Annotated in this window: 42 protein-coding genes (2 of these 42 only partly in view); 16 read left to right on the forward strand and 26 right to left on the reverse strand. The window is 52.3% G+C overall.

Annotation, left to right across the window (positions count from 1 at the left end):
* Both ssuC and ssuB read left to right on the forward strand, forming a co-directional pair.
* Positions 1-660: the 3' portion of an aliphatic sulfonate ABC transporter permease SsuC gene (gene ssuC, locus BMI79_RS11140; protein ID WP_076942212.1), read on the forward strand. The gene continues 132 nt to the left of window position 1, outside the view; only the last 660 of its 792 coding nucleotides appear in the window; its start codon lies beyond the left edge, outside the window; its stop codon occupies positions 658-660.
* Positions 660-1,436 carry an aliphatic sulfonates ABC transporter ATP-binding protein gene (ssuB, locus tag BMI79_RS11145; RefSeq protein WP_076942213.1) on the forward strand — a complete coding sequence of 259 codons (777 nt, stop codon included), beginning with the start codon at positions 660-662 and terminating at the stop codon, positions 1,434-1,436. Before ssuC ends, ssuB begins: the two co-directional genes overlap by 1 nt.
* Positions 1,437-1,469: 33 nt before the next feature.
* Here ssuB and pepN read toward each other — a convergent pair whose 3' ends face one another.
* The gene (gene pepN / locus BMI79_RS11150) at positions 1,470-4,085 is read right to left on the reverse strand and encodes an aminopeptidase N (RefSeq protein WP_076942214.1); all 2,616 of its coding nucleotides are present in this window, start codon (positions 4,083-4,085) and stop codon (positions 1,470-1,472) included.
* Between the two features lie 257 nt (positions 4,086-4,342).
* Here pepN and BMI79_RS11155 point away from each other — a divergent pair, with 257 nt between their 5' ends.
* The 5 genes from BMI79_RS11155 (at position 4,343) to BMI79_RS11180 (ending at position 12,119) form a co-directional block, all read left to right on the forward strand.
* The gene (locus BMI79_RS11155) at positions 4,343-6,049 is read left to right on the forward strand and encodes a GGDEF domain-containing protein (RefSeq protein WP_076942215.1); all 1,707 of its coding nucleotides are present in this window, start codon (positions 4,343-4,345) and stop codon (positions 6,047-6,049) included.
* A gap of 426 nt (positions 6,050-6,475) precedes the next feature.
* A complete protein-coding gene (gene pncB / locus BMI79_RS11165; protein ID WP_076942370.1) occupies positions 6,476-7,681 on the forward strand; it encodes a nicotinate phosphoribosyltransferase in 1,206 nt (401 codons plus the stop codon).
* Between the two features lie 214 nt (positions 7,682-7,895).
* The gene (asnS, locus tag BMI79_RS11170) at positions 7,896-9,296 is read left to right on the forward strand and encodes an asparagine--tRNA ligase (protein ID WP_076942217.1); all 1,401 of its coding nucleotides are present in this window, start codon (positions 7,896-7,898) and stop codon (positions 9,294-9,296) included.
* A 299-nt stretch (positions 9,297-9,595) separates the two neighbouring features.
* Positions 9,596-10,684 carry a porin OmpC gene (gene ompC / locus BMI79_RS11175; protein WP_279626666.1) on the forward strand — a complete coding sequence of 363 codons (1,089 nt, stop codon included), beginning with the start codon at positions 9,596-9,598 and terminating at the stop codon, positions 10,682-10,684.
* A gap of 244 nt (positions 10,685-10,928) precedes the next feature.
* Positions 10,929-12,119 carry an amino acid aminotransferase gene (locus BMI79_RS11180; protein ID WP_076942218.1) on the forward strand — a complete coding sequence of 397 codons (1,191 nt, stop codon included), beginning with the start codon at positions 10,929-10,931 and terminating at the stop codon, positions 12,117-12,119.
* A 73-nt stretch (positions 12,120-12,192) separates the two neighbouring features.
* Here BMI79_RS11180 and BMI79_RS11185 read toward each other — a convergent pair whose 3' ends face one another.
* The 7 genes from BMI79_RS11185 to cmoM form a co-directional block, all read right to left on the reverse strand.
* The gene (locus tag BMI79_RS11185; RefSeq protein WP_076942219.1) at positions 12,193-12,840 is read right to left on the reverse strand and encodes an MBL fold metallo-hydrolase; all 648 of its coding nucleotides are present in this window, start codon (positions 12,838-12,840) and stop codon (positions 12,193-12,195) included.
* Positions 12,841-12,906: 66 nt separating this feature from the next.
* Positions 12,907-13,455: a peptidoglycan L,D-endopeptidase MepK gene (gene mepK / locus BMI79_RS11190; protein WP_076942220.1), complete on the reverse strand. Its 549-nt coding sequence runs from the start codon at positions 13,453-13,455 to the stop codon at positions 12,907-12,909.
* Positions 13,456-13,635: 180 nt separating this feature from the next.
* Positions 13,636-15,483 carry a L,D-transpeptidase gene (gene ldtD / locus BMI79_RS11195; protein ID WP_076942221.1) on the reverse strand — a complete coding sequence of 616 codons (1,848 nt, stop codon included), beginning with the start codon at positions 15,481-15,483 and terminating at the stop codon, positions 13,636-13,638.
* Positions 15,484-15,758: 275 nt separating this feature from the next.
* Positions 15,759-20,213: a chromosome partition protein MukB gene (gene mukB, locus BMI79_RS11200; protein ID WP_076942222.1), complete on the reverse strand. Its 4,455-nt coding sequence runs from the start codon at positions 20,211-20,213 to the stop codon at positions 15,759-15,761.
* Positions 20,210-20,938 carry a chromosome partition protein MukE gene (mukE, locus tag BMI79_RS11205; RefSeq protein WP_076942223.1) on the reverse strand — a complete coding sequence of 243 codons (729 nt, stop codon included), beginning with the start codon at positions 20,936-20,938 and terminating at the stop codon, positions 20,210-20,212. Before mukE ends, mukB begins: the two co-directional genes overlap by 4 nt.
* A complete protein-coding gene (gene mukF, locus BMI79_RS11210; RefSeq protein WP_076942224.1) occupies positions 20,919-22,241 on the reverse strand; it encodes a chromosome partition protein MukF in 1,323 nt (440 codons plus the stop codon). Before mukF ends, mukE begins: the two co-directional genes overlap by 20 nt.
* Entirely contained in the window at positions 22,238-23,023 is a 786-nt protein-coding gene (gene cmoM, locus BMI79_RS11215) for a tRNA uridine 5-oxyacetic acid(34) methyltransferase CmoM (protein WP_076942372.1), read from the reverse strand. The genes mukF and cmoM overlap by 4 nt, the downstream gene beginning before the upstream one ends.
* Before the next feature lie 151 nt (positions 23,024-23,174).
* Here cmoM and elyC point away from each other — a divergent pair, with 151 nt between their 5' ends.
* Complete coding sequence (gene elyC, locus BMI79_RS11220) at positions 23,175-23,954, forward strand: envelope biogenesis factor ElyC (RefSeq protein WP_076942225.1); 780 nt, start codon at positions 23,175-23,177, stop codon at positions 23,952-23,954.
* On the opposite strand, the gene BMI79_RS11225 is transcribed toward elyC, so the two are convergent.
* The 6 genes from BMI79_RS11225 to cspE form a co-directional block, all read right to left on the reverse strand.
* Positions 23,955-24,851, reverse strand: coding sequence for a YcbJ family phosphotransferase (locus BMI79_RS11225; RefSeq protein WP_076942226.1), 897 nt, complete (start codon positions 24,849-24,851; stop codon positions 23,955-23,957).
* 148 nt (positions 24,852-24,999) lie between these two features.
* Positions 25,000-25,749 (reverse strand): 3-deoxy-manno-octulosonate cytidylyltransferase, encoded by a 750-nt coding sequence (kdsB, locus tag BMI79_RS11230; protein ID WP_076942227.1) that lies wholly within the window; start codon positions 25,747-25,749, stop codon positions 25,000-25,002.
* Positions 25,746-25,928 carry a Trm112 family protein gene (locus BMI79_RS11235; RefSeq protein ID WP_076942228.1) on the reverse strand — a complete coding sequence of 61 codons (183 nt, stop codon included), beginning with the start codon at positions 25,926-25,928 and terminating at the stop codon, positions 25,746-25,748. The genes kdsB and BMI79_RS11235 overlap by 4 nt, the downstream gene beginning before the upstream one ends.
* Before the next feature lie 113 nt (positions 25,929-26,041).
* Entirely contained in the window at positions 26,042-27,259 is a 1,218-nt protein-coding gene (locus BMI79_RS11240; RefSeq protein WP_076942229.1) for a winged helix-turn-helix domain-containing protein, read from the reverse strand.
* Between the two features lie 110 nt (positions 27,260-27,369).
* Complete coding sequence (locus tag BMI79_RS11245) at positions 27,370-27,591, reverse strand: cold-shock protein (protein WP_076942230.1); 222 nt, start codon at positions 27,589-27,591, stop codon at positions 27,370-27,372.
* Between the two features lie 224 nt (positions 27,592-27,815).
* Positions 27,816-28,025 (reverse strand): transcription antiterminator/RNA stability regulator CspE, encoded by a 210-nt coding sequence (gene cspE, locus BMI79_RS11250; RefSeq protein WP_037393997.1) that lies wholly within the window; start codon positions 28,023-28,025, stop codon positions 27,816-27,818.
* Between the two features lie 567 nt (positions 28,026-28,592).
* Between cspE and hglS the strand changes: the two genes are divergently transcribed.
* A complete protein-coding gene (gene hglS / locus BMI79_RS11260) occupies positions 28,593-29,999 on the forward strand; it encodes a 2-oxoadipate dioxygenase/decarboxylase HglS (protein WP_076942232.1) in 1,407 nt (468 codons plus the stop codon).
* 1 nt (position 30,000) lies between these two features.
* On the opposite strand, the gene lpxK is transcribed toward hglS, so the two are convergent.
* The 9 genes from lpxK to ansB all read right to left on the reverse strand — a co-directional run bounded on the left by lpxK (position 30,001) and on the right by ansB (position 42,318).
* On the reverse strand, positions 30,001-30,978 hold the full coding sequence (gene lpxK, locus BMI79_RS11265; protein ID WP_076942233.1) for a tetraacyldisaccharide 4'-kinase: 978 nt from the start codon (positions 30,976-30,978) through the stop codon (positions 30,001-30,003).
* Complete coding sequence (gene msbA / locus BMI79_RS11270; protein ID WP_076942234.1) at positions 30,978-32,726, reverse strand: lipid A ABC transporter ATP-binding protein/permease MsbA; 1,749 nt, start codon at positions 32,724-32,726, stop codon at positions 30,978-30,980. The genes lpxK and msbA overlap by 1 nt, the downstream gene beginning before the upstream one ends.
* A gap of 35 nt (positions 32,727-32,761) precedes the next feature.
* Positions 32,762-35,044 carry a ComEC family protein gene (locus BMI79_RS11275; RefSeq protein ID WP_076942235.1) on the reverse strand — a complete coding sequence of 761 codons (2,283 nt, stop codon included), beginning with the start codon at positions 35,042-35,044 and terminating at the stop codon, positions 32,762-32,764.
* Positions 35,045-35,290: 246 nt separating this feature from the next.
* Entirely contained in the window at positions 35,291-35,575 is a 285-nt protein-coding gene (gene ihfB / locus BMI79_RS11280; protein WP_004928264.1) for an integration host factor subunit beta, read from the reverse strand.
* Positions 35,576-35,637: 62 nt separating this feature from the next.
* A complete protein-coding gene (gene rpsA, locus BMI79_RS11285) occupies positions 35,638-37,314 on the reverse strand; it encodes a 30S ribosomal protein S1 (RefSeq protein ID WP_076942236.1) in 1,677 nt (558 codons plus the stop codon).
* A 193-nt stretch (positions 37,315-37,507) separates the two neighbouring features.
* Positions 37,508-38,197, reverse strand: coding sequence for a (d)CMP kinase (cmk, locus tag BMI79_RS11290; RefSeq protein WP_076942237.1), 690 nt, complete (start codon positions 38,195-38,197; stop codon positions 37,508-37,510).
* Between the two features lie 308 nt (positions 38,198-38,505).
* Entirely contained in the window at positions 38,506-39,792 is a 1,287-nt protein-coding gene (aroA, locus tag BMI79_RS11295; RefSeq protein WP_076942238.1) for a 3-phosphoshikimate 1-carboxyvinyltransferase, read from the reverse strand.
* A gap of 109 nt (positions 39,793-39,901) precedes the next feature.
* Positions 39,902-40,987 (reverse strand): 3-phosphoserine/phosphohydroxythreonine transaminase, encoded by a 1,086-nt coding sequence (gene serC / locus BMI79_RS11300; protein WP_076942239.1) that lies wholly within the window; start codon positions 40,985-40,987, stop codon positions 39,902-39,904.
* Positions 40,988-41,271: 284 nt separating this feature from the next.
* Positions 41,272-42,318: an L-asparaginase 2 gene (gene ansB / locus BMI79_RS11305; RefSeq protein WP_076942240.1), complete on the reverse strand. Its 1,047-nt coding sequence runs from the start codon at positions 42,316-42,318 to the stop codon at positions 41,272-41,274.
* A 149-nt stretch (positions 42,319-42,467) separates the two neighbouring features.
* Here ansB and ycaO point away from each other — a divergent pair, with 149 nt between their 5' ends.
* The 4 genes from ycaO to pflA all read left to right on the forward strand — a co-directional run bounded on the left by ycaO (position 42,468) and on the right by pflA (position 49,064).
* The gene (ycaO, locus tag BMI79_RS11310; RefSeq protein WP_076942241.1) at positions 42,468-44,225 is read left to right on the forward strand and encodes a 30S ribosomal protein S12 methylthiotransferase accessory factor YcaO; all 1,758 of its coding nucleotides are present in this window, start codon (positions 42,468-42,470) and stop codon (positions 44,223-44,225) included.
* 572 nt (positions 44,226-44,797) lie between these two features.
* Complete coding sequence (focA, locus tag BMI79_RS11320) at positions 44,798-45,658, forward strand: formate transporter FocA (protein WP_076942243.1); 861 nt, start codon at positions 44,798-44,800, stop codon at positions 45,656-45,658.
* 60 nt (positions 45,659-45,718) lie between these two features.
* The gene (pflB, locus tag BMI79_RS11325; RefSeq protein WP_076942244.1) at positions 45,719-48,001 is read left to right on the forward strand and encodes a formate C-acetyltransferase; all 2,283 of its coding nucleotides are present in this window, start codon (positions 45,719-45,721) and stop codon (positions 47,999-48,001) included.
* A 322-nt stretch (positions 48,002-48,323) separates the two neighbouring features.
* Entirely contained in the window at positions 48,324-49,064 is a 741-nt protein-coding gene (gene pflA, locus BMI79_RS11330) for a pyruvate formate lyase 1-activating protein (protein ID WP_076942245.1), read from the forward strand.
* Positions 49,065-49,136: 72 nt separating this feature from the next.
* Here the strand turns inward: pflA and BMI79_RS11335 are convergent, their stop codons facing one another.
* The 3 genes from BMI79_RS11335 to BMI79_RS11345 all read right to left on the reverse strand — a co-directional run bounded on the left by BMI79_RS11335 (position 49,137) and on the right by BMI79_RS11345 (position 53,319).
* Complete coding sequence (locus tag BMI79_RS11335) at positions 49,137-51,731, reverse strand: fimbria/pilus outer membrane usher protein (RefSeq protein ID WP_076942246.1); 2,595 nt, start codon at positions 51,729-51,731, stop codon at positions 49,137-49,139.
* Positions 51,732-51,784: 53 nt separating this feature from the next.
* Positions 51,785-52,525, reverse strand: coding sequence for a fimbrial biogenesis chaperone (locus tag BMI79_RS11340; protein ID WP_244157332.1), 741 nt, complete (start codon positions 52,523-52,525; stop codon positions 51,785-51,787).
* Between the two features lie 491 nt (positions 52,526-53,016).
* The gene (locus BMI79_RS11345; protein ID WP_076942248.1) at positions 53,017-53,319 is read right to left on the reverse strand and encodes a monooxygenase; all 303 of its coding nucleotides are present in this window, start codon (positions 53,317-53,319) and stop codon (positions 53,017-53,019) included.
* An 855-nt stretch (positions 53,320-54,174) separates the two neighbouring features.
* Between BMI79_RS11345 and BMI79_RS11350 the strand changes: the two genes are divergently transcribed.
* The 3 genes in view from BMI79_RS11350 to BMI79_RS11360 are tightly spaced (at most 53 nt apart) and all read left to right on the forward strand, a layout consistent with a single transcriptional unit that may run on beyond the window.
* Positions 54,175-54,702, forward strand: coding sequence for a fimbrial protein (locus tag BMI79_RS11350; RefSeq protein WP_076942249.1), 528 nt, complete (start codon positions 54,175-54,177; stop codon positions 54,700-54,702).
* Between the two features lie 53 nt (positions 54,703-54,755).
* Positions 54,756-55,496: a fimbrial biogenesis chaperone gene (locus BMI79_RS11355; RefSeq protein WP_244157333.1), complete on the forward strand. Its 741-nt coding sequence runs from the start codon at positions 54,756-54,758 to the stop codon at positions 55,494-55,496.
* 52 nt (positions 55,497-55,548) lie between these two features.
* Positions 55,549-57,671 carry the 5' portion of a fimbria/pilus outer membrane usher protein gene (locus BMI79_RS11360; protein WP_083704428.1) on the forward strand. 493 nt of this gene lie beyond the right edge of the window, so only the first 2,123 of its 2,616 coding nucleotides appear in the window; its start codon is at positions 55,549-55,551; its stop codon lies off the right edge, out of view.

Consider the following 57,671-nt stretch of genomic DNA (forward strand, 5'->3'; position numbering starts at 1 on the left):
GTTATCACCGCCTTTTGGGCGCTGACCAGAAGCGGTGAACTGTGGCAACACCTGACGATCAGCAGTTGGCGCGCGTTGGTTGGCTTCAGCATTGGCGGCGGCATCGGGCTGGTGCTGGGGTTTATCACCGGTTTATCGCGCTGGGGCGCACGCCTGCTCGACAGCTCAGTTCAGATGATCCGTAACGTGCCCCACCTGGCGCTGATCCCGTTGGTGATCCTGTGGTTCGGCATTGATGAGTCGGCCAAGATCTTTTTAGTGGCACTCGGGACGCTGTTCCCGATCTACCTGAATACCTATCACGGCATCAAGAATCTCGATCGCGGCCTGCTGGAGATGGCACGCAGCTACGGCCTGAACGGTTTCCGTTTGTTCAGCCAAGTGGTGCTGCCTGGTGCATTGCCGTCAATCATGGTCGGTGTGCGTTTTGCTCTGGGTTTTATGTGGTTGACGCTGATTGTCGCAGAAACCATTTCAGCCAACTCCGGCATCGGCTATCTGGCAATGAACGCACGTGAATTCCTGCAAACCGATGTGGTGGTGGTGGCCATTATTCTGTATGCCCTGCTCGGCAAGCTGGCCGATGCCAGCGCACAAGGGCTCGAGCGCCTTTGGCTGCGCTGGCATCCGGCCTATCAACTGAAATCAGGAGAAGCGTGATGACGGCTCCCACTCGTATTCCACCAGGCATTCCGGTCACCCTGGAATCCATTGCCAAACGCTATGGCAACCGCACCGTGCTGGATAACCTGCAACTGCGCATCACTGCGGGCCAGTTTATCGCCGTGGTGGGCCGTAGCGGCTGTGGCAAAAGCACCCTGCTGCGCCTGCTGGCCGGGCTGGAAAGCGCCAATGGTGGCGCACTGCTGGCCGGTAGTGCACTGCTCAGCAGTGCCAAAGACGATACGCGTTTGATGTTTCAGGACGCCCGCCTGCTGCCGTGGAAAAAGGTGATCGATAACGTCGGGCTTGGTTTGCGCGGTAACTGGCGTGATGACGCGTTACAAGCCTTAGCCACCGTCGGCTTGGCCGATCGCGCTAACGACTGGCCTGCGGCACTCTCCGGTGGGCAAAAGCAGCGTGTTGCACTGGCAAGAGCGCTGATTCATCGCCCTCGCCTATTGCTGTTGGATGAACCGCTGGGCGCACTGGACGCGTTAACCCGTATCGAGATGCAGGGGCTGATTGAACGTCTGTGGCAGCAACAGGGGTTCACCGTGCTGCTGGTCACGCATGACGTCAGTGAAGCCATTGCGTTGGCCGATCGGGTGTTGCTCATTGAAGAGGGGCGGATCGGGCTGGATTTGACTATCGATTTACCACGGCCACGCCGCAAAGGTTCGGCCAGGCTGGCTGAGCTGGAAGCTGAAGTGCTGGACAGGGTGTTGTCACCACCACAAGCGCAGGAAACAGCATGCCGGGTGGCAACAAATTAACTCGCAGGGACGGCATCGCCCGTCCCTGCTCTTTTAGGCCGCTAATGCCTTGGTGATCTTCTCATACAGATCGCCAGACAGGTTTTCCAACCCTTTCAGTTGCTCCAACGCATTGCGCATCAACGCCTGACGGGAAGCGTCGTAACGTTTCAGGCGGATCAGCGGTTCGATCAACCGGGCAGCCACCTGCGGGTTGCGCTGGTTGAGATCGCTGAGGATTTCCACCAGAAACTGATACCCGCTGCCATCCGCCGCATGGAACGCCGCCGGATTGGCTGAAGCAAAAGCACCAATCAGTGAACGGGTACGGTTCGGGTTACCGAGGCTGAAGGAGCGATGCTGCAGCAAAGCACGCACTTTGGTCAGCACATCGGCCGCCGGGCTGGTGGCCTGCAGCACAAACCATTTGTCCATCACTAGGCCATCCTGATGCCAGCGCTCATCAAACTCGCTCATCAAGGCATCACGGCATGGCAATTGTGCCCCCACCGCCGCCGACAGCGCAGCCAGTGAATCGGTCATGTTGTCCGCCTGCTGGAACTGCTTCATTACCAGTTGATTTGCCTGCTCTGCATCACCAAATGCCAGATAGCTCAGACACACATTGCGCAACGCACGTTTGGCAATGTCATGGTGTTCAACACGGTAGCCATCCGTTTTATTAGCGCGATACACCGCCAGCCACTCATCGGCCATTTCCTGTGCCAGACAACGGGTGATCGCATCATGCACCGCGGCGATCGCTTCTGGATCGATAGTGGTAAACAGTTCAGCGATTTCGTTCTCTGAAGGCAACGTCAAGATCTGTGCCGCCAGGGCCGGATCCAGTTTCTCATCCAGCAACACGGCGCGGAACGCATCGGCAACGTGCAACGGCAGGGTCAACGGCTGTTTCTGCTGGTACTTGGCCACGTTGAGTTTGATATAGGTAGCCAACAGGCTTTGTGCGGCATCCCAACGGGCAAACTCATTGCGCGCGTGTTGCATCAGGAAAGTCAGTTGCTGATCGCTGTACGGATAATCCAGCTTCACCGGCGCGGAAAATTCACGCAGCAGCGAAGGCACTGGCTGATGGGGAACGCTGTCAAACACGAACGTTTGCTCCGCCTCAGTGACGTTCAGCACATTGTTTACCGGCGCACCGCCTTTCTGCAGGGCGATCACCTTCCCTTCGCTATTGTACAGTTCGATATCCAGCGGAATATGCAGCGGCAGCTTTTCTGGCTGATCGGCAGTTGGCGCAGTCTTCTGGCTGACGTGCAGGCGATATTGCTGATGCTCCGCGTCATACTCATCGCGTACCGTCAGCAGTGGCGTACCCGACTGGCTGTACCAGCGGCGGAACAGAGAAAGATCGACATTTGAGGCATCTTCCATCGCCTGAACAAAGTCATCGCAGGTTGCGGCACTGCCGTCGTGACGCTCAAAGTACAGTTGCATACCCGCCTGAAACTGCTGCTCCCCCAGCAGGGTGTGCATCATGCGGATCACTTCTGAGCCCTTTTCGTACACCGTCAGGGTGTAGAAGTTGTTCATTTCGATCACTTTGTCTGGCCGAATGGCATGCGCCATCGGGCTGGCGTCTTCGGCAAACTGTGCGCCGCGCATTACCCGCACGTTGTCGATGCGGTTAACCGAACGTGAACCCAGATCTGAGCTGAACTCCTGATCGCGGAATACTGTCAGCCCTTCTTTCAGGCTGAGCTGGAACCAGTCACGGCAGGTTACACGGTTGCCCGTCCAGTTATGGAAATATTCATGGCCGATCACCGCTTCAATATTCAGGTAATCTTTGTCGGTGGCCGTTTCGGCCTTGGCCAGCACATACTTCGAGTTAAAGATATTTAACCCTTTGTTTTCCATCGCGCCCATGTTGAAGAAATCCACGGCCACGATCATGTAGATATCCAGATCGTATTCCAGACCAAAACGGGTTTCGTCCCATTTCATTGAATTCTTCAACGAGGTCATGGCCCAATCGGCGCGATCCAGATTGCCGCGATCCACAAACAGCTCCAGCGCCACTTTGCGCCCGGAACGCGTGGTAAAACTATCGCGCAGCACATCGAAATCGCCAGCAACCAAGGCAAACAGGTAGCTAGGCTTAGGGAACGGATCCTGCCATTGCACCCAGTGACGGCCATCGTCCAGTTCTCCCTCAGCTATCCGGTTACCGTTAGAGAGCAAGAATGGATAGCGCGCTTTATCCGCCACGATACGGGTGGTAAACCGCGCCAGAACGTCTGGGCGATCGAGATAATAGGTAATGTTGCGGAACCCTTCGGCTTCGCATTGGGTACACAGCGCTTCACCGGACAGGTATAACCCTTCCAGCGCGGTGTTTTTGGCCGGGTGGATATCGTTGACGATGGTCAGGGTAAATTGTGCTGGCAGTTTATCAATAACCAGTTGATTATCCTGCTGCTGATAGGCATCCCATGGTTGCCCGTCAATCTGAATACTCACCAGTGTTAAATCTTCGCCGTTGAGGATTAAAGAGGTTCCTGCGGCCCCTTGGCGCTTGATCTGGCTGACGGCAGTGACGCGTGTGTTCTCAGCCTCCAGCTCAAAATCCAAATCAATATCGGTAATGGTGTAATCCGGTGCACGATAATCGTGGCGAAACTTCGCCTGTGGCTGTTGTGTCATAAAAACCCTTCGACGTTTCAGTAAGTTGCCGGTACTGGCTCAGGTAACGTCATACCGGCCTTAGCCTGTTGCATAACGTTGAGCTCCGCGGCCCGATAGTGAATAAACTCTATCACAGCCACGAAAAAAACCCAGAGATGGCCGCGCCAGCGACAGAAATAGCTGCGCAATTGCGCAGCACCTACAACATTACTGCAGCGACGCGCTCGACACGATGTTATAATTTCACCCTCGTCTCGCTGGAGAAACGGATTGGCATGAAAGTAAAATACCTAATCTATTTTTTCACTTTTGCCCTAACGTTCTCTTTTGCCATATTTATTTCCGATGGGCTGATCGAGGCGCATGACAGCTATCTTCAGAGCCAGGAAAACCTGTATAAAACCCATCGCGCCAAAGAAGTGTCCGCAGCCTTTCAGGCCGCGCTGCGTGCACACCGTTCAAAAAGATTAAGCCTGGTGAATAAAGAGATTACCGCAGACCAATGGCAACACGATGATGCTCAGGCACGCCAAAAAATAGCGATCGTCAAATCACATATCGACAGCGAGATCTCTCAACGGCTGGGGATTCAGCAGAAATTCGCCCTGCTCTCTATGGTCAACCTGATGGAGAAATTGTTGGATAACGACTCCCGCCAGATATCGCTGATCAATGAAGCCAACACCAATTTATTCAATATCAACAGCGCCTATTATATCGTCCAGGCTACCAAAACCTTTTATCGCTATACCTATGATACCCGGATGATCACCGCCGATTCCTTTCTGTTTCTGGAAGCGATCCGTCTCAATAATCGGCTGAATATGACCCTGGCCGAATTGCTGGATCAGATTATTGACATTAACCTGGGTGGGCAGGAGCATAAAACCCTTTACCTGAAGGCGATCCAACTCACCGGCGCTCTTAATGCCCTTAACACCCGCTTGGTGTTTATGAAACTGGCCTACGGCGATGCGCAAATTTCAGCCGCCGTGGATGATATTCTGGAAAAGATCTCCAGCGATCGGGTTAACCGTATTTCGGAAGATTTGCATCAGGCCATTACTCATAACACCGACTATAACTCAGGCGTTATCTACCAGTATATCAAAGAGCTGAGCCAACTTTCTCAACTGCTATATCAGCGTAGTTTTGAACTGGAAATTGCCGCCTCTGAAGCCAAAATGCACCACAGCCAGGCCGCTATTTACGGCATGATTTCGCTCGGTTGGCTGATCGTATTGTTTGTGTTGTTACCTTCGCTGATATTCTGTTCAAATATCAGCCGTTGGCTAACCAAGACCCATAACAATATTCTGCGCCTGTCACGAGGTGAAATGAATATTGATAACAACGAGGCGTTTTATAGCAAAGAACTGATCGCCATCAGCAATGCCATCACACAGCTCAAACAATATCATCAGGAAAAAATTGCGCTGGAAAATGAAAAACATCAGCTGATAAAAGAGCTGGAAACCTCATCTTTCTTCGATCCGTTAACCAACATTTATAACCGTCGCAAATTCTTCCTCGAATGTGAGCAGTTGGCCACCAACAGTTATCCGCACGTTTTTTGCCTGCTTGATGTCGATAACTTCAAGCGGCTCAACGATACCTATGGCCACGACGTCGGCGACCAAGTACTCGTGATGTTCGCACAATTGCTGCGCAACACTTTCCGTTCCAGTGATATCTTCTGCCGCTACGGTGGAGAAGAATTCGCGGTGCTGCTCAACCACTGTACGTTAGAAAACGCCCGCAGCATCATGGATAATCTGCGGGAGCAAACCTGTCAACTCAGCCTGGCGCTGGACAATGGCAAAACAGTGCGCTTTACCACCAGTTGTGGCATCGCAACGGTCAACCACTTCCAAGAACTGCATCCGGCCATCAAGCAGGCCGACGAAGCGCTGTATTTCTGTAAAAAGAGCGGCAAAAACAAGGTCAGCATCTATACCCAAAATAATTCGAGTTGCTTGTAGGCGGCAACTGAATGAATCCCTAGGAGCTTACTCAAGTAAGTGACTAGGGTGAGTGAAGGCAGCCAACACCCAAGCAACTTGAAGTATGAAGGGTATACACGCCAAACGGGTTTATCTGAATCAGTGTTTAAAATAATTAACATTATAATTTTTATCATTAAATAAACTAAACAGCCCAGCTTATTGGATTATCTGACTTTTCTTGCCGACAGCGCTGCCTCAATCCCATAAAGGCACGTTTAATCCTCGACCCGTTCCCGCCATTTGTGGTGTGATGAGGCTTCAATAACAGGATAATCCGGGTATACTCCCCCCACTTTTACGATAGTACCCAACGTATTTGCCGTTGCCGCGAGATGGCAGCGTCAAATAAGACAGGGATATCCGGATTTGGACACGCGCCTGAAGAGGATGCTGTTACGCGCTATGACTCTATACGCCTCCCCGATTTTAACCTCACTGCTTGATACTGATGCCTACAAGCTTCATATGCAGCAAGCAGTGTTCCACCGCTACCCCGCCATTACCGTTGCGGCGGAGTTCCGTTGCCGTGGCGACGAGTTGCTGGGTGACTATGCCGACGAGATCCGCGCGCAGGTTGCCATGATGAGTCAGTTGGCACTGACCGAGGGCGAGTTTCAGTACCTTTCCGGTTTGCCGTTCTTTCAGCAAGATTACCTGAACTGGCTACGTGACTTCCGTTATGACCCCCAACAGGTCACCATCGATAATCGCGACGGCAAGCTGCAGATCCGCATCGCCGGGCCATGGCTCGAAGTGATTATGTGGGAAGTGCCGCTGCTCGCCGTGATCAGTGAAGTGGTGCATCGCCACCACTCGCCACAAGTGACGCCAGAAATGGCCGTGAGCCAGTTGCGCAGTAAGCTGGCACAGTTCAAACAGATGGCCGGGGATATTGATATCTCCCGCTTCAAGCTGATGGACTTCGGCACCCGCCGCCGTTTCTCCTGCGGCGTGCAGCAGGCCGTCGTCAGCACGCTGAAAAGTGAATTCCCCTATCTGGTCGGCACCAGTAACTACGATCTGGCTCATCGGTTGGCTTTGACGCCGGTCGGAACTCAAGCCCATGAATGGTTCCAGGCCCACCAGCAGATCAGCCCGGAGCTTGCCAACAGCCAGCGCGCAGCGTTACAGGCTTGGCTGGATGAATATCCCGAGCAGTTGGGCATTGCGCTCACCGACTGTATTACCATGGATGCCTTCCTGCGCGACTTCGGCCCGCAGTTTGCCCAACCTTATCAAGGGTTGCGTCATGACTCTGGCGATCCGTTTGCCTGGGGCGAGAAAGCTATCGCTCACTATCAGGCATTGGGACTCGATCCCATGAGCAAGACGCTAGTGTTTTCAGACAATCTGGATCTCGACAAAGCCCTGGCTCTTTACCGCCACTTTGATCGGCGCATCAACCTGGTCTTTGGCATCGGGACTCGCCTGACCTGTGATATTCCCGGCGTCAAGCCGCTGAATATTGTGATCAAGCTGGTTGAATGCAAGGGCAAACCGGTGGCGAAACTTTCTGATAGCCCAGGCAAAACCATCTGCCAGGATCAAGCGTTCGTGAAAGCCTTGCGCAAAGCCTTCGCGCTGCCGCTGGTGAAGAAGGCCAGTTGATGATGTAAGCCGGTTGAATCCTTGCAGCCGGCTTTTCTTTTTCTTCCTTTATATAGCAACAAAATTCCCGCCTCGTTTACCCGCCCACAAGAAATGTTGCGCCATTCTGATGATTTCTACTTGTGCTCTGCAACGCGGCAAGTAACATAGCATTATCCCCAAATTCTTGGGTTGTTAGCCGTTCCTGAACCAAAACTTATAAAGAGAGAAATCTATGAGCGTAGTGCCTGTAGTCGACGTACTGCAAGGTCGTGCTGCGGTTGACAGTGAAGTCACCGTGCGCGGTTGGGTACGTACCCGGAGAGATTCTAAAGCTGGTATCTCCTTCCTCGCCGTTTATGACGGCTCCTGCTTTGATCCGTTACAGGCCGTTGTTAATCATTCTCTGCCGAATTATCAGGATGAGGTTCTGCATCTGACCACCGGCTGTTCCGTTGAAGTGACCGGGAATGTGGTTGCCTCTCCTGGCGAGGGCCAGAGCTTTGAACTGCAGGCAACGGCGGTTAAGGTGGTAGGCTGGGTTGACGATCCCGATACCTATCCTATGGCGGCCAAGCGTCACAGCATTGAATACCTGCGTGAAGTAGCTCACCTGCGCCCACGCACCAATCTGATCGGGGCCGTTGCCCGCGTTCGTCACACTCTGGCGCAGGCGATTCACCGTTTCTTCCATGAAAATGGTTATTTCTGGGTATCGACCCCGCTGATCACCGCTTCTGATACCGAGGGGGCCGGTGAAATGTTCCGCGTATCCACGCTGGATATGGAGAACCTGCCACGCACCGACAAAGGCGCGGTCGACTTCAGCCAGGATTTCTTTGGCAAAGAAGCTTTCTTGACCGTTTCTGGTCAGTTGAACGGCGAAACCTATGCCTGTGCGTTGTCAAAAATTTACACCTTTGGCCCAACCTTCCGTGCCGAAAACTCCAACACCAGCCGCCATCTGGCTGAGTTCTGGATGATCGAACCCGAAGTGGCATACGCTACCCTGGATGACGTCGCAGGTCTGGCCGAAAGCATGTTGAAGTATGTCTTCCAGGCAGTGCTTGATGAACGTGCTGACGATATGCAATTCTTCGCAGAACGTGTAGATAAAGACGCCGTTGATCGCCTGAAACGCTTTGTTTCTTCCGACTTCGCCCAAGTGGATTACACAGAAGCGGTTGAAATTCTGATCGCCTCTGGCCAAACCTTCGAGAACCCGGTTTCCTGGGGGATCGATCTTTCTTCTGAGCACGAACGCTATCTGGCCGAGAAGCACTTCAAAGCGCCAGTGGTAGTGAAGAACTACCCGAAAGATATCAAAGCATTCTATATGCGCATGAATGAAGATGGTAAGACCGTTGCGGCGATGGACGTTCTGGCACCGGGGATTGGTGAGATCATTGGTGGTTCACAGCGTGAAGAGCGCCTCGATGTGCTGGATCAGCGCCTGGAGGAAATGGGGCTGAATAAAGAAGATTACTGGTGGTACCGCGATCTGCGTCGCTACGGTACCGTGCCGCACTCGGGTTTTGGCTTGGGTTTTGAGCGTTTAATCGCTTATGTCACCGGTGTGCAAAACGTACGTGACGTAATCCCATTCCCTCGCACGCCACGTAACGCCAGCTTCTAGCGAGAGCTCGCGAACACTTTTCAACCTATTTCTGTACAATTTTAAGGCCAGCACTGCTGGCCTTTTGTATTTCTTATCATTGATCCAGGTCACAAAGTTCCCTATAATTTACATTTTGTAACACATACTTTCTTTTTGAAACCAGATTGCGACATTAGTAGCATTTTCGTTCTAGATTAACCCGCCCGTGAATGGAACACTGCGTTCAGACACAGGACGACACCAAACTATCAACAATAGTTCCAAAAGAATTATTGGCGGCAGTGGCAAGGTGTCCGAATAACACCAATGAGGTAATAATGATGAAGCGCAACATTCTTGCAGTAGTAATCCCAGCTCTGTTAGCAGCTGGTGCAGCAAACGCAGCAGAAATCTACAACAAAGATGGCAACAAGCTGGACCTGTATGGTAAAGCTGCTGGCTTGCACTATTTCTCTAGTAACAAAGGCGATGACGGTGACAAGTCCTATGCTCGTCTTGGCTTCAAAGGTGAAACCCAGATCAATAGCGAACTGACCGGTTACGGCCAGTGGGAATATAACTTCTCAGCTAAGAACACCGAAGGTGGTTCTGATGCACAAAATGGCAACAAAACCCGTCTGGGCTTTGCTGGTCTGAAGTTTGCTGACTACGGTTCGTTCGACTACGGCCGTAACTATGGCGTGGTTTATGACGTTGAAGGTTGGACCGATATGCTGCCTGAGTTTGGTGGCGATACCTACACCAACACTGATAACTTTATGAATCAGCGTGCAACTGGTGTAGCAACCTACCGTAACAAGAACTTCTTCGGTATGGTTGATGGCTGGGACTTCGCGCTGCAGTATCAGGGTAAAAACGATCGTAGCGACGTTACCAGAGCTAACGGTGACGGCGTAGGCGTTTCTACCACTTATGCAATCATGGATACCGGTGTGAGCGTCGGTGCTGCCTACTCTTCTTCCAATCGTACTCTTGAGCAGAAAACCAGCTCTGCTCGTGGCGATAAAGCTGAAGTATGGACCTTGGGTGCCAAGTACGATGCCAATAACGTGTACTTTGCTACCATGTATGCAGAAACTCATAACATGACCCCATACGGCGACGGTCGGATCGCTGATAAGACCCGTAACTATGAAGTGGTTGCACAGTACCAGTTCGATTTTGGTCTGCGTCCTTCTATTGCTTACCTGCAATCTAAAGGTAAAGACCTGAACACCCCTTACGGCAACAACAAAGACCTGGTTAAGTATGTTGATATCGGTGCTACTTACTACTTCAACAAAAACATGTCTACCTATGTTGATTACAAAATCAACTTGCTGAACGACAATGACTCTGCGTTCTACAATGCTAACGGTATCGCTACCGACAACATCGTAGCTACCGGTCTGGTTTACCAGTTCTAAGTTGTTACGCTTAATGGCAGTTCGCTGCCAGATAAGTTAAAAAACAGGGCTTCGGCCCTGTTTTTGTTTGATTACTTAGCCGTTTTTTATCCTACTAATGCCCCCTTCTCCGTCATTTTTTGTGCTGAATCTGCCGCCATCACAAGATCGATGTGTTTTTCTCGCAAACGGTTGGCAAAGGCGATAACTGGCGCTACCCTGATGCTTCTGTCTGCTTAACTCTAGGCCATGGAAGCAATCTGACATGTTTGAAAAAATCACCGCAGCACCTGCCGATCCAATTCTGGGTCTGACCGATATTTTCCGCGCGGACGCCCGTCCGAACAAAATCAACTTAGGGATTGGCGTCTATAAAGACGAAACCGGTAAGACGCCGGTACTGACCAGCGTGAAGAAGGCTGAGCAATACCTGCTGGAAAATGAAACCACCAAAAACTACCTTGGCATTGAGGGTATCCCTGCGTTTGCTAGCTGCACGCAAGAGTTATTGTTCGGCAAACAAAGCCCAATCATTGCCAACAAGCGTGCGCGCACCGCGCAAACACCTGGTGGTACCGGCGGCCTGCGTGTAGCAGCAGACTTTATTGCCAACCAAACCAGCGCCAAGCGTATCTGGATCAGTAACCCAACCTGGCCTAACCACAAAAATGTGTTCGGCGCAGTTGGCCTGGAAGTGTTGGAATATGACTATTACGATGCCGCCAACCATGCATTGGACTTTGATGGCTTGCTCAATAGCCTGAAACAGGCTGAGGCTGGCGATGTGGTGTTATTCCACGGCTGCTGCCATAACCCAACCGGCATCGACCCAACCGAAGCACAATGGACCCAGTTGGCTGAGCTTTCCGCCGCCAAGGGCTGGTTACCCCTGTTCGACTTTGCCTATCAGGGTTTTGCCAAAGGTTTAGACGAAGATGCTCAAGGCCTGCGCATTTTTGCAGCCAAGCATCAGGAACTGATTGTTGCCAGTTCTTACTCGAAGAACTTCGGCCTTTACAACGAACGCGTTGGTGCTTGTACGGTGGTTGCTGCCGATGCTGAAACCGCCGATCGTGCATTCAGTCAGGTTAAAGCCGCAATCCGCGCCAACTACTCTAACCCACCGTCGCACGGTGCCGCCGTAGTTGCCACTATTCTGGGTAACGAAGCACTGCGCGCCACTTGGGAGCAGGAACTGACGGACATGCGCCAACGCATTCACCGTATGCGCCAGTTGTTCGTGAATACCTTGCGGGAGAAAGGGGCAAAGCAAGATTTCAGCTTTATCATCAACCAAAATGGCATGTTCTCTTTCAGCGGGCTGACCAAAGAGCAGGTTCTCCGCTTGCGCGACGAGTTTGGTGTTTATGCCGTTAACTCTGGCCGCGTTAACGTGGCTGGCATGACGCCAGACAATATGGCACCACTGTGCGAAGCCATCGTCGCGGTGTTGTAAGCTGAAAATTCAGCATTGAAAAGGGGCGCACTGCGCCCCTTTGCTCTTCTTGTCTTACCGGGAGATCGTCCGGTCACCAGACTGCTGGTTCTTCCCGCAGGAAAGGGTTGGTTTGGCGTTCTTTCCCAAAGGTGGACATCGGTCCATGCCCTGGAATAAACGCCACATCATCACCCTGCGGTAATAGTTTGGTGCGAATCGAAGCAATCAGCGTTTGATGATCGCCGCGAGGGAAATCGCTCCGGCCCACACCACCACAGAACAGCACGTCACCAACCAATGCCAAACGTGCCTTCTCATTGATAAAAACGACGTGCCCAGGCGTGTGACCAGGGCAATGCAGCACCCTCAATGACATCTCACCCACCTGCACAGCCTCCCCTTCCTCCAGCCATTGCGCTGGCGTAAAGGGGGCACATTCTGCCAGGCCAAACATACGGCTCTGAGCAGGCAAACCCTCAAGCCAGAAAGCATCTTCTTTATGCGGCCCCAAAATCGGCACCTGATAATATTCAGCTAATTCAGCCGCCGCACCAACGTGATCAAGATGGCCATGCGTCAGCAGAATCTGGCTAATCCTGACGCCTTTCTTTGCTACTTCGGCTTTCAATTTTTCAGGCTCACCACCAGGGTCAACCAGGGCTGCCTGCTGTGTTTTATCACACCAGATCAGAGTACAGTTTTGGCTGAACGCCGTAACGGGGATAATGTGGTATTTCATAAAGCTCCAACGACAAAAGCGCCATACCCGATAAAGGTTGGCGCTATTCACTCATGGTGCACAGTGTTACCAGGTCCGCACCGGGCCGGTATCAATGTGTACAAAGTTGCTACGCGGATAATACCCTACGCCGCCAGCGCGCATCTTTAATGCCGCTTTGCGGATGTTACTCAGCTGGATACCTTCAATATGGAAATCCATCGCCTGCCCTTTGGTATGGTAGCTCTGTTTAGCCACACCACGGCTGTGCTCACGCATTTCATTATTGGTTGATGAGGAACGGTAACCCGAAATCAATTGAATCGGCTTGTTCGTTCCCAGCAAGCCCTGGAGGCGATAGAGATGATCAAACAACTGAGGATCGATCGTTTTGACCTTATTGGCACGATAATCACGGAAAATATGGTTCAACCGCGCTAACTCTTCCCGGTTGTAACCTTTGCCGTTGAAAAACTCGGCCTTGATGGATTCACCGGTATTCAAGTTATTGAGCACCAGAATACGTGGGCGAGCAGTAGAAAGGCTGGCAAAGGCTTGCCCAGGGAGCAAAGCTATGCCCATAGCCACACTACCTAGCGTTAACCATTTACGGCGATGATGATCAATGTTGTCCATGACTCTTTTAAACTCGGCAAGAATGTCAAAATAAATGCACAAAGCTGCGCACAGCCCGAACCATAACCGCCAGCGTATACGGAGTCAACCCGATATAGGCTTAGGTTTACAAGCACTCACAAAAAGAGTGCTTGTGGATCACCAGACATTCAGACCGTCATTTCCTTAGAATTACTGCATTTATTGCATCAATTTTTCTGCCTGAGCCAAAATTTGTGCGCCCGATCTCACCGTCACATCATAATTGTAAATATCTGTACGGAACTGCGGTTTACCGTCATCAGCAACCCACGCAGTCAGATAATACAGCTGGACCGGGATATGCTGACGAATGTTTACGTAGGTGGTATTCCCCGCCTTCAGCGTGGAAGAGACACGCGTGTTATTCCAACCAGCGTCCTGCAGTAGCATGTTCGCCAGATCAGACGCTTTATTCACCCGCACACAACCCGAGCTTAAAGCCCGAATATCTTTCTGGAACAAGCCGTGGTTAGGGGTATCGTGCAGATAGATCGCTTCTGAACTTGGCATATTGAATTTGAAACGCCCCAGTGAATTACTGGCCCCCGGCGCCTGTTGGATGCGGTAAGGGAAATTGCGCGGCGAAATTACGCTCCAATCAATCATTGACGGATCGATGGCCTCGGACTCATTGCTCCAACCAGAGAACACCCGATAGCCATGCTTCTGGAAATAAGCCGCGTCATGCATCGCTTTAGGCGCAATATCTTCACGGATCAGCTTAGTTGGCACGTTCCACGGCGGGTTGACCACCACATTATTCAGCGCACTGCTCATTAATGGCGTTTTACGGCTTGGGCGGCCAACAATCACCCGTGAAGACAACACTTCATTGCCGTTCAGGTAATAGATCAGTGAGTAATTCGGAATGTTGACCATAATGCCGGTATCAACATGCCCGGGCAGAATACGCAGACGCTGAATGTTCAACGCCAGCAAAGAAGCACGCATTTGCGGTGAGACGTTCAGCCATTCGCGTGTCCGAGCACCAATAACACCGTCTGGCGTCAGCCCTTGCCATATCTGGAAACGTTTAACCGCTTCCACTAAATCGTCGGTATAACGATTATCCCTCACCGAAACCGGGCTGACGGGTTGATGCACCGCTGGAGCTTCGGGAGCGGAAGCAAGATCTTTGATCGGTGCCGCTGCCGGGCTGACTACCGCCCCAGCCGTGCTGCGATTTTTCTCTTCATCGACCGACAGATCGTCCTCCACTACCGGTGCCGTTACGGCCGCCTGGGTCGCGGCGGGCTCCTGCGAGTGCGGCGTAGCTATCGGCGCAGCCGTTAACATACCAGTACGCGTAAGAATTTCTCGCAATGCCGGAATATCATCACTGAGCTGGCCAGGGCGCAAACTTGCCCCATTCGCCATTTGTGGCCAAGGCCGGCTATCTGCTAACAGATCGCGCAGCGCTTGATGCATTTTTTCATACTGCGGATGCTGAGGTGCCAGCGAATGGATATACGCCAGGGTTTTGCCCTGCTGTAACGCCAACTGCCACTGGTTGATGACGGTATTCGCCGGCAGGCTCAGCTTGTAAGGGACATTGCTGTACAGCCAGTTGTTACCATTTACCCCGATTGACGAAACAAACTGCAGATAGCCCAGCATGGCATCAGACAGCACAATATCGCGAGCCATGTTCGTGATCGCTGGATCGGTGAGCAATTTCACCCATTGGGTAAACTGTGGCTGTACCCCGGAAATGGCAAGTTCAGCAAGCTGTTGCTGGAACTGTAATACTGTTTCGCGGTCCTGCCACATTGGCTGCATCTGGTTAGATGCATACAGTTGGGCCAGGGTAGGAAGATAATGCGGCATCACGCCTTTAGGCAGTGCCGCCAATATTTCACTGCGGCTTTGCGCAGCAGACATACCGGATGGCATCGCTGACGGAAACGCCTGCACGGCAGCCCATGCGGGTAACGACATGGCAAAACCACACGCAATTGCGCAACTCAATGCCAGACGTCGTACTGAGTTTCCTTTTTTAAGCAACATCCCTTGCCCCCTGTATGCTCACAAAAAAAATACAACAAAGATTATTTGTCCCCTGACAACGTCAAGCAGCCAATGCGTTTGCACTCCTGCAACTCGACCTATTGGAGGGACATTAGTTTCATTATACAAACAGAACGGCCTGTTTGCTCTCGGCACCGCAGAATTACTGTTAGCCACTTGGCTTTATCGGTAAAAAAAACCCACCTATCATCCTCGCAGCGCAAAAAAATAGCCACCTAAAGGTGACTATTTTCAGACTTTTAAGGTGCTTTTACTCAAGTTTGAGACGTTTCTGCTACCGTCTGGGCCAATGCTGGCTGTTCCGGCGCAAAGCCACGCAAACCAACCACGTGCACATGTTCATGATTTTGAAACACTTTGCGTACCAGTTTATAGGTAGTGCCTTTTTCCGGGCTGATATTCTCCGGTGCAGCAATGATCAACTGCATTTCCAAACGATCGCACAGCTCAAACAGGGTAGCGATAGATTTAGCATCCAGGCGCGCCGCTTCATCCAGGAATAGCAGGCGGCAAGGCGAGATATCTTTACCGCGCAGACGGCGTGACTCTTCTTCCCAACTCTGCACCACCATCACCAGAATCGACATACCGGTACCGATCGCTTCCCCGGTGGACAAGGCACCACTTTCCGCACGTAACCAACCGTCGGAACCACGGAAGACTTCCACTTCCAACTCCAGGTAGTTACGGTAATCCAGCAGTTCTTCACCAATGGTCTGCGGCGTACGCTGCCCCATATCGATCTGCGGATTCAGACGCTGATACAGTTTTGCCAAGGCCTCCGAGAAGGTCAGGCGGTTGCTGTTGAACAGATCCTGATGCTGTTCCTGCTGCTCAGACAGCACGGTCAGTAAGGTGGCATGGGCTTCGCGCACGTTGACGTTCAAACGCACGCTCTTAACCTGGCCGAAAGACACCGCCTGCAACCCCTGGTTGAGCATGCGAATGCGGTTCTGCTCACGCTGGATAGTCTTACGGATGATATTGGCCACGCTCTTCGAACTGATCGCCAGCTTCTGTTCACGCGCGGTTAGTTCTTCCGTCAGGCGACCCAACTCAATTTCCATCTGTTCAATGGCTTCGACCGGATCGTCAGTGCGGATAATATCCTGGCGGATACGCTCGCGCAGGTGCTGATAAACCGCGATGTAGAACTGGATTTTGCGCTCAGGCCGTTTAGGATCCTCCGACAGGCGCAATACGTCGCGCAAGTGCTCATTATCCGCCACCGCCAAACGCAGCGCCCCCAGTGCCTTATCCGACATGGAACGCAGCTCATCAGCGTCCATATAGGCCAATTCACGGCGATGCAGGCGACGTTCAACACCGTTGTCTTTCACCAGGCGCATCACCGCACACCAACCTGCCTTCGCGGTCACCACCTGCTCACGCAGTTGGTAATAATCACGCTCCAGCTTGCGCAGTTTTTTCTGCAAGCCGTCCATTTCCGCTTCACAGAAGGTCAGTTGCTTTTCCAACTGATTACGGCGTGTGCGATTGGTGCTCAGCGCCGCATGCAGTTCATCACGGCGCTGGCGTGCACGCGCTTCGGCATTGGCATCCGCCTGCACCCCGATATCCACCAGTTCCTGACTCAGCTCTTTCAACATGTCGCGTTTGGCATCATAGGAACTTTTCAGCGATGCCAACACTTGGCTGTACTGGGTAAACTGGGTCTGATACTGGCGCAATTGCTCACGGGCGCGGGTTCGCTCCGCTTCCGCATGTTCCAGCCGTTGGCGCAGTTTATCATTGAGATCGTTGTTGGCGTTCTGCATACCGGCGGAGTCGGTATAGCTGAAGTGCGCGCGGCGCTGTACCACTTCGGTCAACGCAAAGGCTTGCTGCTTGGCCTGACGCTGCGTTGCCTGCGCCTGCGCGTAATCCAGTTGCAGTTGTTCATGCTGTTCTGGATCGCTTTGCAGCACTGATAGCAGCGGCTCAAGTTTGGCCAGCGAAGCCCCATGCTGTTGGATATAACGCGCGGCATCCTGCGCTTCTTCCAGCTCTTCGCGGATCTCTTCAACGCGATCCAGCAACGTATCGTCATTCAGCAGCGAAACCAGCGGCATCAGGCGATTCAGCGCGGAAATGCCCTCTTTCGCCTGTTCATACTGCTGACGCTGCTGCTGATTCTGTGCCTCGTGGTTGTTAAGCGAACGCTCAATCTCACCACGGCGGCCGTTCATGGTGCGGATTTCCGCCTCAGGATCGGCATCAAACGCCACCGCCAGATGGGAACCGATAAAGCGGCTGAAAGCCTGGTGAGAACGCTGGGTTTTCTGTACGTCAAACGACAGCGTGGCGTAACGCTCTGCCAAACTATCGCGTTCGGCATATAATACTTCCAGGCGATTTTCACGCGCCGCACGGCCAAACAACGGCACTTCGGGGTAACGCGAGTAACGCCACTGGCGATCGGCGATCTTCACCACCACCGCTTTTTCATGTTCTTCAACGGCGAATACGCTGTCATCGAACGACTGTGGATCCCCTTCGATCAGGTAGAGATCTTCCGGGCAATCATCAAGCCCTTGCAGCATCTCGCGCACCAGCGACAGATCCGGCACCACGATCGCATGGCGTGACGGACCATACAGCGCGGAGAAATACGGCGCGTCGTCGATGGTCACATCGTCATAAATCTCTGACAGCAGGACGCCGCCGAAACGCTCGGCCAGCGTCACCAGCCGCTGATCTTCGGCACCACTTGGCTGGCTGAGGCGTTCAATTTGCGCCTCAATCTCACGTTTGCGCGCAGCCACTTCGTCGCGCTCAACGGTAGTTTCACGTTCGCGCTCCAGCAATTGCTGCATGTATTCGGTGACTTGCTGACCATCTGCGAAGGTTTCGCCACTTTGCTCGCTGAGTTGGCTCAGGGCATCCTGTGCACCCAACCAGATTGGTGCACGGGCGGTCAGCTCTTTGATACGCTGTTGGATTTGCTCCAGTTCTTGGCGCATTTCCATCCGGCGCTCACCGGCTTCGCTGACGCTTTGTGACAGCGATTCCAGGCGTTCTTCCAGCTCTTGCTGCACGGCATCGAGTTCGTCTGGCTGATATTCCTGCCCATGGCGCTTACAGAATTCCTGTAGCAAACGCTCGGCATCCTGTTGTGAACGCAGGCGTTGTTCCAGTTCGTTCAAACGCATACGCAGCGGCTGCACACGTTCAGCCTGGTGCTGCTGTGATGGCCAATCGCGCAACAGCTCACGGGCGGTTTGCCAGGCTTCACTGCGGCTCACTTCACCGGCAATTTTCCCCACCAGTTGATAGGCTTGTTCGAACTGGCTGTGGGCGGCATCCGCCACGCTCAGTTTCTGCTCCAGCAGCAGCAGGGCTTCAGTGGCTTCCTGCTCGCGCGCCTGGAAGGTCTCCAGCCACTCTTCCGCGTTTTCGGCGGTCAGTTCCGGCACCAGGCACAGCGCACGGGCGCGCTCCAGCGCCTGCAATGCCTGCTGGTATTGGATCGCACGGGTCTGCTGCACGTCCAGAGCCTGTTGATAATCGGCAAGCTGGCTTTTCAGCTCATCCACTTCCAACTCGGCAGCTTCGGCTCGTGCTTCATTTTCCGCCTGCTGTTCACCGGCTTCCGCCACCACTTCATTCTGTTCTTCCAGGCGGTAGGTCAGCTCTTCCAGATCGGCTTCATAGCGCTCGATCTTTTCCTGCTGGCGCATCGCCGTCTGCACCAGATTAAGGTGATCGCTGGCTGCCTGATAATCGGTTTCCAGATCAGATTCGGCCCCGCTTTGCTCGGCCAGTTCGCGCGCCATTTCAACATGGCGGAACTGTTCACTGGCCAGTTGTTTGCGGCTGCCCAGCAAATCGCTGCGTAACACCAGCGCGCTATCCAAATGGATACGGCGTTCATTGGCGTGGCGCATATAGTCGGCGGCAACGTAAGATGTCGCCTCAGAGATTAAATGTTTGAACAGATCGCGGTCTGACTGAGTAACGCGGATCGCCTCCAGCGTCATGCGGTTCTCACGCAGCGCAGCTTCCATATCCTGGAACGCTTTGCGTACCCCGCTGTTTTCCGGCAACAGGTAGTCACGCAGAGAGCGGGTAATGGCGCTAGAGATGCCACCATAGAGCGAGGCTTCGATCAGGCGATAAAACTTGCTGCGATCGGCGGAAGAACGCAGGCGTTTCGGGATCACCCCCAGGTCAAACATCAAGGAGTGGTAATCGGTGATGGAGTTGAACTGCTTGAACTGCACCCCTTCCATCTCTTCGACGCGCTCTTTCAGCTCCTGCAACGACAGCACGCGCGCCTGGCGCTCACCCACGGTCTGGGTCAGTAATTCGGTGGGCTGTACCGCCGTCGGCAGGCCCTGAATGGTGAATGGCTTGATATCGACCTTACGATCGCGCCCCGCCACCTGCTGCAGGCGCACCCCCACCAACACACGCTGATGGCGTGAGTTCACCACGTCCAGCGTGGAATAACAGACACCGGCGCGCAGCTTACCGTGCAACCCTTTGTCACGTGAACCACTGGTGGCCCCCGCCTCGGTGGTGTTACGGAAGTGCAGCAACGTCAGATCGGGGATCAGCGCGGTAACGAACGCCGCCATGGTGGTGGATTTACCCGCCCCGTTGCCCCCAGACAGGGTGGTGACCAACTCATCCAGATCAAAGGTTCGAGCGAAGAAACCGTTCCAGTTAACCAGCGTCAGTGAGCGAAATTTACCGCGTTCAATCATTCCTGTTCATCCTCTGCACTGTCTATGGCGTTATCTGTCTGCGCGTCTTCCGCCTCGCTCTCATCATTCAGCGACAGGCTGTTTTCCACCGACATCGCTTCACCGTCACGGATCATCCGCAACTGGGCTTCGCGCGGATCGTCACCGCTGCGCACGTCGGCACCAAAGCGGAATACCGCTTCAGTAATGCGGAACTTGCTGCTGTCGTTACCCATGAAATACACCATGCCGAGGCGGCGCAGGCGGTTCAGCGATGAACGCACTTTTTCATGCAGCTTTTGCCGATCCAAATCCGAACCGGTTGAACGCTGGTTAACGAACTTCAGCAGTTTATTCTCATCTGCCAGGCTCAATAGCTCTTCGTACAGCTCTTGCTGGCTGAAGATGCCTTCGTGCGCCAGGCGCTCCGGGCTGAGGTAGAGATAACACAGGATCTTGCCGACCATCATATCCAGCTCGGAAAGCACCGAGCGCGGGATCAGCGTGGTGGAGCGCGGGCGCAGATAGAAGAAACCTTCCGGCGCGCGAATCAGCTCAACGCTGTAACGGGCATAGAATTCTTCCAGCTCGTCCTGGAAGTCCATTAAGAAAGCGTGGTTGTCCAGCTCATCGATACCGATGTGGCGCCCCGCGCGCAGTTGGCTGTCGAGCGCCGGAAACAGCGTGTTCGACAGTGCCTTGGCCAGCTTGACTGGCATTACTTGTTCAATATTTGTCGATGACATGGGCCTGTACCTTGGCTCCGTAATCATTGATTGCCTGCCACTGTGCTGGCAACCCTGAAAAATCAGCTTCAGCCACACCAAGGCGCACTGCCTGGTCGACCACTATGCGAGCGACGTCGAAGTGACGTGCACGCGGATATTGCGCCAGATAATCGCGCATTACCGCCCCTAAGTTGAGCGGCATTTTCTGCTCTTTATAGACCTGCAGTGCCTGTTCGATCATCGCTGCCAGTTGCTCACGAATTTCGCTGAACTCTTCATATTCCAGATCGGGCGGCAGTTCCCCGGTGACTTCTTCACTGCGCAACGCCAACTCTTCATCGCGCATATCGAACAGACGATCGGCATTAGCGTGGGTCAGCGTCCAAGGGTTGTCGAAGTAGTTTTGCACCGACTGGCGCAAACGCTGGGCGAATACGCGGTTTTTATCCATATCGATGGCGGTACGAATAAATTTGTGAACGTGGCGATCATAACCGATCCACAGATCAATCGCCTGTTGGCCCCAACTGATAATACGGTCCAGCTTGCTTTGCAGGTCAAATACCAGCTTATCGACGAAGCCCAGCTCCATTCCGCCCTGCGTTGCGTCCTGAATGCGCAGCAGATTAGCCTGCAGCTTATCACCTGCGGCTTCCAGCGTATCCTGCAGTTCACGCAAGGTTCCCGAGGTTTCTGACAGCAGCATCTCGCAGCTGGAGATCGCCGCGCGCCAATCCTTGTTCAACAGAGCGGCAATGTCTTCTTTTACGCTCTGCTGCTGTTCATCCATCAGGCGCTGCGTCAGATCGATACTGTCAAAGATCTCAGCCACCGAATACTTCAGGGGAGCAAACACATTGCGGTGCCAGTGGAAATCATCACCGCCCTCTTCGGCGGCATCGGCGGCGCGCTTGAGCTCTTCCGCCACGATAGACAGTTGCATGGAAAGGCGCAGGGTCGAAAACTCACGCTGACGGATGTAATAGTCAGTAATACCGATGCCCAGCGGGGTCAGGCGATAGATGGCATTGCCATCCGCCAGTTCGCTGACAAAACGGTTCAACAGGCGCTGGCGCACCATATCGTTGATCGCATTGTTCGCACGCATGGCGACCGTTTCATGGGTCTGCTCAAAACCTTTACTGACATGGCGAAATGCATCAACCAGCTCACCTTCACTCATCTCACCGTCCAGCCGCTCGCCATTTAACGTGGCAATAGCCAGCAAGAATGCAAGACGCTCAGTGGGGAGCGAAATAGAGAAATCATTTTTCCGTGCCCAGGCAACCAGTTCGGGTACTGTCTGGGAAAATTCACTCATAGTTCGTCCTTCAGGTTTGGTTTATGCGCCATCACGTGAATATAACGCCCCAAACTCACATACGGCTCCTGCCGGCAATAAAGCTGTTCAAGCGCCAGTAACTCTTCAAATTTCTGTGTCTGCAATTGTCTGCTTTGCAGATAGTCATGGAAAACCCTCACGCCGGTTTTCCCTGAAATCTGCATCCCCAGCTGTTCCAACCACGCGTACACCTGGGGCGGGCTATGCGGATATTGTGGCGACAAAGAACGCTTGCGGCGCCTGCGGACCTCGGGATCCACCAGTTGGAAATTCCCCAGCACCACGTTGCGCATTAGAAGGCCGTTAGCATTAAAGAACATCAGCGAAAGCGCTCCTCCCGGCAACAGGCAGTTAAATAACGCCGCCAATGCCGCCTGCGGCTCGGCGATCCATTCCAAAACAGCATGGAACAATATCAGATCAACCGGCTGTTCCAAGTGTTGCCCGATGTCTTGTGCCGAACTTTGTATAAATTGCATGTTCTGGCTCACACCTTTCTGCTCTGCCAACAGGGCAGCGCGTTGGATCATCTCACCAGAAAGATCGCACAACAACACCTGATGTCCTAATTCGGCCAACTGGCAGGCCATATGGCCTTCACCCCCGCCAGCATCCAGAATGCGCAGTGGCCGCTGCGGCAATTTTGCCAGCAGTGCGGTTAGATCCTGCCAAACCACCGCCTGGCGGATTTTCCCCTTGGTCGTGCCGTAAATATTACGCGCAAACTTCTCCGCAATATCGTCAAAATTGCGATCCTGCATGGACAACGGCTCCGCTGATTTCATCTTGGCCTGAGGCAAGCACTTGCCCATTCAAACCTGCTATTTTGGCACAGACTGGCTTAGAATAAATCTTCTAGCGGCATGATTGCGCCCAGATGTCGTTTTTTCGCCCAAAAGGACCTGATTTTTGATGCTGTTTAACCTGAAAAAGTTCATCGGCAACCTGTTAATGCCGTTACCCGCCTTGCTTTTATTGATGGGATTGGCGCTACTGCTGCTGTGGTTTACCCGTTGGCAAAAAAGCGGCAAAGCTATTTTGAGCCTGAGTTGGCTATTTTTACTGCTCCTAAGCCTGCAGCCGGTAGCCGATCGTTTACTGCGGCCACTCGAATCCACCTACGCGACTTACCGCGGTAGCGATCGGGTTGACTACGTGGTTGTACTGGGCGGCGGTTACACCTTCAACCCAGACTGGGCTCCCAGCTCAAATCTGATCGGCAACAGCCTGCCTCGGGTCACGGAGGGTGTCAGGCTATACCTCTCTCATCCCGGTAGCAAGATGGTGTTTACCGGCGCGCGCGGGGCCAAAACCTTGAGCAATGCCGAAACCGCAGCACGGGTGGCAGAAAGCCTGGGGGTGCCGCACAGCGATATCGTTATTCTGGATCGCCCGTTGGATACGGAACAGGAAGCCGCGCAAGTGGCTAATTTAGTGGGAGAGAAACCATTTATTCTGGTGACCTCTGCCAATCATCTGCCGCGTGCGATGCGCTTCTTCACAGCCCAAGGCTTGCACCCAATCCCGGCACCGGCTAACCAAATGGCGATCAGTTCTCCGCTCAACATTTGGGATCGAGTTATGCCCTCCTCCACGTTCCTTGGCCACAGTGAACGCGCGGTGTATGAAACCCTTGGCAGCCTGTGGCAGCAATTAAAAGGGGATCGTGAAGCAACGCCAGACTCGCAGTAATCAATCGGCAAGCCAGGGCAGCAGCTGTTTGGCCGCCTGATCGAACAACTGGCGATCCAGCTTGCCGGTGTGAATCATCCGGCCCACCGCTTCCCACACCACATACAGCCAGCGGCGCACCAGAAACTGTTCCGCCACCGGTGCGCGTTGCAGGTAGCGGAACAACAATTGATCCGGCATCCCGGCTTCGCACAGCCTGAACAGCTCGTACTCCCGTGGAGCCCACAGCATCATGCCCGGATTGAGCATCGCCAGCAGTTGATCGGTTTTGGCATCTTTCAGCATGCTGCGTAACGAAAGGTTGCCGTGCACCAGCACGCAGGGATCGTCAAAATCGGCAAAAAAATGAGGTAACGCTTCGCGCGTGCGGTAAAGCAAACGACGATCGGCCATGGTAAACAGCGGCGAATTGAGATTACTGAGCGTTGACCACAGCACTTCGACACGCTGCTGATACCAGCAAAACCAGTCGTTTTCCTGTGTGCTGTCTACCGTGCCGACGCAGCCATGGCTATCAATACGATGCCAAGCCAGCACACCATCAATGATCTGGTCCATCAGCATGTCCCAACGATCGGGAGTTCGGGTAGGTGCCTCAACCGAAACGCCGCGCAGGCGCTCAATCAGCAGAATTTCTTTGTAGGAGGATTGGTGGCTGTACACCATGCCATAAACCGTCGGCAGACGGATATCCCCCTCACGTGCCAGCATGGAAAGCTTATAGGCCTCCTGCTGCGCGATCCCCTCACAGACAAAGCTCTTCGCCATCAACGGAATCGCATGATCATGTTGATCATACAGCGAATACATATGTGCATAAGGCTGCTCACTGACACGTTCCAGGCGACTGATTGATTCACCCAGCACCACACTCAATTCAGCACGCAACTGCTCCATTGGGCAAAACCCTCTAGGTTAAGGAAAAGCGCCCTACATCATTGAACGGTGAACGACGAAATTCTTCAACGCAGATCAAAAAAATGAAGATAAAAGGACATAAGATAAAACGGCCAGAGTGATCTGGCCGACAAAATAGCCGCAAAAATCAGTTTTTAATGCTGTCACGCACACGCTGCAGATCTTCGGGAGTATCAACGCCTACGCTCGGAATGGCTTTTGCCACCGCAACGTGGATTTTCTCGCCGTACCACAGCACACGGAGTTGTTCCAGCAGTTCGATCTGCTCAAGCTGGCTGGGCTGCCAACTCACGTAACGACGCACAAACCCGGCTCGGTAGGCATAAATGCCGATATGGCGCAGCAGGCTGTTGCCAATGCTGTCTCTCGATTGGGCAAAACGTTCACGATCCCACGGAATGGTGGCACGCGAGAAATAGAGCGCATAGCCCTGCGCATCCATTACTACCTTGACCGCATTAGGGTTAAACGCCTCTTCCGCGGTTTCGATCGGCACAGCCAGCGTTGCCATGCCAGCCTCGCAAGACGCCAGGTTCTCGGCCACCTGGCGGACGATCACCGGCGGTATCAACGGTTCGTCGCCCTGCACGTTGACGATGATTTGATCGTCGGTAAAGCCACATTTTTCGATCACTTCTGCCAAACGTTCGGTGCCTGAGTGGTGATCGGGGCTGGTCATGCAGACTTCACCGCCTGCGGCTTCCACCGCTTTGGCAACCTCAGGGTGATCGGTGGCAACAATCACGCGAGAAGCACCGGATTCTCGCGCGCGTTCCATCACGTGTACCACCATCGGCTTACCGTGAATATCGGCAAGCGGTTTACCCGGCAAACGGGTGGAAGCGTAACGGGCAGGAATAATAGCGATAAAACTCATGCGTGTTTCTCATCCATTGACAGGGAACGCGCTTCGTTTTCCAGCAACACCGGAATACCATCACGCAGTGGATAAGCCAGACCGTCCACTTTGCAGACCAGTTCCTGGTTTTCTTTATTGAAATAGAGCTTACCGTTGCAGATCGGGCAGGCAACGATTTCGAGTAAACGGTGATCCATGCTTCCTCCAAGGGATATAGGCATCAAGGAAAGTGCGTGAGGATAGCATAACGCTATAGGGCAGGTTAATCACCGCCTGATTTACTAGGCGATGGTTGCATCCGTTATGCCACCTACCAGCCTGTCGCCCATTCCGCTGCCAACGGGGCGGGGATGTCCCCCAGGCTGACCTGTTGCGCGCCATGCCACTTCGCCGTGCGGGTGATGGCCTGCCGGATATCCTGGCAACGCTGTTTATTCAGCTTGGTTTTTGGCTGCAGGTGAAAACTGATAATCTCAAACACGCCCTGCTTGCGGTGCATTTTTGCATCAACCCGGCCAATCAGTTCCCCACGCTGCAACAACGGCAGCGTGAAGTAGCCATACTGGCGCTTTTCTTTTGGCGTGTAACATTCCAGCCGGTAATCAAAGTCAAACAGCTCCAGCGCACGGCGGCGATCCCACACCACGGGATCAAAAGGAGAAAGTAAGCTGGTTACGCTGGACTTCAGTTTTCCTTGTTCAGCCAATGCCAACTCGGCGGCCAACGACTGATGCACATAGAATTCGCCGTCCAGCCCATCGATGTTGACCGGCGAAATTTCCTCTTGCTGTACCAGGGTTTCCAGCAACTTTTTAGGGGTTACACGCTTTAAGCGATAATAATCCGCCAGCCATTCGGCTCTAAAAATGCCCAGATAGCGACAACTACGGCGCAACATTTCCTGCTGCGCTGCGGCCTGTGGTAAAGCGTGGGCATTGTCATCCCAGTCAGGCAGTAACCGTTGGGTAAGATCGTAGACGCGATGAAAGTTACGGCGCTCGGCCACCATCAGCTTGCCGGTGGTGAACAGGATCTCAAGATGACGTTTTTCCGGCTTCCAGTCCCACCAGCCATTAGCGCCTCTCTTTTCGGCCGTAAAATCTGCCGAGCGCACCGGGCCTTGGGCCGCAACGTGTTGCAACAGCGCTTCAATGGCAGCATGGTGTTTGTTCACCCACTCTTGCGAATGCTTCCACCCCATCCCCTGCGGATCCAGCATGCGGTGACGCAGCAACCCGAAATCATCAATGGGGAGGAAACAGGCCTCATGTGCCCAATACTCAAACAGTTGGCGAGCGGCTAAAGCCTGTTCCAACCATTCTGGCTGATAATCACCCAGGCGGCTGAACAGCACCAGATAAGGGCTACGCGCAACGACGCTGATCGTATCGATTTGCAGCAACCCCATACGCTCTATGGCGCTGATCACATCTGCGGGTCTGGCTTTGCGTTTAACGGGGGACAGCAGCCCTTGAGCGGCAAGATGAAGCGCGCGGGCAGAGGAGAGTGGAATAACCGGGGTTGGCATCCTGATATCTCGGGTGATTGAACAATCGCCAGATAATAAAGGATATTAGAGAATTTTTCTTCGCCAGTGCATGGGGGTGGCGGCACCGGCACTGGCGAGGAAGAGGTGGGTCAGAACGCGATAACGTCTGCCGCAGACAGCCCGTGAGAGCTACGATAGATCGAGAACTCGACGTTCTGACCTTCATTTAACGATTTATTCTTGGTATTGGCGATAGCACGGCGGCTAACATAAATTTCGTCACTACCATCAACCGGGGAAATAACACCATAGCCTTCGCTCTGATTAAACCATTTCACACGGCCCATTTTTAACACAGTATTTTTAAACATCATTTAGTTCCTTTCACTTGAGCATCCCTGACAAGGTCATTTTTATTATTGTCTGGATGCTATAAGCCCATCCTAAAGTTTCTCGTAACAAACCTCTCGTGAGCAAAAAAATAAAAAACCCGCACGTTGGCGGGCTTGTTTGAACTCAATATCTTCCGCAATAACTCAGCATACATGCATCGTTATGGTTGTATTTCGTTCTCTATACGTTATTCCCTGTGGATTTACAGAGCAACAACGTTAGCGGCAGCCGGCCCACGCGGGCTGTCCTGAATGGTGTATTCAACACGCTGGCCTTCTGCCAGGGTCTTGAAACCATCGGTCATAATAGCGGAGAAGTGTACGAACACATCTTTACCGCCGTCTTGTTGCTCAATGAAACCAAAACCTTTGCTTTCGTTGAACCACTTAACCTGACCCATCTTCTTAGACATTACTATTACCTTTTAAATATATTTACACAATCTGCCATAAGGCAATTTGGCCGTTTTCAGAATCATTACTTATGGGAGGTACTTAGAAGGTTCGTCTTTGAAGCGGAATCAGATGATAACGTTTTTGCGAGGAACTGCTTAACTCTAAACTCGAACATAAATAGGTCTGCATCACAGGCCGAGTTGCATTTACTCATAAAATCGACCTCAATACAAGAGGTTTGTCACAAAATTTTCTCACCTCCTGCAGATGCTCCCCCCTTCAATTCCCTCATCGGCAAAATCAAATGAGAGCTGACGCATAAAACTCTAATATCGTTAGCCAATCCATAACAAATCCCGATCAAGCTGGCTAAACTTTGGGTGAAAACAAGGTAAGTGCCCCTCCATACCCTTCATACTTCACGTTGCTTGGGTATTGGCCGCGCACCGTCCCCCCAGTCACAGAGTGGACTATGCTCCTGGGGCCTTCGCTGCTTGCCGCCTACAAACAACTCGAATTATTTTGGGTATAACCAATAGTAAACCACATTGTTCAGGCTTTAACTTATCGAAGGAGTTATGCGCATGACTGCCCAGCAGTTCGTCTCATCGAATGAGATCCGTGCCAGATTTTCCAAGGCAATGTCGATCATGTATCAAAAAGAAGTGCCATTGTATGGCGCACTGGTCGAACTCGTAGCAGAGACTAATCGGCAAGTTCTGAGTGAAGACGCCATACTGGCCAACCAGTTACAAATCACTGGGGAAATCAATCGCCTGGCTATGGAGCGTCATGGCGCTATCCGCGTAGGTACGGCGGAAGAGCTGAAGACATTACGGCGTCTGTTTGCGGTTATGGGGATGTCCCCCGTGGGTTACTATGACCTTGCCGTTGCCGGTGTGCCTGTTCACTCAACCGCGTTTCGTGCCGTGCATGAAACTGCACTGCAGCTTAGCCCATTTCGGGTATTTACCTCGTTGTTACGGCTGGAACTGATCGAGAATGCGCAGCTACGTGAGTTGGCTCAACAGTTGTTAGCCCGCCGCCGTATTTTTACTGAGCGCGCGTTGGAGTTGATTACGCTACATGAGGCGCAAGGCGGTTTGGATGAAGAGCAGGCACAAGAATTTATTGTACAAGCGCTAGAAACCTTCCGCTGGCACAGTCAGGCGACGGTAAGCGCCGATGAATATCAGCAGTTACACGATCAACACCGCCTGATCGCCGACGTAGTCGCTTTCAAAGGCCCACACATCAATCATCTGACGCCGCGTACGTTGGATATCGATCGTGTGCAACTGGCGATGCCACAGCGCGGCATTACTCCAAAAGCGGTGATTGAAGGCCCGCCACCACGCAACTGCCCTATTCTGCTGCGCCAGACCAGTTTCAAGGCGTTAGAAGAAGATGTTGCCTTTATTGAACATGATGGCCACGAAGTCGCCGGGCATCATACAGCACGCTTTGGTGAAATTGAGCAGCGAGGAATTGCGCTTACCCCAAAAGGGCGCGCGCTTTACGATCGGCTGTTACAGGCTACTCACGATGCATTGCAAGCTCCTGCCACTGAAAAGAATGCGGTGCAATACAATCAATTACTGGCTGAGCATTTTCAGGCATTTCCCGATGATTATGCTGCACTGCGCGAGCAACGCTTGGCATGGTTCCGTTATTTCCCGACAGAATGCGGCCTGGCCGCTAAAGAGACTCTGGATAAGAACAGCTCTCTGGAGCAGCTTATCGCGCTTGATTACGTCCGCTTCCAACCCTTGGTTTATGAGGATTTTCTGCCGGTCAGTGCTGCTGGCATTTTCCAGTCCAACCTTGGTGATAGCCACCATACGCAATACGGCACGGCATCAAGCCGCACCACATTTGAACAGGCATTAGGCGCAGAAGTGATTGATGAGTTAGAACTGTATCAGCAGACGCAACAGCGTTCGTTACAGACCTGTGCGGAAGCATTAGGAGTATACAAACTGGAAGCCTGAGTTACTTGAGCCGTTTCTCAATATCCTGCAATAACCGTTCAGCCTGATCGGCAGGAAGTACCGCATCAACCGGTAAATACCACCAGTCAGGTTGGGCAAAAGCCCGGCATTTCACCGCATCTTTTTCCGTCATCAACAGCGTTTGCCCTTTTTTCGTCAGCGCCGCTAATTGTGCATGGGTGTAATCCTGATGATCGGCAAAGGGGACTTCGCCTTCAACGTCAACATCCAGTTTTTCCAGCGTGGCGAAAAAGCGTGGCGGATGACCAATCCCTGCCATTGCCACCACATGCGACAGCTCAGTGACGGGGCTGCGCTCACCACTTGCCACGTTCACCGCATCCTGCGCTTGCAGTTTCATGGCGATTTCACCCGGCTGCGCGACACCGCCATTGGCAACGCAGGCATCCACCGTATTCAAGCGGGCAGCGCGTTCACGCATCGGCCCTGCCGGTAACCACCAACCATTGCCAAAGCGGCGAACTCCGTCAATCACCACCAGCTCAAAATCACGCTGCAACGCATAGTGCTGCAGGCCATCGTCGGTAATCACTACGTCAAGCGCGCCCTGTTGCAGCAAGGCCTGCACCGCTTCAGCGCGTTTAGGGGAGATCGCCACCGGCGCGCCCGTACGCTGGTAGATCAGCACCGGTTCATCACCCGCCTGCTGCGTCGTGGTTTGAGCGTTCAGCACCAAAGGATATACCGCTGACTTACCGCCATACCCTCTGGAAACCACCCCCACACGATAACCTCGCTGCTGAAGATGCTCCACCAGCCAGATCACCATCGGGGTTTTGCCGTTGCCGCCAGCCGTCAGGTTCCCCACCACCACTATCGGCACCGGGGCACGCCAGCTTTTACGCCACCCCATGCGATAACTGAGCCGAATAACGCCGCTGACCAGGCCATACAACCAGGAAAGTGGCAGTAACAGCAGATAAATCGGTGAGCTACCGGACCAGATACGATCTATCATTACTGACCAAACTGCATGCGGTGAAGCTGAGCGTAAACACCTCGCCGTTCGATCAGTGCCGCGTGCTTGCCACGCTCGACGATCTGACCATCCTCAACAACCAGGATTTCGTCCGCTTTCTCGATGGTAGACAGACGGTGTGCAATCACCAGCGAGGTACGGTTCTTCTGCAATTCATCCAATGCTGCCTGGATGGCGCGCTCGGATTCAGTGTCCAGCGCGGAGGTGGCTTCATCAAGGATCAGAATTGGGCAATCACGCAGTAACGCGCGAGCAATAGCGATACGCTGACGCTGCCCACCGGAGAGCATCACGCCATTCTCACCAATAACCGTATCCAGGCCATTTTCCATTTTGTCGATAAAGTCCATGGCATAAGCCATGCGTGCGGCTTTCTCGATCTCTTCACGGCTGTAACGCTGCTCACGCGCATAGGCGATATTGTTAGCAATGGTATCGTTGAACAGATGGACATTCTGCGACACCAGCGCCACCTGATCGCGCAATGAGGCCAAGGTATATTCGCGCAGGTCATGACCGTCCATCAGGATTTCGCCTTGCTGAACGTCATAAAAACGCGTCAACAGGTTGGCAATGGTTGACTTGCCTGAGCCAGAACGCCCAACCAATGCCACCGTTTTCCCTTCAGCGATGCTCAGGTTGATATCGCGCAGCGCCGGAATGTCGCGCCCGGGGTAACAGAAGGTCACGTTACGGAATTCGATATCCCCTTTAGCACGTGCTACCTGGCGAGTACCGGTATCCTTTTCCTGCTCCATATCCAGAATCGAGAACAGGGTCTGGCATGCTGCCATACCGCGCTGGAACTGGGCGTTAACGTTGGTCAACGATTTCAGCGGGCGCATCAAGGCGATCATTGATGAGAACACCACGGTAATGGTCCCGGCAGTCAACGTCTCCATCACGCTCGGGAAGCTGGCGGCAAACAGGACAAACGCCAAGGCCAGCGAGGCGATCAACTGAATGATCGGATCAGAAATAGAGGAAGCAGAAACCAGCTTCATCCCCTGCTGACGCATGCGGTTGCTGACAGAGTTAAAACGCTCAGTCTCTACCTGCTGGCCACCAAAGATCAGAACCTCTTTGTGCCCTTTCAGCATTTGCTCGGCGCTGGTGGTCACCTGCCCCATGGTGTTCTGCATGTTCTTGCTGATATTACGGAAGCGTTTAGACACCATACGGATGGCAAAAGACACTATCGGTGCCAATACGATCAGAATGACCGAAAGCTGCCAACTGTAATAGAACATCATGATGAACAGGCCGATAATCGACGCCCCTTCACGCACAACGGTCACCAGTGCGCTGGAAGATGACGAGGCGACCTGTTCAGAATCATAGGTGATACGTGACAACAAAGTGCCGGTCGATTGCTGGTCAAAAAATGCCACCGGCATTCTCATCATATGGCCGAATAAGCGACGGCGCATATGCATCACCACCATGCCCGACACCCATGAAATGCAATAGCTGGAAATAAAGCTGGTCACGCCACGCATCAGCATCAGGCCAATAACAACCAGAGGCATCCAGACTAAAACGCGACTGTCGGTTTTACCAAAACCATCATCCAAAAGCGGCTTGAGCAAGGACAACATCAAGGTGTCCCCGGCTGCGTTTAAAATCAACGCAATGGCTGCCACTATCAGCCCGGTTTTAAAAGGAGTGATCATCGGCCAGAGGCGACGGAATGTCTGCCAAGTGGAGAGATCTTTATCATTCATCATGCAGATACCAGCATCGGAAGAAATAGCGGCCCATTCTACTCATTATCATCCTCTACGCCAAACCGCTGATGATACCAACGAGGCATTAATTGCTCACGAAAACCTTTAATTTGCCAGTTATTGTCGAAAAATAGCACACTCAACTGCCCTGAGTGTGCCGTATCTCGCCACACAATATTGTTCTGACGGTAGCGTTTGATGATTTTTTCCGCAGGTAACCGCCAGGCGTTATAGCGCGAAGCAGACGCGACAGCCAGTTGCGGAGCCACCGCTCGCAAAAACGCAGGGGATGAGGAGGTCTTGCTACCATGATGCGGCACTTGCAAAATAGTAGCAGGCAAAGCCGAACGCTGTTTGAGTAATTCCTGTTCCCCACGCAGTTCCAAATCGCCCGTCAGCAGAATGCTGTATTTGCCATCATCGACCCGAACAATGCAGGAGTCGTTATTATTTGCATGCTTTTTCTGCTGCGGTGGCCACAGCACCTGAAAAAGTAACCCATTCCACTGCCAGCGCTGCCCTTGGATACAAGATAAATGGCCCTGATGGATTAATGGCGAACGAACGCTGGCATGCGGGAATGTAGTCTGTAGTACCGATAACCCCCCCATATGGTCCTGATGACTGTGGCTAATAATGATCTGCTCCACAAGAATCTGTCGCCAGCGCAAATAAGGCAGAATAAAGCGTTCTGCCGCGCTAGTTTTCTCCCACGCATCTCCGCTGTCATAAATAACAGCCTTGCCTCCACGCTCAATGAGCACAGCCAAGCCATGACCAACATCGATCATATCTACCCGCCAGCGATAATCTGGTTGCCGCTCACGCCACAAGAGGCCGCACAGCAACACGGCCACGCACCCCGCAGGATAACGGTTCCACCAGTGAAAACGCCAACAGGCAACCGTCAACCAACCGATGGCGCTGAACTGCATCAACGTAGCCCCCACTTGTACCCACCCGCTCTGCAACCAGGGCAGAGGCCAGAGTGCCCAATCGATAGTGATATTAGCCAGCCACCATAAAAAGGTACTCAGTACTGGAATAAAACTGAACATCAAGGCCAGCAGAATCAGTGGAACAGACAGTAAGGAAATAATCGGCACAGCCCACAAATTAGCTGGCAGCGAAGTCCAGGTGACACCGTGAAAAAGGCCGAACTGTAACGGCAACAACAGCAGCGTCATACCTAATTGAATATGCAACCAACGCAGCGGTGCCCAAAACCAAGGTGAATTAAAACGCTGGAGCAAAGGTGCCCATTCGAACCAGAAGATCAATGCCGCAACCGCCAGCACGGAAAGCCAGAAACTGTCTGATAACACCGCCAGAGGATCGCTTAACAAAATCAGACAAATACACCACAACAATATTTGCCAAGAAGAACAGGTAGCACCATGCAGGCGCAGCATTAACCATAAAGATAATGCGATAGCCGTTCGCTGTGCTGGGGGCTGAGCCCCGGCTAGCCAAACATAGATCAGCATAGCAACCCAGCTAATCAGTAAAGGCAGGCGATAGCCGATATTGTGTGCGAGGAGCGGGTACTGTACCAAACGCACCAGACCCCACAGTAGGATTGCAGACATGGAAATATGCAGGCCAGAAATCGCCATTAAATGTGCGATCCCGGTTTTAATAAACAGATCGCGAGTTTCATGGCTGATTAATGCCCGCTCGCCAAACGCCAGAGCCAGTAAAATGTCGCGGTGTGGCAATGCACCTATTTGCTCATCTGCCCGGCTGATAACCTGCTGCCGCCAGCCACAACGCCCATCAATGATCTTTGCCGACTTAATATAGCCACTGAGCGGTTGTCGGTTAGCAAAAGCCCAGCGCTGACTATCAAATCCTCCCTCATTCAAGCTGCTGTGTATCGGCCGAAATCGTACCTTCATTGCTAACCGCTGGCCTGCACACAGAGTTTCTCCCTGCCAATTGGCAGTAAAAAAGAGCGCTGGGAATAATATGCTCCCTTTAACCTGCTCAATGCGTAAAAGCACTTTCGGCATTCCCATTCCCTCCAGCTTTACGCTATTTACCGAGGCGACAATCTCAACATCTTTGCTGTCCGTCAGCAGCGTCATTTGCTTTACCATGCCATTGGCGCTGAAAGCAGCAAAAACAAACCCGAGCAATAGCCAAGCAAGCCACTGACACCACTGCCGCTGCGTTTGCCGCCACAGCAACAATGCCAGAACAGCGAGTGCGATCAGCAACTGCGAAGACGGCAACTGCGGTAAAAAAAGCAGAGGCAACATCCCCAGTACCAACGCTATTGCTGCAATATCAATTGAAGTCCTGATAGCTATCCCCATTCGCCAGCGTAGCCCTAGGCTAGAGGTTAATTATTTGGTGAATAACCGCCAGCAGCAGATATCAAGGCGTGGAAACAGCACGTAATTTATTGCTTTCAAGCATTGCATTTACAAGTTTGCTTGATGTTAGATCGCAATTTGGATGAATCAGAGAGGGGGAAATAAGGGGTATACCATAAAAAAACGGCACCCTTAAGGCACCGTTTCATATTCTTTACAAGCAACAACGCTATGGGCGGTCAGAGACTAACCATAGATATTGGCGCGGTCACGCAACTCTTTACCTGGTTTGAAGTGAGGAACGTACTTGCCGTCCAACTCAACTTTGTCACCCGTTTTAGGGTTACGACCAACGCGCGGAGCACGGTAGTGAAGAGAAAAACTGCCGAATCCGCGGATCTCAATGCGTTCACCCTCGGCTAACGTAGCAGCCATGTGTTCAAGCATCTCTTTCACGGCATCCTCAACGGCTTTCGCCGGAATATGAGATTGCTGGCCAGCAAGTCTTTCAATAAGTTCAGACTTGGTCATAGTACCTCCAAGCTTTGCAGCTAAACTACCGTATCGGGGCGGCCAGAAACCGCCCCCCGTCATTACTCGCCTTTAGCCGCTTTGAAAGCTTCAGCCATAGCGTTAGAGAAGTTGCTTTCTTCCGGTTTGCTGTTGTTAACCGTAGCAATAGCATCTTTCTCGTCAGCTTCGTCCTTCGCACGTACGGACAGGCTTACAACGCGGTTCTTACGGTCAACACCGGTGAACTTAGCTTCAACTTCATCACCAACGTTCAGAACCAGAGTTGCATCTTCAATGCGGTCGCGAGAGGCTTCAGATGCACGCAGGTAACCTTCTACGCCGCCTGCTAATTCAACTGTAGCACCTTTGGCGTCAACTGCAGTGACTTTACCCGTAACAATAGTACCTTTCTTGTTCATAGACAGGTAGTTATTGAACGGATCTTCAGCCAGTTGCTTCACGCCCAAGGAGATACGCTCGCGCTCTGCGTCAACCTGCAGAACAACCGCTGCGATTTCGTCGCCTTTCTTGTATTCACGTACTGCTTCTTCGCCTGCAACGTTCCAGGAGATGTCAGAGAGGTGAACCAGGCCGTCGATGCCGCCGTCCAGGCCGATGAAGATACCGAAGTCAGTGATAGACTTGATTTTACCTTCAACGCGGTCGCCCTTGTTGTGGGTTTCTGCAAACTGCTGCCATGGGTTGTTTTTGCACTGCTTCAGACCCAGGGAAATACGACGACGTTCTTCATCGATGTCCAGAACCATCACTTCCACTACATCGCCCACGTTAACAACTTTGGACGGATGAATGTTTTTGTTGGTCCAATCCATTTCAGAAACGTGCACCAGGCCTTCAACGCCTTCTTCGATTTCTACGAAGCAGCCGTAATCAGTCAGGTTGGTTACACGACCAGTCAGCTTGGTGCCTTCTGGGTAACGTTTAGCGATAGCGACCCATGGATCTTCGCCCAGTTGCTTCAGGCCCAGAGAAACACGAGTACGTTCGCGGTCGAACTTCAGCACTTTAACAGTGATTTCGTCGCCCACATTGACGATTTCGCTTGGATGCTTAACGCGTTTCCAAGCCATGTCAGTGATGTGCAGCAGGCCGTCAACGCCGCCCAGATCAACGAATGCACCGTAGTCAGTGAGGTTCTTAACGATACCTTTAACTTCCATGCCTTCCTGCAGGTTTTCCAGCAGTTGATCGCGCTCTGCGCTGTTCTCGGACTCGATGACTGCACGACGAGAAACAACAACGTTGTTGCGCTTCTGATCCAGCTTGATGACTTTGAACTCAAGCTCTTTGCCTTCCAGGTGCAGAGTGTCGCGAACCGGACGCACGTCAACCAGTGAACCTGGCAGGAACGCACGAATACCGTTCAGCTCTACAGTGAAGCCACCCTTCACTTTGCCGTTGATGATACCGACGACAGTTTCAGCTTCTTCGTAAGCTTTTTCCAGCGTGATCCAAGCTTCGTGGCGCTTAGCCTTCTCACGGGACAGCAGAGTTTCACCGAAGCCATCTTCAACAGCGTCCAGCGCAACGTCAACTTCGTCACCCACCTGGATTTCCAGTTCGCCCTGTGCGTTTTTGAATTGCTCAGCCGGAATGGCAGATTCAGATTTCAGACCGGCGTCAACCAGTACGACATCTTTATCGATAGCAACAACAACGCCACGAACGATGGAACCCGGACGGGTTTCGATTGTTTTCAGGGATTCTTCAAAGAGTTGAGCGAAAGATTCAGTCATGTTGTTAATCTTCAGGGTTCTTTAGTTTAACGTCCATTTAGCATCCCGCCGAATGGGGTTGTTTCACATACCCCGCCATTGGCTCCATGCCGACAGGGTTTAGGTTACAGGGGCAAAATTTTACCCGATATATTCAGATACTGCTATGCAATGCGATGACAAATAGGACAAAAAACTAATAACGCCGCCGCGCTTATTGCTGCGGCAACGCTAAAACTTCATGTGCATATGCCAACGCCCGCTGGATGACTTCGTCGATCGACATGCTGGTAGAGTCCAGCACCAGAGCATCGAGAGCAGGCACCAGTGGCGCAATAGCCCGATTACGGTCACGGTCATCCCGCTCCTTTATCTCGGCTAAAAGACGTTCAAAGTTAACATTAAAGCCCTTTTCCTGCAACTGTAGCATGCGGCGATGCGCACGCTCCTCAGCGCTGGCGTCAAGGAAAATTTTAACGGGAGCATCAGGGAACACCACGGTCCCCATGTCTCGGCCATCAGCAATCAGGCCGGGCATGTCGCGGAATGCGCGCTGGCGGCGCAGCAAGGCTTCACGCACGCGAGGAAAGGCCGCCGCCTGCGAAGCCGTGTTACCGACCGTTTCGGTACGGATTTCATTGCTGACATCCTCACCTTCCAAAATAACCTGCAGCTTGCCATCCAGAGCCACAAAACGGACGTCGAGATGTGCGGCTAAGGGAACCAGCGCCTCTTCAGAGGTGATATCCACCTGATGATGCAGCGCTGCTAGAGCCAAAACACGGTAAATCGCGCCAGAATCCAGCAAACGCCAACCAAGGGACTCGGCCAGTGCTTTGCACAGCGTGCCTTTACCTGCACCACTGGGCCCATCAACGGTTATCACCGGGGCTATAGCCGTCATTTCTCTCTCCTTCAGGTAGAAAACCTCTTCGGGATGCGCCTGCCAGTGGCAGAGGGTAAAACATCCCTGCTATCTGCCCACTCAAGGGCGGATTCGGTGGCGTATTATACGCGTGTAGACAATTTACTGTTACCCCAGAACGGTCTGGTTGTTGAAAATAGGGCCAATGGGCGCGAAAAGCTTAATTAAGGCGTGGCACCTGAGCCGCTCCTGTCTTGACACTCATGGGATAATCACCAACAGATACCGTCAGCCGCAGAGCACAAAAAAGGCCCAATCATGGGCCTTGAACACCACGTTTTCAGCGCTTAAGCCAACTGACTGATGCGTGCAAATTGTTCAAAATAATCTGGGAACGTTTTCGCCGTACACTTCGGATCAAGGATAGTGACTGGCGTATCGGACAAGGCGACCAGAGAAAAACACATTGCCATCCGGTGATCGTTATAGGTACCGATCTCAGCGAACCGCAGTTTACTCGGTGGCACAACGTGAATGTAATCCTCACCCTCCTCAACTTCGGCACCAACTTTACGCAACTCGGTGGCCATCGCCGCCAAACGATCGGTCTCTTTCACACGCCAATTGTAGATATTGCGGATGGTGGTTGGCCCAGAGGCAAACAGTGCGGTAGTGGCAATAGTCATCGCCGCATCCGGAATATGGTTCATGTCCATATCAATGCCGTGCAATTCGCCGCGGCTGCATTCGATAAAATCATCGCCCCAGGTCACGTGTGCGCCCATTCTTTCCAGCACGTCAGCAAACTTGGTATCACCCTGTACGCTTTTTTTACCGATACCCGTTACACGTACTTTGCCGCCCTTAATTGCGGCCGCCGCCAGGAAATAAGAGGCAGAAGAAGCATCCCCTTCCACCAGATAATCCCCCGGCGAACGATAGGTCTGCTGACCACGAATATGGAACACGCGATAATTGTCATGCGTCACTTCAACACCGAAGGTTTTCATCAGATGCAGCGTGATATCGATATAAGGCTTGGAAACCAGCTCACCTTTAATATGGATAGCGGTATCCTGCTGGGCCAAAGGTGCCATCATCAGTAATGCGGTCAAGAACTGGCTGGAAACGCTGCCATCAACGCTAACGTCACCACCGCAGAAACCACCGCGCAGGCGCACCGGCGGGTAGTCGGTCTGTTCCAGGTAGTCGATCTGGGCTCCCCCCTGGCGTAACGCATCCACCAGATGGCCGATCGGGCGCTCTTTCATGCGCGCTTCACCGGTCAATACCACATCACCGGCGCCCAAACACATCGCTGCCGCCAGAGGGCGCATTGCCGTACCCGCATTGCCAAGGAACAACTCCAAAGGCTGCCTGGCCACCAGCGGACCAGCCACACCTTCAACGCTGCAGGTTGTACGATCGTCAGACAGTTGATAACTGACCCCTAACGCCTGTAAGGCATTCAACATATGGCGCACATCATCACTATCCAGCAGATTGGTAAGCCGGGTCGTCCCCTGGGCCAACGCAGCCAGCAGCAGAGCACGATTAGAAACGCTCTTGGAGCCGGGTAAATTGACGGTGCCATCGATCAAAGCCACCGGTTGTAACGTCAGGGAATCCACCATGTGAATAAAATTCTCCAGAATCTGATAAACGAAACGGCTCCGGGGATAAGGCCGGAGCCGCTTGAAGCAACTGAGTGACATGTTACCTGCTCAACGCAGGCAACGGCAATCAGCCATGGCGACGTTCAAAGTCGACCATAAAATCGGTCAGGGTTTTCACCCCAATCAGCGGCATCGCATTGTAGATAGACGCACGCATCCCCCCCACCACGCGGTGCCCCTTCAGGGCCTGCAGGCCAATGGCTTCTGCTTCGCTGAGGAAGACTTTGTCCAGCGCCGGATCGGCAAGCTGGAACGGCACGTTCATCCAAGAACGGTTGGCGAGCGCGACTTGGCTGCGGTAAAAATCGGATTTATCAATGGTGGAATACAGCAGTTCGGCTTTCGCCTGATTGCGTTTTTGCATTTCCACCAGGCCACCTTGCTCTTTCAGCCATTTGAAAACTAGGCCGGAAAGATACCAGGCAAAGGTTGGTGGAGTATTGAACATTGAGCCATTCTCTGCCAGCACGGTGTAGTCGAGGATCGAAGGCACTTCGCGGCGTGCTTTACCCAGCAGATCATCACGCACGATCACCAGCGTCAAACCTGCAGGGCCGATGTTTTTCTGTGCGCCTGCGTAGATCATGCCAAAACGGCTGACATCTATCGGGCGAGAAAGGATGGTCGAGGAGTAATCGCCAATAACAACTTTATCGCCGAAATCGGGCATTTCATCGATCGCCACGCCGTCGATGGTTTCATTCGGGCAATAGTGCACATATGCCGCATTATCGCTCAACTGCCACTCTTTCATCGGCTTGATGCCGTTTAAACCATCCACGGTAGTTTTTACATCGATCGCCTTCGGCTCACAGTATTTCTTCGCTTCGAGAATAGCACTGTGCGCCCAATAGCCACCGTCGATATAGTCAGCGGTGGTATGATCACCCAGCAGGTTCAGCGGCAGCGCGGCGAATTGTGCACGGGCACCACCGTGGCAGAACAGCACTTTATAGTTGGCGGGGACTTTCAGCAGATCGCGCAGATCTTGTTCGGACTGTTCGGCAACTGCAATGAATTCTTTACTGCGATGGCTGATTTCCATCACTGAAGTCCCCAGGCCGTGCCAGTTACACAGTTCCTGTTCTGCACGACGCAACACTTCAACCGGCAGCATCGCCGGGCCAGAGCTAAAATTATAAACCTGAGTCATTTCCCCTCACCACATTCACTGTTCGCCGCAGAGATCGGCCTGTCGAAATACGCCCGAGGTTAACGTTAATGTTAACCAACCCCATCGGTTTTATCACTCACGTAACGCTCCTGCAATGCTTATTCGCCCAATAGCGGGAAACGGCTTGGAGCATCAGTAACAGGCTCTGCCAATCCAGGGTTTCTTTCTGTGATAAAACACTGAGATACGGGCTGTTCACCTGGGTTAACGTGAGGTTTTATGCTGAATTATGGGGGCTTCAGGCCCCCATTGGTAAACAGTGATCAATACTGATTAAACATCGCCTGGATCTGTTTGGCGTCTTTGGTTTGCGTAAGAGCCAGTTGCAGCAAAATTCTCGCTTTCTGCGGATTCAGCGTGCCTGAAGCCACAAAACCGAATTTAACATCATCCACTTCCGCATCTTCGGTTGTAGAGCCGGTTGGAACACGTGAAGAACGCACTACCGCCACCCCTTGCTGCGCAGCCGTAGCCAGCGTATCAAACACGGTTTTGTACAGGTTGCCATTGCCGACACCGGCGCTGACGATGCCCTGGTATCCTTCCGCGATCAACGCTTTGGCTGGCGCATCTGAAGCGTTAGCGTAGTTATAGATGATGCCGACTTTTGGCAGTTCGTTCATTTTACTGACGTCGAACGGCGTCTCCGTGGTGTGTTTACGCTGCGGTGAACGTTGATAATCCACCTTACCGTTATGGATGTACCCCAACGGGCCAAAGTTCGGTGACTGGAAGGTTTGCACAGCGGTCGTGTTAGTTTTGGTCACATCGCGGCCATCCAGCACGGTGTCATTCATGGCCACCAGCACACCACGCTTGGCCGACTGCGGGTCTGCGGCCACCACAACGGCATTGTACAGATTGAACGGGCCATCGGCGCTCATGGCGGTTGCCGGGCGCATAGCACCGACAATCACCACCGGCTTGTCACATTTGACCGTCAGATCGAGGAAATAGGCGGTTTCTTCCAGCGTATCGGTGCCATGCGTGATCACGAAGCCGTCGGTTTTGCCACAATCGGCATTAATTTTCTTTACCAGCTTGAGCCATACGTCATCATTCATATCCTGCGAGCCAATATTCACCACCTGCTCGCCCTGCACATTAGCCACATTTTTCAGCTCTGGCACCGCCTTGACCAAGGCTTCTACCCCCAATTTACCGGCAGTATAGTTAGACTGCGTGGCTGACTCCCCTCCACCCGCGATGGTGCCACCGGTCGCCAGCAGCGTGATCGAGGGTAAAGCCAAGGCGGAACCACTCGCTCCGGCAAGTAAAAGTGCCAGCACACTGAGTTTCACTGATTTCATTACGTTTCTCCACGATTGATAACTTGCTGAATTATGGACTTTATCCCTGTAAAAACTGTGATATTTGCACAACTTTAGGAATACGTGGAGCTTAAAGGGAAAACCCCGTATCATTGCGCGTTTTTAGTACGCCCAAATAAGTGAAGACAATGACGCAAACTTTTATTCCTGGCAAAGATGCTGCGCTGGAAGACTCCATCGCCCGTTTTCAGCAGAAATTAACCGACCTGGGGTTCAATATCGAAGAGGCCTCCTGGCTGAATCCGGTCCCGCACGTCTGGTCGGTGCATATTCGCGATCGCGATTGCCCGCTGTGCTTTACCAACGGTAAAGGTGCCAGCAAAAAAGCGGCGTTGGCATCTGCGCTGGGCGAGTATTTCGAGCGCCTGTCCACCAACTATTTCTTTGCCGATTTCTATCTGGGTAAACAGATTGCCGAAGGCGACTTTGTACACTATCCGAACGAGAAATGGTTCCCGATCCCGGCAGACAACAGCTTGCCACAGGGGATCCTCGATGAACGTCTGCACGCCTTCTATGATCCGGAACAAGAGTTGAGCGCCAGCGATCTCATCGATCTGCAATCGGGTAACGGTGAGCGTGGCATCTGTGCCCTGCCGTTCTCCCGGCAGTCTGACCAGCAAACCGTTTATATTCCGATGAATATCATTGGCAACCTGTATGTGTCCAACGGTATGTCCGCCGGTAACACCGCTAACGAAGCGCGGGTGCAAGGCCTTTCTGAGGTATTTGAACGTTATGTAAAAAACCGCATCATTGCCGAATCCATCAGCCTGCCGGAGATCCCGGCCGACGTGCTGAACCGCTACCCCGGCGTGGTTGAAGCTATCGCCAAACTGGAGGCCGAAGGTTTCCCGATCCTCTCTTACGATGCCTCATTGGGCGGCAATTATCCGGTGATCTGCGTGGTGCTGTTCAATCCAGCCAACGGCACCTGTTTTGCCTCGTTCGGTGCTCACCCTGATTTCGGCGTGGCGCTGGAACGCACCGTGACGGAACTGCTGCAAGGCCGTAGCCTGAAAGATCTGGACGTGTTTACCGCGCCCACCTTCGATGATGAAGAAGTGGCCGAACATGCCAACCTAGAAACTCATTTCATCGATTCCAGCGGTCTGATCTCCTGGGATATGTTCAAACAGGATGCCGACTACCCGTTTGTTGACTGGAGCTTCAGCGGCAGCACGCAGGAAGAGTTCGCTACCTTGATGAGCATCTTCGATAAAGAAGGCGCTGAAGTGTACATCGCAGATTACGAGCACTTGGACGTTTATGCCTGCCGCATCATCGTACCGGGGATGTCGGATATTTATCCGGCAGAAGATCTGCTGTTGGCCAATAACAACATGGGCGCACACCTGCGTGAAACGCTGCTGCAGTTGCCAGGCAGCGAATGGGAGCCAGAAGCGTATCTGGCGCTGATTCAGCAACTGGATGACGAAGGCCTGGATGATTTTACCCGCGTACGCGAACTGCTGGGTATCGCCTCTGGTAAAGATAACGCCTGGTATACCCTGCGCGTGGGTGAACTGAAGTCGATGCTGGCCTTGGCGGGTGGCGATCTCGAACAAGCGCTGATCTGGGCAGAATGGACGCAGGAGTTTAATGCATCGATCTTTACCCCAGAACGCAGCAACTACTATCGTTGTCTGCAAACGCTGCTGCTGTTGGCATTGGAACCAGAACGCGATCCGGCTCAATATCACACTGCGTTTGTGAAGATGTACGGTCAGGACGCGGTCGATGCCGCTTCGGCCGCGCTGAGCGGTGAAGAGCGCTTCAACGGTTTGTTTGCCATCGACGACGACTTGAAAGCGTTACCGGCTCATCAGGCACTGCTGGCAGCTTACGAAAAGCTGCAAAAAGCGAAGCGCCGCCACTGGGCATAAGATGTTAGCACGCCGGCAGATCACTGCCGGCGTGATTATCTCCCGCCTTCATTTCCCGGTCAGTTTTGAGCGTTAATTACGCTACATCACAGTTTATTGACTTCGCTTAATGGGCACTTTTCAGGGAATTGACATATACCCGTCATACTTCAAGTTGCTTGGGTGTTGGCTGCCTTCGTTCACCCCAGTCACTTACTTAAGTAAGCTCCTGGGGCTTCACTCCGTTGCCGCCTACAAGCAACTCGAATTATTTTGGGTATATAATTTTATGATTGTTGCGCAAAGGTAAAATAATAATTAATCATAAATTAAGCGTTATTTATAAAAAATAGACAATAAATACAAAAAATTAACTCTGAAGCGGCGGTAAATCGTTATAGTTTCAAAATTTTTTGCAAAGATTAAAAATTATTTTCTTTTTGCAAATCAATAAATTAACTACATTAACCCTGTTAAATTTGCGGTTTTTTGCCCTTCTACTTCCCCGCGCCATGATCCAAGTCAATTTTTACCCTATACTGCTTTGCTAGTATCTCATTGCATTGTCTTAACCCTTAAAAGTGAGAGTTAGTGTGAGAGCTGACAACCCCTTCGATATGCTGTTACCTGCCGCAATGGCGAAAATCGCCGAAGATGCGGGGGTATATAAAGCCACCAAGCATCCGCTGAAGACCTTTTATTTGGCGATCACTGCCGGTGTGTTCATTTCTATCGCCTTTGTTTTCTATATCACCGCCACCACCGGTACCACTGCCGTTCCTTTTGGCTTGGCCAAACTGGTGGGGGGGATTTGCTTCTCCATGGGGTTAATGCTGGTTGTGGTCTGCGGTGCAGACCTGTTCACTTCCACCGTACTGACCGTGGTTGCCAAAGCCAGTGGGCGCATCACCTGGCAGCAATTAGCGATCAACTGGCTGAATGTTTATGTTGGCAACCTGTTCGGCGCGCTGATTTTTGTCACCCTGATCTGGTTCTCTGGCCAATATATGGCAGCCAATGGCCTGTGGGGCCTGAATGTTTTGCAAACCGCCGACCATAAACTGCATCACACTTTTGTTGAAGCCGTATGCCTCGGCATTCTGGCTAACCTGATGGTCTGTCTGGCCGTCTGGATGAGCTACTCCGGCCGTAGTCTGATGGACAAGATGTTCGCCATGATCCTGCCGGTAGCCATGTTTGTTGCCAGCGGTTTCGAACACAGCATCGCCAATATGTTTATGATCCCTATGGGTATTGTGGTCAAACACTTTGCCGCGCCAGAGTTTTGGCAAGCCGTAGGGGTCGCTCCTGAGCAATTTGCTCATCTGACCGTAAGCAACTTCATCATCGACAACCTGATTCCCGTTACCATTGGCAACATCATTGGTGGTGGTCTGCTGGTTGGGTTGACTTATTGGGTAATTTATCTGCGTGATGGCGATCAGAAGCACTGATTCTGTTGGCTGGCGCGCGCCGGGTTTACAAAGAAATCCACATTAGAAGGTAGGTGTATAATGACCGAACTCAACGAGAAGTTAGCTAACGCTTGGCAAGGTTTCAGCGAAGGTGACTGGCAGAAAGAAGTCAACGTGCGTGACTTTATCCAGAAAAACTACACTCCTTACGAGGGTGATGAATCCTTCCTGGCTGGCGCAAGTCAGGCGACTACCACCCTGTGGGATAAGGTTATGGAAGGGATCAAACTGGAGAACCGCACCCATGCGCCAGTTGATTTCGATACCAACGTTGTATCTACCGTAACTTCTCATGATGCGGGCTATATCGATAAAGATCTGGAAACCATCGTCGGTTTGCAGACTGATGCCCCTCTGAAACGCGCGCTGATCCCCTTCGGTGGCATCAAGATGGTTGAAGGTTCATGCAAAGTTTATGGCCGTGAACTGGATCCACAAATCAAAAAAGTGTTCACCGAATACCGTAAAACCCATAACCAGGGCGTATTCGATGTTTACACCAAAGACATCCTGAACTGCCGTAAATCTGGCGTGCTGACTGGCCTGCCAGATGCTTATGGCCGTGGCCGTATCATCGGTGACTACCGCCGCGTTGCGCTGTACGGCATCGACTTCCTGATGGCCGACAAGCTGAACCAATTCAAATCGCTGCAGAGCCGTCTGGAAAAAGGCGAAGACCTGGAAATGACCATCCAGCTGCGCGAAGAGATTGCTGAACAACACCGCGCACTGGGCCAGATGAAAGAAATGGCGGCCAAATACGGCTATGACATTTCTGCTCCAGCGAAAACCGCACAAGAAGCCGTACAGTGGACCTACTTCGGCTATCTGGCCGCAGTGAAATCCCAGAACGGTGCCGCCATGTCCTTTGGCCGCGTATCCACCTTCCTGGATATCTTCATCGAGCGCGACATCAAGGCCGGTAAACTGAGCGAAGCACAGGCTCAGGAACTGATCGATCACCTGGTGATGAAACTGCGTATGGTGCGCTTCCTGCGTACCCCAGAATACGATGAGCTGTTCTCCGGCGACCCAATCTGGGCAACTGAATCCCTGGCGGGTATGGGCGTTGATGGCCGTACGCTGGTAACCAAAAACAGCTTCCGTTTCCTGAACACCCTGTACACCATGGGGCCGTCACCAGAACCGAACATGACCATTCTGTGGTCTGAAAAACTGCCGTTGAACTTCAAAAAGTTCGCCGCGAAAGTGTCTATCGATACCTCTTCCCTGCAGTATGAAAATGACGATCTGATGCGCCCAGACTTCAACAACGATGACTACGCCATCGCCTGTTGCGTCAGCCCAATGGTGGTCGGTAAGCAAATGCAGTTCTTTGGTGCGCGTGCCAACCTGGCGAAAACCATGTTGTACGCCATCAACGGCGGCGTTGATGAAAAACTGAAAATCCAGGTTGGCCCGAAAGAAGCGCCAATGATGGACGACGTGCTGGACTATGACAAAGTCATGGATCGCATGGACCACTTTATGGACTGGCTGGCCATGCAGTATGTGACCTCGCTGAATATCATTCACTACATGCATGACAAATACAGCTATGAAGCTGCCCTGATGGCACTGCATGACCGTGACGTTTATCGCACCATGGCGTGTGGTATCGCTGGCCTGTCTGTGGCCGCCGACTCCCTGTCTGCCATCAAGTACGCCAAAGTCACCACCATTCGTGACGAAGACGGCCTGGCGGTCGACTTCAAGATCGAAGGCGAATATCCACAGTTCGGCAACAACGACTCGCGCGTTGATGACATCGCTTGCGATCTGGTAGAACGTTTCATGAAGAAAATTCAGAAACTGCGTACCTACCGTAATGCGGTGCCCACTCAGTCAGTGCTGACCATCACCTCAAACGTGGTTTATGGTAAGAAAACCGGTAACACCCCAGATGGCCGCCGTGCAGGTGCTCCATTCGGCCCGGGTGCTAACCCAATGCATGGCCGCGATCAGAAAGGGGCTGTTGCTTCCCTGACTTCCGTCGCCAAGCTGCCGTTTGCCTACGCGAAAGATGGTATCTCTTACACCTTCTCCATCGTGCCTAACGCGCTGGGTAAAGATGATGATGTGCGTAAGGCCAACCTGGCAGGCCTGATGGACGGTTACTTCCACCACGAAGCCTCTATCGAAGGCGGTCAGCATCTGAACGTTAACGTGATGAACCGTGAAATGCTGCTGGACGCGATGGAACACCCTGAGAAATATCCTCAGTTGACCATCCGCGTTTCCGGTTATGCGGTGCGCTTCAACTCGCTGACGAAAGAGCAGCAACAAGACGTGATTACCCGTACTTTCACTCAGTCGATGTAATTTACGCTGCCAGTGGTCGGGTCACACCGCCCACTGGAAAAAATACCAAGGCCGGATATTCCGGCCTTTTTAATACTCAACGTTACACGAGTCTGTTTTGCCAGATAGCTAGATCCCATAAGTCTCAAGCCGCTTGCTGGCGGAAGGGGTTATAATGAATGGATATCCGGCAAAACAGTTACCCGGCAAGTAACCGACCAACAGGAATCGTTTCACTCCGGCGCCGGGCCTTGCTCTGTTGCCGCATCGCTGATACCTGTCTGGTGGTTACCAGCCTAATTTTAGACTGCGTTTGACAGTCAATTTTGGAGAGAACCCCGCAATGTCGTTAAAAGGCCGCATCCACTCTTTCGAATCCTGTGGCACCGTCGATGGCCCTGGTATCCGCTTTATTGTTTTCTTCCAGGGTTGCCTGATGCGTTGCCTGTATTGCCACAACCGCGATACCTGGGACACGCACGGCGGAAAAGAAGTGACCGTAGAAGAACTGATGAAAGATACCGTCGCTTATCGTCATTTTATGAACGCTTCCGGCGGCGGTGTGACTGCCTCCGGCGGCGAAGCCATTTTACAGGCGGAGTTTGTCCGTGACTGGTTCCGCGCCTGCCACCAGGAAGGCATCAGCACCTGCCTGGACACCAACGGTTTTGTACGCCGTTACGATCCGGTGATCGATGAACTGCTGGATGCTACCGACCTGGTGATGCTCGATCTAAAGCAGATGAACGATGATATTCATCAGAATCTGGTGGGCGTTTCCAACCATCGCACGCTGGAGTTCGCCCGCTATCTGGCCAAGCGCAATCAACGTACCTGGATCCGTTACGTGGTAGTTCCAGGCTGGTCAGACGATGATCAATCCGCACACATGCTCGGTGAGTTCACCAAAGAGATGAGCAATATCGAGAAGATCGAGTTGCTGCCTTACCATGAGTTAGGCAAGCATAAATGGGTGGCGATGGGGGAAGAATACAAGCTCGATGGCGTTCATCCGCCGAAAGCCGACACCATGGATCGCGTGAAAGGGATCCTGGAAAGCTACGGCCATAAAGTGATCTATTAATCCCCCTGAACGGCTACGTTCCTTTGAGCAAAACCGCCAACGCCATGGTAACCATGGCGATTTGGCTTGGTGTCACGGCTTACCGCAGGGCAACTCCAGACGATGCAGCGATTGTTTCATATCCTGACCGCGTAAGTCATAGCTCAGGAGACACTGCTCACCGGCGGAATCTCCCCACCTCACCTGCAATTGCCCCTGCATCCCACTCGCGCGAACATAGACCTGGTTCCCCTGGCCGACCAAACCAACAACGGTGTTATTGCTGTCATAAACATTACTGCCCAGCGGTAATCCGCCATTCGGCTCATCCCGAACCTTAATTAGCAAAGCATAACCTTCCAGCGTGTTAAAGCGCACTTTGACGACTGAGCCAGCATAAGGTGCCACTCGCTGCTGGTTCTCGGTGAGTTCAGCACTCCAATTCTCGATGCCCTGAGCGTTCAGGCTGATATCGTTATAACGATAAGGCACCAATGATGGAATGATGGCATAACCAAAGCGATTCACTTTCGCCCCGGTTCCGTTCATCACCTCAGCCCCTTTTACCCCTTTAGCCTCAATGAGGCCAAAGGTATCCCCCAAGTAAGGCCCAAATGTTACACCACCACCGTGCAACACCACGGCCCCCCGAGCAGTGGCTCCACCTTGGGTATAATTTCTGCCTTGCGAAAAACTGCCCCCCAGCGTAACCGTGGGCAGTTGCTTAGTCACGTTTACCCCCGCGCTGGCTCCCTCACCGCCGGAATTGAAAGCACCATTAATGCTGTAGCTAAGACTGCGGTTTTCCCCGAGAGTGCCAGCCAGTGCGGTCTGGTAGTTCGTATTACCACCGGTTTCACGGGTGACACCCGCAGAGATAAGCGGCGAACGTGGCCCGGTTCCCCAGGGAAATGAGAACGAAAACATAATAATGTTCTGCGTACGCCCGGTGTTCACCTCTTCTTCTGCCACCAGCCCTGTAGGAGTGCGCCCCGTCTGCTGGCGGCCAAGCGACAGGTTGTAGCTAACACCTTTATAACTGTGCGAATACGCCATCTGATACTGAGTATCTCGCCCACGGCCACCATGATAGGTGCTAGTTGAGCCGGAGAAATAGATCTGACCATACTCCCCCAGGCTTTGGCTAACGGTGACAATCAACTGGTTACTCTGCTGATAGGTGTTAGATAACCACAACTCATTGCTATCCTTGGCTTCGCGCAAACCTAACACATCGCTCAGATCGCGATAGCCCTGGGTAGAGTACCGGTAGCCCGCCAGCGCCAGCGTGGTGGCTGTTGGTGTGAAAGTACGGCTATAAGTCGCCCCGACACGCCACCCATCAAGATTCTTTCCCCACATATCTGCCCGTGAATAGGTTGCATTCACCCCCAAGGCACCGAACTTGCTGGCTAGCACAGCACCACCCAGCAGCGCCTGATAGCCGTCAGAAACGCGGATACCCGTATTGGCGGTAATGGCGTTGGTTAAGCCAGCCTGATAGGTGAGATCGGTGAACAATGCATCGCTGTTACCAATATTACGCACTTGCCCGGCAGAAAAGCTCAGGCGCGAATGCCCAGGACGCATTGAATCAGACACAGCAGAAAACGGTACGGTAAAGGAAGAGATGCGGCCATCGGCCTCCTGCACTTCCACCACCAGGTCGCCCTGGAAACTGGTGGGATACAGATCGTCAATAACAAATGCCCCAGGTGCCACCGTGGTCTGATAAATCTGCACTCCCGACTGCCGCACGCTGACTTTGGCCGTCGTCGCCGCCACCCCGCGGATGGTGGGCGCGTAGCCACGTTGCGATTCTGGCAGCATGCGCTCGTCAGTTTCCAATTGGATACCGCGAAAACCCAGGCTACTGAAGAGGCTACCCGCGGTAAAGCTATCACCCAGCGTCAATTGGCTGCCGATCGACGGCAGTGGGCGCTGCACATAATTACGGACTGAGTTCCATCGGCTGTTACTCGGGCTGGAGTCGCTGTTATAACGGGTAAACGTGGATTGCTGACGAAACTGCCACAACCCCAGATTAAGGCCAGAGTTTAGCCCAAAGTAAGTGGATTCTGCGGTATTACCGGAAGCCTGTGTCCGATAATAGTTGGTGTCGTAATTGGCAAACGCCACGGTTTCACCGGCCGAGAGATCGCTGGCAGAAACTGCACCACGGGCCTGACGTTGCATCAAGGCTTGTGGCACAAACAGGTCAAGACGCAGCCGGGCAAAATCAAAACGGCTGGAGGCCCCGTCAACCTGCTCGTCTAAACTCAAGCACGGTGATTCATCTTCAGCTTTTGCTTTGATGGCAGCCGGTAAAATACCGGCATCAAGCAAGCTTTCTCGTGACAAACAGGCAGCAACCACACCTCTCTCACCGGCGGCAAACGCCAGCGATTGCCGGGAAAGGAAATCACCGTTGATAAAGATATCAACTTGATAATTACCAGGTTCTACCGTGTTAGCCTGGTTAAACCGCGCAATACTTTTTTGTTCCTTGGCGCTGCCGACCAGCATGCTGTCATCAAATTCAAACGTATTATTGTTCACATCGGCATAAGCCTGCGGAAACAGCAACCATAGCAACACCCCAAGCACCTTTGCGCGCGTAACGATCACTGGTAGGTTGTCAACCTCAGCCATCCGCTGGTAAGCGTTTGAAGTGATTTTTATATGCATTCTTTCAGTCCCTTAACGAGGGATACTGACTGTCAACGATTATGGCTTCCTGCTCAATTCAAACTGGCTTCGGCGCGCGTATGTCCGCCATAGTCATTGACCAAGGTAAATGTCACTTTCTGTGCACCCGCAGGCGACGAAGCCCCTTTTTCCAGTTTCCAGCTTGCCTGAGATTTAGGTGCCACCATATCCGTTTTGAATGGCACTTCTTTATTGCCCACCATGGCGGCAGCTTTGATAAAGGAAGCATAAAAAGGTGAATCATTCGTCACGGCCAGAACCCATTGCCCAGCCTGCTGTTTAAGGGAGAAATGCAGTTGCTCGGTTATCTTTTCAGGCCCACCAGCAAGCCCTTTAGGGCGATAGAAGATTTTTATCCGGTTACGCAGCACCACCAGCATCTGGTTCTCTGCTGATCCAGCCATATTTTTAGGCGGAATTTGTACGCTATTCAGGTAAAACACCGATTCGCGATCCTGCGGCAGATCCTTGCCGGTAAAGACCAGACGTACCGATTGGCCGGTTTTTGGCTCAATACGGAATAAGGCTGGCACCACGACAAAGGGCCCGTCCGCCTTGTCTGGCGTTGAAGAAGGGTTGTTGACGTCTGTCCACATCTGTACCACATAGGGAATATTGTCATTATTGGTGAGTTGGACAGTTTGAGATTGCGAGCCTGACGGGTAAATAACCCGAGTATTAAGCATAACCACGCTGGCTAGCGCCTGTTCAGCAATGAACAACAACAGAAGAGATAAAACACTAATTACGATACCGGAACATTTGGTTTTCACACGAAACATCCTCGTTTAATGCCCTGACTGACCCCCTTTCCATCACCATGAAAGGAGATACCTTATAACGGGTAAGACACAGAGTACCGCGCGTTCCCAAACACAGAATCGTCAGCTACGGTATTCTCCATACGCCCGTTGGCAGCAGGAAAAAACCGGCTACTCACCCTGTGTGCAACGTTGTTCATGTTCATACGCAGTGTTTACCTTCAAACTCAGTATAGGCGAATTGTTTAACTCAGTGTTTCTATTCGCCCATGACAGCGTTAGCAAGTTTACTTTTGATTTTATTATCAGATTCCTTCTCAACTCACGGGACAACCCTTCGCGATAAGAAAAATCTCATTCACATCATTTATGATCAAACCGCTGATAAGGACACATTACAACCCATCAGGATAGTCTGATGTCGTAGGACGTGTAGCACTCAGCCCCCTGAAAATGCACTGAATGCGTTTATTGATTGGCTTAATCTGGCAAGAGCCCCCTCACTAAAAAGAACAGTGATTGAGCCGTGACAAGGCTTCGTTAACTGCAAATATCTTGCCATTGACCCTGGGGATACCAAAGCTCTTTAGCCTGCTGGTATGTTTTTTTAGATACGCTGCCGCAGAGCGTTCGTCACTGAATAGATAAATTCCCCCTGCCTCACTGTTTTCCTGGTTCTCTGTCCAGTATTTCCAGATAAAACCGGGTTCTTCAGAAATCGAGCGCGCAAGTTCCTCCATCGCACTATACATTGCCGCTCCCCATGGCCCTGAGTAGGGAAAATCAACTTGAAGAATGTAATACATAGCTAATGCTCCTGAAGTTCATCTAACGTACCAATACTGTTGGTTTTCAAGTATACCCGATCATATCTGTGCTTTAATTTGCGCAATCACAGGTTCCGCGCAGGTATGGGCAGTATTCAATGACATCAAGTCCCCAACGTTGCCGGTATTCAAGGCATGATTTGCGATATGTCGCTACGGCTTGGTTGCAGCGGCCGGGGAAGTGATCCACAAGAAGAGGAAAGGATTGACTGCGTATCAGCTTTCACGCTGATGCCTTGTAAAAGCATAAAAAGTTAAGACAGTTCACTCTGTGACTTAGAATTACTTGCAAGAAACGTATTTCTTTTAACAGATATAAGAACTGATTTAAAATAAGACACTCAGATACATCTTACACACCATCAATAAGACCTCTAAACGGTATCACACGCCTCCCACACCCAACTTAGGATGATTCTCAGCGAAATAAACTAGGAAAACACTTAGCGAAATATCCTAACCTGAGAAACACTCCGATATTTAGTCATTAAATAAATACAAAAAAACATTAAATTTAGGATAAAAAACTTAACAATGATTATTTAATGGTTAATGATTCCAATATAAGCCGGCTTGTGTAGAATATCTCTCGTCAACAGCAGGCTAATCAGTAAACGCATTTAGCGCATTTTCATAGATTGGCTAGCTGACACATGGAGACGGTGTTATCGGAATCTTCTTGACAGAACAATATAAGCTTCCTTCTTTTGCTGCTTGTTGCTCGCAAGAAACATCTGAGAATCAGGTCAATAAAAAACGTAGTGCTGTAAACACAGGAAACGGCGAAGTCAGTAAGCCATTCGCCAATGACTTAACCTAAGGGAAATATCCAACATGAAAATGAACAAAATCGCGATCGTTGCTGCTGGCCTGGTTTTATCCACCGCTGCACTGGCTGACAACACCATTAAGTTCCAGGGTGAAGTTGCTGACCAAACTTGTGACATCAGCATCAATGGCAACGCATCAACGCCACTGATCCTGCTGCCAACCGTTGCTGCTAGCTCACTGGCGACCGCTGGTGCCACCACAGGACAAACGCCATTCACTATCAGCTTGACCGGTTGCACCCCTTCTGTGGGCACCACTGCGATCAAAACCGTGTTCGTAGGCAACAACCTGACTGCAACTGGCAACATGGGTAACACCGGTACCGCTAAAAATGTATCTCTGCAGCTGGTTGACCCTGCATCAGCTGCTACTCCACTGGATCTGACCGGCCAAAACGGTGCTGCTGGCCTGTCGCTGGCTAACGGTGCAACATCTGCCTCTTATGACTTTGCCGTGCGCTACTTTGCTGAAGACACCGTCGAAGCTGGTTCTGTGCTGGGTAGCGTTCAATACGCAGTGTCTTATCAGTAATGCCAGTTTCCCCTTCCACTACGGTGGAAGGGGTATTCCGAGAGGATTCTCGTGTGACGAAAATATATCCAGGGATCGCGCTTGGCGCGCTCTCCGCTTTCTTTATGCTGTTTTCTGCCCCTCTGACCGCCAGCGTAGTCATGCTCAACACTAGGATCATCTACCCAGCGGATGCACAATCACAAACGGTACAACTCACCAATAATGACAATATTCCGTATGTGATGCAGATGTGGTCAGACACCAATAATCCCACCTCAACACCTGACAATGCTGACGGGCCCTTTGTTGCCGTGCCCGCGTTGTTCCGTGTTGAACCCAAAACCGGCCAATCGGTACGCCTGGTCTTTACCGGCAAGGATCTGCCGCAGGATCGCGAATCGGTGTTTTACCTGAACAGTGTGCAAATCCCACCGAAGAACACGGCCAACCGTGCAGAAAACCAGATGCTGGTGGTATTGCGTAACCGGCTCAAAATTTTCTATCGCCCTAAGAATATTGTCGGTAGCCCAGATAAAGTTGCAGAACAACTCCGCTTCTCGCTGAAACAGCAGGCAGGGCAATGGGTGTTGAACGTGAATAACGAGTCCGGCTATCACGCTTCGGTTATCAAAGCAGCCGCAGTGGTAGGTAATAAAGAAGTGCCGTTCAAAGCGGAAATGATTGCACCAAAAACTCAAGCAAGCTGGAAGTTAGAAAAAAATGCCCAGTCCCCTGCTGGCGCACAGAAGATTAAATTTACGCTGATCAACGATTACGGTGGCCATACCAATCAAGAAAGCCGTCTGAACTGATCGACCGTATTAATTCGCAGTACCAGGATTTCGCGTTTTAGGGACTAAAGGAATGCACGCAAAAATAACCATTTCCCCACGCTATTCCGATATTCGCCAAAGGAAGGCAGTGTTGGTCAATTCACCGATAAGCAGAGCTCGTCTCAAGCCATTGGCGCTGTTACTGGGGCTATTGATCCCGCAGGCCTTCGCAGCCACAACCGACGGTCAATTTGAGTTCGATGACAGCATGTTGATTGGCAGTGCCAAAGAACAGAAGAACATCGCCCGTTTTAATCAGGCGAATGCTATCGAACCTGGCACTTATCAAGTCGATATCTTTATCAACGGTGATTTCTTTAGCCGCAAATCTCTGGTGTTCGCCGCTGGGAAGCAAGGGCATGTCTCCGCCTGTCTGTCACGCGAAATACTGCTTGAAGTCGGTATTTTGCCTAGCGCGGTAAAAACTGAGGCCGAGGATACCGCCAATTGCCTGAATCTGGAACAACAGGTCGACGGGGCCTCCAGCCGTTTTGATTTTGCCCGTCTGCGCCTCGATCTCTCAGTTCCGCAACTCCTGATGAAACGCGAAGCGCGCGGTGCCGTGCCGCACAGCGATCTCTCGGTCGGTGAAACCGTGGCGTTTACCAATTACGACACCAACTATTACCGGACCAAAGCGTCGGGTAACACTACAGACTCCACCTTTTTAGGCCTCAATTCAGGTATCAACCTCGGCCTGTGGCAACTGCGCCAACAGTCGAGCTTTACGCGGTATAACAGCGACTACGGTGCCAGCAGAAGCCAGTGGAACTCGATACGCACCTATGTGCAACGCCCACTACCATCAGTCGGAGGGCAGTTAACGCTGGGTGAAAGTTTTACGTCGGGCAGTTTGTTCAGCAGCCTGGGTTTTCGCGGTATCTTGTTTGAAACCGACGATCGTATGCTGCCTGAGTCGCAGCGTGGCTATGCGCCCACGATTCGTGGCGTGGCATCCACGACAGCCAAAGTCAGCGTTCGCCAGTCGGGTGTGCAAATTTATCAGACTACCGTCGCCCCGGGTGCGTTTGTGATTGATGACCTGTATCCCACCAGTTTCCAGGGCGACCTGGTGGTAGAAGTGCAGGAGGCCGACGGCCGCGTCTCCTCCTTTACCATACCGTTCTCTGCGGTTCCAGATTCGATGCGGCCTGGGCACTCGAACCTGAGTATCGCTGCTGGGCAGGTGCGCAATATTGGTAACAGTAATGCGACCTTTGCCGATCTGACCTATCAGGCTGGCTTAACCAACGCCATTACGGCCAATTCGGGTATCCGCGTTTCTGACGGCTACCAGGCGTTACTCGGTGGAGCTGTATTCAGCAGTCAGCTTGGCGCTGTGGGCGTCAATGCCGTCTATTCGCGAGCAGATATGTGGGGCGAAACGCTTGATGGTTGGCGTCTGGGCACCACCTACAGCCGCACCTTTACCCCAACGGCAACCACGCTGGCGCTGGCAGGTTACCGTTATTCCACTCAAGGCTATCGCGATTTGAGTGACGTTTTGGGGTTACGTGATGCGTATCAGAACAATAACGTCTGGTCATCCAGCACTTACCAACAAAGCAACCAGTTTATCGCTACCGTTAGCCAAAGTTTGGGAGAATATGGTCAGATTTATTTCTCCGGTTCAACCAGCAGCTACCGTGGTGGACGTGGGCGAGATACTCAGTATCAGATGGCCTACTCACACAGTTATAAAAATATCAGCTACAACCTGTCGCTCAGCCGCCAGCAGACGGGCAGTATACGTTCTGGTGTCCAGTCGCCGGGTGATGCAACCAACGGCACTTCTCAGAACGTTGTCATGTTCTCGATTTCTATCCCGTTGGGTGCAGGTTCACGCTCGCCGCTCCTGTCATCGGGTATAAGCCACACTACTGGCAAGAACGGCAATACCAACTACCAGAGCGCATTGGCCGGGACTCTCGGGGAAGATCAAAGCTTAAGCTATACTGTTAATGGTGCTTTCGACTCCGGCGGTACGGGTGCCAGTTTTGGTACCAACCTGACCAAGCAAACGTCGTTGGCCACCTTCGGTGGCAGCTTCTCACAAGGCAAAAGTTTTACCCAAGGTGGGGGCAGCGTCCGCGGTGCCGCGGTGGTACACAGTGGCGGCGTAACGTTAGGGCCTTATCTGGGGGATACCTTTGC

The organism is Serratia oryzae (assembly GCF_001976145.1).
GTDB lineage: Bacteria > Pseudomonadota > Gammaproteobacteria > Enterobacterales > Enterobacteriaceae > Chania > Chania oryzae.

Coding starts and splice junctions, on each gene's coding strand:
- cmk (WP_076942237.1), bottom strand. CDS start 38,197: ATGACGGCTATAGCCCCGGTGATAACCGTTGATGGGCCCAGTGGTGCA.
- BMI79_RS11155 (WP_076942215.1), top strand. CDS start 4,343: ATGAAAGTAAAATACCTAATCTATTTTTTCACTTTTGCCCTAACGTTC.
- elyC (WP_076942225.1), top strand. CDS start 23,175: ATGCTGTTTAACCTGAAAAAGTTCATCGGCAACCTGTTAATGCCGTTA.
- pflB (WP_076942244.1), top strand. CDS start 45,719: ATGACCGAACTCAACGAGAAGTTAGCTAACGCTTGGCAAGGTTTCAGC.
- BMI79_RS11225 (WP_076942226.1), bottom strand. CDS start 24,851: ATGGAGCAGTTGCGTGCTGAATTGAGTGTGGTGCTGGGTGAATCAATC.
- msbA (WP_076942234.1), bottom strand. CDS start 32,726: ATGATGAATGATAAAGATCTCTCCACTTGGCAGACATTCCGTCGCCTC.
- pflA (WP_076942245.1), top strand. CDS start 48,324: ATGTCGTTAAAAGGCCGCATCCACTCTTTCGAATCCTGTGGCACCGTC.
- ansB (WP_076942240.1), bottom strand. CDS start 42,318: ATGAAATCAGTGAAACTCAGTGTGCTGGCACTTTTACTTGCCGGAGCG.
- serC (WP_076942239.1), bottom strand. CDS start 40,987: ATGACTCAGGTTTATAATTTTAGCTCTGGCCCGGCGATGCTGCCGGTT.
- BMI79_RS11245 (WP_076942230.1), bottom strand. CDS start 27,591: ATGTTTAAAAATACTGTGTTAAAAATGGGCCGTGTGAAATGGTTTAAT.
- ompC (WP_279626666.1), top strand. CDS start 9,596: ATGATGAAGCGCAACATTCTTGCAGTAGTAATCCCAGCTCTGTTAGCA.
- hglS (WP_076942232.1), top strand. CDS start 28,593: ATGACTGCCCAGCAGTTCGTCTCATCGAATGAGATCCGTGCCAGATTT.
- ldtD (WP_076942221.1), bottom strand. CDS start 15,483: ATGTTGCTTAAAAAAGGAAACTCAGTACGACGTCTGGCATTGAGTTGC.
- aroA (WP_076942238.1), bottom strand. CDS start 39,792: ATGGTGGATTCCCTGACGTTACAACCGGTGGCTTTGATCGATGGCACC.
- mukB (WP_076942222.1), bottom strand. CDS start 20,213: ATGATTGAACGCGGTAAATTTCGCTCACTGACGCTGGTTAACTGGAAC.
- BMI79_RS11345 (WP_076942248.1), bottom strand. CDS start 53,319: ATGTATTACATTCTTCAAGTTGATTTTCCCTACTCAGGGCCATGGGGA.
- ihfB (WP_004928264.1), bottom strand. CDS start 35,575: ATGACCAAGTCTGAACTTATTGAAAGACTTGCTGGCCAGCAATCTCAT.
- ssuB (WP_076942213.1), top strand. CDS start 660: ATGACGGCTCCCACTCGTATTCCACCAGGCATTCCGGTCACCCTGGAA.
- mukF (WP_076942224.1), bottom strand. CDS start 22,241: ATGAGTGAATTTTCCCAGACAGTACCCGAACTGGTTGCCTGGGCACGG.
- ycaO (WP_076942241.1), top strand. CDS start 42,468: ATGACGCAAACTTTTATTCCTGGCAAAGATGCTGCGCTGGAAGACTCC.
- pepN (WP_076942214.1), bottom strand. CDS start 4,085: ATGACACAACAGCCACAGGCGAAGTTTCGCCACGATTATCGTGCACCG.
- BMI79_RS11185 (WP_076942219.1), bottom strand. CDS start 12,840: ATGAAATACCACATTATCCCCGTTACGGCGTTCAGCCAAAACTGTACT.
- BMI79_RS11335 (WP_076942246.1), bottom strand. CDS start 51,731: ATGCATATAAAAATCACTTCAAACGCTTACCAGCGGATGGCTGAGGTT.
- mukE (WP_076942223.1), bottom strand. CDS start 20,938: ATGTCATCGACAAATATTGAACAAGTAATGCCAGTCAAGCTGGCCAAG.
- cspE (WP_037393997.1), bottom strand. CDS start 28,025: ATGTCTAAGAAGATGGGTCAGGTTAAGTGGTTCAACGAAAGCAAAGGT.
- BMI79_RS11350 (WP_076942249.1), top strand. CDS start 54,175: ATGAAAATGAACAAAATCGCGATCGTTGCTGCTGGCCTGGTTTTATCC.
- cmoM (WP_076942372.1), bottom strand. CDS start 23,023: ATGCAGGATCGCAATTTTGACGATATTGCGGAGAAGTTTGCGCGTAAT.
- BMI79_RS11180 (WP_076942218.1), top strand. CDS start 10,929: ATGTTTGAAAAAATCACCGCAGCACCTGCCGATCCAATTCTGGGTCTG.
- BMI79_RS11275 (WP_076942235.1), bottom strand. CDS start 35,044: ATGGGGATAGCTATCAGGACTTCAATTGATATTGCAGCAATAGCGTTG.
- rpsA (WP_076942236.1), bottom strand. CDS start 37,314: ATGACTGAATCTTTCGCTCAACTCTTTGAAGAATCCCTGAAAACAATC.
- BMI79_RS11235 (WP_076942228.1), bottom strand. CDS start 25,928: ATGGATCACCGTTTACTCGAAATCGTTGCCTGCCCGATCTGCAACGGT.
- lpxK (WP_076942233.1), bottom strand. CDS start 30,978: ATGATAGATCGTATCTGGTCCGGTAGCTCACCGATTTATCTGCTGTTA.
- mepK (WP_076942220.1), bottom strand. CDS start 13,455: ATGGACAACATTGATCATCATCGCCGTAAATGGTTAACGCTAGGTAGT.
- kdsB (WP_076942227.1), bottom strand. CDS start 25,749: ATGAGTTTTATCGCTATTATTCCTGCCCGTTACGCTTCCACCCGTTTG.
- asnS (WP_076942217.1), top strand. CDS start 7,896: ATGAGCGTAGTGCCTGTAGTCGACGTACTGCAAGGTCGTGCTGCGGTT.
- pncB (WP_076942370.1), top strand. CDS start 6,476: ATGACTCTATACGCCTCCCCGATTTTAACCTCACTGCTTGATACTGAT.
- BMI79_RS11240 (WP_076942229.1), bottom strand. CDS start 27,259: ATGCCAACCCCGGTTATTCCACTCTCCTCTGCCCGCGCGCTTCATCTT.